The sequence below is a fragment of the Muricauda brasiliensis genome (assembly GCF_003057865.1).
Lineage (GTDB): Bacteria > Bacteroidota > Bacteroidia > Flavobacteriales > Flavobacteriaceae > Flagellimonas > Flagellimonas chongwuensis.
In genome coordinates, this window is record NZ_QBTW01000011.1 from 288,358 (window position 1) to 346,028 (window position 57,671).

Annotated in this window: 57 protein-coding genes (2 of these 57 only partly in view); 24 read left to right on the plus strand and 33 right to left on the minus strand. The window is 41.9% G+C overall.

From position 1 onward, the window contains the following. A protein-coding gene (gene hflX, locus DCK90_RS07260) for a GTPase HflX (RefSeq protein WP_108245520.1) crosses the window boundary here: on the minus strand, positions 1 to 363 show its beginning. 849 nt of this gene lie to the left of the window's left edge; only the first 363 of its 1,212 coding nucleotides appear in the window; it begins with the start codon at positions 361 to 363; its stop codon lies beyond the left edge, outside the window. 91 nt (positions 364 to 454) lie between these two features. Here hflX and DCK90_RS07265 point away from each other — a divergent pair, with 91 nt between their 5' ends. From DCK90_RS07265 to DCK90_RS07275, 3 genes are all read left to right on the plus strand, one after another. Next, entirely contained in the window at positions 455 to 1,405 is a 951-nt protein-coding gene (locus DCK90_RS07265) for an endonuclease/exonuclease/phosphatase family protein (protein WP_108245932.1), read from the plus strand. Positions 1,406 to 1,556: 151 nt separating this feature from the next. Next, complete coding sequence (locus tag DCK90_RS07270; RefSeq protein ID WP_108245521.1) at positions 1,557 to 3,752, plus strand: S8 family serine peptidase; 2,196 nt, start codon at positions 1,557 to 1,559, stop codon at positions 3,750 to 3,752. 599 nt (positions 3,753 to 4,351) lie between these two features. Further along, positions 4,352 to 6,142, plus strand: a complete 1,791-nt coding sequence (locus DCK90_RS07275) for an Ig-like domain-containing protein (protein ID WP_108245522.1) — start codon at positions 4,352 to 4,354, stop codon at positions 6,140 to 6,142. A gap of 506 nt (positions 6,143 to 6,648) precedes the next feature. Here DCK90_RS07275 and DCK90_RS07280 read toward each other — a convergent pair. The 8 genes from DCK90_RS07280 to DCK90_RS07315 all read right to left on the minus strand — a co-directional run bounded on the left by DCK90_RS07280 (position 6,649) and on the right by DCK90_RS07315 (position 13,308). Next, a complete protein-coding gene (locus DCK90_RS07280; protein WP_108245523.1) occupies positions 6,649 to 7,155 on the minus strand; it encodes a DUF2480 family protein in 507 nt (168 codons plus the stop codon). A gap of 67 nt (positions 7,156 to 7,222) precedes the next feature. Then, a complete protein-coding gene (locus DCK90_RS07285) occupies positions 7,223 to 7,552 on the minus strand; it encodes an iron-sulfur cluster assembly protein (protein ID WP_108245524.1) in 330 nt (109 codons plus the stop codon). 7 nt (positions 7,553 to 7,559) lie between these two features. Next, positions 7,560 to 7,982: a SufE family protein gene (locus DCK90_RS07290; protein WP_108245525.1), complete on the minus strand. Its 423-nt coding sequence runs from the start codon at positions 7,980 to 7,982 to the stop codon at positions 7,560 to 7,562. Between the two features lie 72 nt (positions 7,983 to 8,054). After that, entirely contained in the window at positions 8,055 to 9,281 is a 1,227-nt protein-coding gene (locus DCK90_RS07295) for an aminotransferase class V-fold PLP-dependent enzyme (RefSeq protein WP_108245526.1), read from the minus strand. A 27-nt stretch (positions 9,282 to 9,308) separates the two neighbouring features. Further along, positions 9,309 to 10,625 (minus strand): Fe-S cluster assembly protein SufD, encoded by a 1,317-nt coding sequence (sufD, locus tag DCK90_RS07300; RefSeq protein ID WP_108245527.1) that lies wholly within the window; start codon positions 10,623 to 10,625, stop codon positions 9,309 to 9,311. Between the two features lie 76 nt (positions 10,626 to 10,701). Further along, on the minus strand, positions 10,702 to 11,454 hold the full coding sequence (sufC, locus tag DCK90_RS07305) for a Fe-S cluster assembly ATPase SufC (protein ID WP_108245528.1): 753 nt from the start codon (positions 11,452 to 11,454) through the stop codon (positions 10,702 to 10,704). A gap of 38 nt (positions 11,455 to 11,492) precedes the next feature. Next, entirely contained in the window at positions 11,493 to 12,938 is a 1,446-nt protein-coding gene (gene sufB / locus DCK90_RS07310; protein ID WP_108245529.1) for a Fe-S cluster assembly protein SufB, read from the minus strand. Between the two features lie 40 nt (positions 12,939 to 12,978). After that, positions 12,979 to 13,308, minus strand: a complete 330-nt coding sequence (locus DCK90_RS07315; protein WP_108245530.1) for a HesB/IscA family protein — start codon at positions 13,306 to 13,308, stop codon at positions 12,979 to 12,981. 247 nt (positions 13,309 to 13,555) lie between these two features. Here DCK90_RS07315 and thiL point away from each other — a divergent pair, with 247 nt between their 5' ends. Then, entirely contained in the window at positions 13,556 to 14,602 is a 1,047-nt protein-coding gene (gene thiL, locus DCK90_RS07320) for a thiamine-phosphate kinase (RefSeq protein WP_108245933.1), read from the plus strand. Positions 14,603 to 14,723: 121 nt separating this feature from the next. Here thiL and DCK90_RS07325 read toward each other — a convergent pair whose 3' ends face one another. Further along, entirely contained in the window at positions 14,724 to 14,978 is a 255-nt protein-coding gene (locus DCK90_RS07325) for a hypothetical protein (RefSeq protein ID WP_108245934.1), read from the minus strand. A 243-nt stretch (positions 14,979 to 15,221) separates the two neighbouring features. Between DCK90_RS07325 and brnQ the strand changes: the two genes are divergently transcribed. Then, positions 15,222 to 16,511 (plus strand): branched-chain amino acid transport system II carrier protein, encoded by a 1,290-nt coding sequence (brnQ, locus tag DCK90_RS07330; protein ID WP_108245531.1) that lies wholly within the window; start codon positions 15,222 to 15,224, stop codon positions 16,509 to 16,511. A gap of 176 nt (positions 16,512 to 16,687) precedes the next feature. Here brnQ and DCK90_RS07335 read toward each other — a convergent pair whose 3' ends face one another. From DCK90_RS07335 to DCK90_RS07345, 4 genes are all read right to left on the minus strand, one after another. Next, positions 16,688 to 17,353 (minus strand): cation transporter, encoded by a 666-nt coding sequence (locus DCK90_RS07335; protein ID WP_234414674.1) that lies wholly within the window; start codon positions 17,351 to 17,353, stop codon positions 16,688 to 16,690. A gap of 41 nt (positions 17,354 to 17,394) precedes the next feature. Continuing rightward, on the minus strand, positions 17,395 to 18,486 hold the full coding sequence (locus DCK90_RS07340) for a serine hydrolase domain-containing protein (protein ID WP_108245532.1): 1,092 nt from the start codon (positions 18,484 to 18,486) through the stop codon (positions 17,395 to 17,397). 72 nt (positions 18,487 to 18,558) lie between these two features. Beyond that, the gene (locus DCK90_RS17055) at positions 18,559 to 18,732 is read right to left on the minus strand and encodes a hypothetical protein (RefSeq protein ID WP_199912664.1); all 174 of its coding nucleotides are present in this window, start codon (positions 18,730 to 18,732) and stop codon (positions 18,559 to 18,561) included. A gap of 69 nt (positions 18,733 to 18,801) precedes the next feature. Then, on the minus strand, positions 18,802 to 20,094 hold the full coding sequence (locus DCK90_RS07345) for an aminopeptidase P family protein (protein ID WP_108245533.1): 1,293 nt from the start codon (positions 20,092 to 20,094) through the stop codon (positions 18,802 to 18,804). Between the two features lie 79 nt (positions 20,095 to 20,173). Between DCK90_RS07345 and DCK90_RS07350 the strand changes: the two genes are divergently transcribed. Both DCK90_RS07350 and DCK90_RS07355 read left to right on the plus strand, forming a co-directional pair. After that, entirely contained in the window at positions 20,174 to 20,563 is a 390-nt protein-coding gene (locus DCK90_RS07350; RefSeq protein ID WP_108245534.1) for a DUF2721 domain-containing protein, read from the plus strand. A gap of 182 nt (positions 20,564 to 20,745) precedes the next feature. Next, on the plus strand, positions 20,746 to 21,174 hold the full coding sequence (locus tag DCK90_RS07355; protein ID WP_108245535.1) for a hypothetical protein: 429 nt from the start codon (positions 20,746 to 20,748) through the stop codon (positions 21,172 to 21,174). A 10-nt stretch (positions 21,175 to 21,184) separates the two neighbouring features. Here the strand turns inward: DCK90_RS07355 and DCK90_RS07360 are convergent, their stop codons facing one another. The 3 genes from DCK90_RS07360 to DCK90_RS07370 all read right to left on the minus strand — a co-directional run bounded on the left by DCK90_RS07360 (position 21,185) and on the right by DCK90_RS07370 (position 24,430). Next, positions 21,185 to 22,072: a RimK family alpha-L-glutamate ligase gene (locus DCK90_RS07360; RefSeq protein WP_108245536.1), complete on the minus strand. Its 888-nt coding sequence runs from the start codon at positions 22,070 to 22,072 to the stop codon at positions 21,185 to 21,187. A gap of 81 nt (positions 22,073 to 22,153) precedes the next feature. Next, positions 22,154 to 23,686, minus strand: a complete 1,533-nt coding sequence (locus DCK90_RS07365; protein WP_108245537.1) for a histidine kinase — start codon at positions 23,684 to 23,686, stop codon at positions 22,154 to 22,156. A gap of 9 nt (positions 23,687 to 23,695) precedes the next feature. After that, complete coding sequence (locus DCK90_RS07370; RefSeq protein ID WP_159075787.1) at positions 23,696 to 24,430, minus strand: LytR/AlgR family response regulator transcription factor; 735 nt, start codon at positions 24,428 to 24,430, stop codon at positions 23,696 to 23,698. Positions 24,431 to 24,684: 254 nt separating this feature from the next. Here DCK90_RS07370 and DCK90_RS07375 point away from each other — a divergent pair, with 254 nt between their 5' ends. From DCK90_RS07375 to DCK90_RS07400, 6 genes are all read left to right on the plus strand, one after another. Then, on the plus strand, positions 24,685 to 25,299 hold the full coding sequence (locus tag DCK90_RS07375) for a collagen-like protein (protein WP_108245539.1): 615 nt from the start codon (positions 24,685 to 24,687) through the stop codon (positions 25,297 to 25,299). 62 nt (positions 25,300 to 25,361) lie between these two features. Then, on the plus strand, positions 25,362 to 25,979 hold the full coding sequence (locus tag DCK90_RS07380) for an SIMPL domain-containing protein (protein WP_159075788.1): 618 nt from the start codon (positions 25,362 to 25,364) through the stop codon (positions 25,977 to 25,979). Between the two features lie 235 nt (positions 25,980 to 26,214). Continuing rightward, positions 26,215 to 26,880, plus strand: a complete 666-nt coding sequence (locus DCK90_RS07385) for a succinate dehydrogenase cytochrome b subunit (RefSeq protein WP_108245541.1) — start codon at positions 26,215 to 26,217, stop codon at positions 26,878 to 26,880. Positions 26,881 to 26,882: 2 nt separating this feature from the next. After that, positions 26,883 to 28,886 (plus strand): fumarate reductase/succinate dehydrogenase flavoprotein subunit, encoded by a 2,004-nt coding sequence (locus DCK90_RS07390; RefSeq protein WP_108245542.1) that lies wholly within the window; start codon positions 26,883 to 26,885, stop codon positions 28,884 to 28,886. A 6-nt stretch (positions 28,887 to 28,892) separates the two neighbouring features. Further along, positions 28,893 to 29,639: a succinate dehydrogenase/fumarate reductase iron-sulfur subunit gene (locus DCK90_RS07395; protein ID WP_108245543.1), complete on the plus strand. Its 747-nt coding sequence runs from the start codon at positions 28,893 to 28,895 to the stop codon at positions 29,637 to 29,639. Between the two features lie 68 nt (positions 29,640 to 29,707). Next, complete coding sequence (locus DCK90_RS07400) at positions 29,708 to 30,196, plus strand: very short patch repair endonuclease (protein ID WP_108245544.1); 489 nt, start codon at positions 29,708 to 29,710, stop codon at positions 30,194 to 30,196. Here the strand turns inward: DCK90_RS07400 and DCK90_RS07405 are convergent. Continuing rightward, entirely contained in the window at positions 30,171 to 30,872 is a 702-nt protein-coding gene (locus tag DCK90_RS07405) for a helix-turn-helix domain-containing protein (RefSeq protein WP_108245545.1), read from the minus strand. The two genes, DCK90_RS07400 and DCK90_RS07405, sit on opposite strands and share 26 nt — an antisense overlap. A 140-nt stretch (positions 30,873 to 31,012) precedes the next feature. Between DCK90_RS07405 and DCK90_RS07410 the strand changes: the two genes are divergently transcribed. Continuing rightward, on the plus strand, positions 31,013 to 31,333 hold the full coding sequence (locus tag DCK90_RS07410; RefSeq protein WP_108245546.1) for a hypothetical protein: 321 nt from the start codon (positions 31,013 to 31,015) through the stop codon (positions 31,331 to 31,333). On the opposite strand, the gene DCK90_RS07415 is transcribed toward DCK90_RS07410, so the two are convergent. The 8 genes from DCK90_RS07415 to trhO form a co-directional block, all read right to left on the minus strand. Continuing rightward, positions 31,322 to 31,837: a GNAT family N-acetyltransferase gene (locus tag DCK90_RS07415; RefSeq protein WP_108245547.1), complete on the minus strand. Its 516-nt coding sequence runs from the start codon at positions 31,835 to 31,837 to the stop codon at positions 31,322 to 31,324. The two genes, DCK90_RS07410 and DCK90_RS07415, sit on opposite strands and share 12 nt — an antisense overlap. A 324-nt stretch (positions 31,838 to 32,161) precedes the next feature. Continuing rightward, positions 32,162 to 32,815, minus strand: coding sequence for a 3-oxoacid CoA-transferase subunit B (locus DCK90_RS07420; RefSeq protein WP_108245548.1), 654 nt, complete (start codon positions 32,813 to 32,815; stop codon positions 32,162 to 32,164). Between the two features lie 37 nt (positions 32,816 to 32,852). Next, positions 32,853 to 33,149, minus strand: coding sequence for a four helix bundle protein (locus DCK90_RS07425; protein WP_317046406.1), 297 nt, complete (start codon positions 33,147 to 33,149; stop codon positions 32,853 to 32,855). 78 nt (positions 33,150 to 33,227) lie between these two features. Beyond that, positions 33,228 to 33,935: a CoA transferase subunit A gene (locus tag DCK90_RS07430; protein WP_108245549.1), complete on the minus strand. Its 708-nt coding sequence runs from the start codon at positions 33,933 to 33,935 to the stop codon at positions 33,228 to 33,230. A 103-nt stretch (positions 33,936 to 34,038) separates the two neighbouring features. Then, positions 34,039 to 36,363 (minus strand): penicillin-binding protein 1A, encoded by a 2,325-nt coding sequence (locus tag DCK90_RS07435; RefSeq protein ID WP_108245550.1) that lies wholly within the window; start codon positions 36,361 to 36,363, stop codon positions 34,039 to 34,041. After that, positions 36,363 to 36,854, minus strand: a complete 492-nt coding sequence (locus DCK90_RS07440) for a gliding motility lipoprotein GldH (RefSeq protein ID WP_108245551.1) — start codon at positions 36,852 to 36,854, stop codon at positions 36,363 to 36,365. The genes DCK90_RS07435 and DCK90_RS07440 overlap by 1 nt, the downstream gene beginning before the upstream one ends. Then, on the minus strand, positions 36,844 to 38,004 hold the full coding sequence (locus DCK90_RS07445; protein ID WP_108245552.1) for a PSP1 domain-containing protein: 1,161 nt from the start codon (positions 38,002 to 38,004) through the stop codon (positions 36,844 to 36,846). Before DCK90_RS07445 ends, DCK90_RS07440 begins: the two co-directional genes overlap by 11 nt. A gap of 102 nt (positions 38,005 to 38,106) precedes the next feature. Continuing rightward, positions 38,107 to 39,138 (minus strand): oxygen-dependent tRNA uridine(34) hydroxylase TrhO, encoded by a 1,032-nt coding sequence (gene trhO, locus DCK90_RS07450; RefSeq protein WP_108245553.1) that lies wholly within the window; start codon positions 39,136 to 39,138, stop codon positions 38,107 to 38,109. Positions 39,139 to 39,404: 266 nt separating this feature from the next. Between trhO and recA the strand changes: the two genes are divergently transcribed. The 7 genes from recA (at position 39,405) to DCK90_RS07485 (ending at position 48,149) form a co-directional block, all read left to right on the plus strand. Beyond that, a complete protein-coding gene (gene recA, locus DCK90_RS07455; protein ID WP_108245554.1) occupies positions 39,405 to 40,412 on the plus strand; it encodes a recombinase RecA in 1,008 nt (335 codons plus the stop codon). A 99-nt stretch (positions 40,413 to 40,511) separates the two neighbouring features. Beyond that, positions 40,512 to 40,955, plus strand: a complete 444-nt coding sequence (locus DCK90_RS07460) for a hypothetical protein (RefSeq protein WP_108245555.1) — start codon at positions 40,512 to 40,514, stop codon at positions 40,953 to 40,955. Positions 40,956 to 40,983: 28 nt separating this feature from the next. After that, positions 40,984 to 41,514 carry an RNA polymerase sigma factor gene (locus tag DCK90_RS07465; RefSeq protein ID WP_108245556.1) on the plus strand — a complete coding sequence of 177 codons (531 nt, stop codon included), beginning with the start codon at positions 40,984 to 40,986 and terminating at the stop codon, positions 41,512 to 41,514. A gap of 11 nt (positions 41,515 to 41,525) precedes the next feature. After that, positions 41,526 to 42,983 carry an outer membrane beta-barrel protein gene (locus tag DCK90_RS07470; RefSeq protein WP_108245557.1) on the plus strand — a complete coding sequence of 486 codons (1,458 nt, stop codon included), beginning with the start codon at positions 41,526 to 41,528 and terminating at the stop codon, positions 42,981 to 42,983. A gap of 120 nt (positions 42,984 to 43,103) precedes the next feature. Then, the gene (locus tag DCK90_RS07475) at positions 43,104 to 44,999 is read left to right on the plus strand and encodes a sensor histidine kinase (protein ID WP_108245558.1); all 1,896 of its coding nucleotides are present in this window, start codon (positions 43,104 to 43,106) and stop codon (positions 44,997 to 44,999) included. A 119-nt stretch (positions 45,000 to 45,118) separates the two neighbouring features. After that, a complete protein-coding gene (locus DCK90_RS07480) occupies positions 45,119 to 46,279 on the plus strand; it encodes a histidine kinase (RefSeq protein ID WP_108245559.1) in 1,161 nt (386 codons plus the stop codon). 4 nt (positions 46,280 to 46,283) lie between these two features. Continuing rightward, a complete protein-coding gene (locus DCK90_RS07485; protein WP_108245560.1) occupies positions 46,284 to 48,149 on the plus strand; it encodes a sensor histidine kinase in 1,866 nt (621 codons plus the stop codon). Here the strand turns inward: DCK90_RS07485 and DCK90_RS07490 are convergent. Next, a complete protein-coding gene (locus tag DCK90_RS07490) occupies positions 48,146 to 48,883 on the minus strand; it encodes a lysophospholipid acyltransferase family protein (RefSeq protein ID WP_108245561.1) in 738 nt (245 codons plus the stop codon). The genes DCK90_RS07485 and DCK90_RS07490 overlap by 4 nt on opposite strands. Positions 48,884 to 48,997: 114 nt before the next feature. Here DCK90_RS07490 and trpS point away from each other — a divergent pair, with 114 nt between their 5' ends. Continuing rightward, on the plus strand, positions 48,998 to 49,966 hold the full coding sequence (trpS, locus tag DCK90_RS07495; protein WP_108245562.1) for a tryptophan--tRNA ligase: 969 nt from the start codon (positions 48,998 to 49,000) through the stop codon (positions 49,964 to 49,966). 329 nt (positions 49,967 to 50,295) lie between these two features. Here trpS and dprA read toward each other — a convergent pair whose 3' ends face one another. Further along, positions 50,296 to 51,402, minus strand: a complete 1,107-nt coding sequence (gene dprA, locus DCK90_RS07500; RefSeq protein ID WP_108245563.1) for a DNA-processing protein DprA — start codon at positions 51,400 to 51,402, stop codon at positions 50,296 to 50,298. Positions 51,403 to 51,507: 105 nt separating this feature from the next. Here dprA and DCK90_RS07505 point away from each other — a divergent pair, with 105 nt between their 5' ends. Both DCK90_RS07505 and DCK90_RS07510 read left to right on the plus strand, forming a co-directional pair. Continuing rightward, positions 51,508 to 52,452 (plus strand): HU domain-containing protein, encoded by a 945-nt coding sequence (locus tag DCK90_RS07505; protein ID WP_108245564.1) that lies wholly within the window; start codon positions 51,508 to 51,510, stop codon positions 52,450 to 52,452. 59 nt (positions 52,453 to 52,511) lie between these two features. Then, complete coding sequence (locus DCK90_RS07510) at positions 52,512 to 53,024, plus strand: acyl-CoA thioesterase (RefSeq protein ID WP_108245565.1); 513 nt, start codon at positions 52,512 to 52,514, stop codon at positions 53,022 to 53,024. Between the two features lie 3 nt (positions 53,025 to 53,027). On the opposite strand, the gene DCK90_RS07515 is transcribed toward DCK90_RS07510, so the two are convergent. The 5 genes in view from DCK90_RS07515 to DCK90_RS07535 are tightly spaced (at most 52 nt apart) and all read right to left on the minus strand, a layout consistent with a single transcriptional unit that may run on beyond the window. Then, entirely contained in the window at positions 53,028 to 53,864 is an 837-nt protein-coding gene (locus DCK90_RS07515) for an aldo/keto reductase (protein WP_108245566.1), read from the minus strand. A 4-nt stretch (positions 53,865 to 53,868) separates the two neighbouring features. Beyond that, the gene (locus DCK90_RS07520; RefSeq protein ID WP_229418413.1) at positions 53,869 to 55,044 is read right to left on the minus strand and encodes a murein hydrolase activator EnvC family protein; all 1,176 of its coding nucleotides are present in this window, start codon (positions 55,042 to 55,044) and stop codon (positions 53,869 to 53,871) included. A 52-nt stretch (positions 55,045 to 55,096) separates the two neighbouring features. Beyond that, positions 55,097 to 55,876 (minus strand): DUF4292 domain-containing protein, encoded by a 780-nt coding sequence (locus DCK90_RS07525; RefSeq protein WP_108245568.1) that lies wholly within the window; start codon positions 55,874 to 55,876, stop codon positions 55,097 to 55,099. After that, positions 55,876 to 56,793: a hypothetical protein gene (locus tag DCK90_RS07530; protein WP_108245569.1), complete on the minus strand. Its 918-nt coding sequence runs from the start codon at positions 56,791 to 56,793 to the stop codon at positions 55,876 to 55,878. Before DCK90_RS07530 ends, DCK90_RS07525 begins: the two co-directional genes overlap by 1 nt. A gap of 43 nt (positions 56,794 to 56,836) precedes the next feature. After that, a protein-coding gene (locus DCK90_RS07535; protein WP_108245570.1) for a sugar phosphate nucleotidyltransferase crosses the window boundary here: on the minus strand, positions 56,837 to 57,671 show its 3' portion. The gene runs 182 nt beyond the window's last position; only the last 835 of its 1,017 coding nucleotides appear in the window; the start codon falls outside the window, past its right edge — the gene reads right to left on this strand; the stop codon is at positions 56,837 to 56,839.

Consider the following 57,671-nt stretch of genomic DNA (forward strand, 5'->3'; position numbering starts at 1 on the left):
TGTTTGGGCACGTTGGGCAAAAATGTCCAGAATAAGGCTGGTTCTGTCCAAAACCTTGCACTTCAATAACTTTTCTATATTGTTCTGTTGTGCAGGGGATAGTTCATCATCAAAGATAACGGAGCCGATTTCATTTTCCTTTACAAATTGGCGTACCTCTTCCATTTTACCACTACCGATGTAGGTTTTGGGATTGGGCACATCAATTCGCTGTACAAACCTTTTTTCAACTTCGCCGCCTGCGGTATACGTCAAAAATTCAAGTTCATCCAAGTATTCCTTTACCTTGTCCTCATCTTGGTACTGGTTCAAAACACCTATAAGTACCGCCTTTTCATATTCTATTGATTTCTTTTCTAGCATCAAATGGATTTAGACTACAAATTTACGTAATGTTTTGGAAGCTATTTTTGTACTTTGCCTTCTCTATTTGTCAACCCTTATACTTTTTTCATTGCAAAAACAGGAAAACAGATACACCGTAGCATTTTATAACCTTGAAAATTTCTTTGATACCGTAAACGATCCGTATTTGTTGGATGATGACTTTACGCCGAACGGGTTTAAGAAGTGGAACAAAGCCAAATTTTGGAACAAGGCCAACAAAATTTCAAGGACAATTTCGGCGATAGGCTCGAACGAAAGTGATTCTCCTCCGATTTTGATCGGCTTGGCGGAGGTTGAAAATAAAAATGTGATAAAATCCTTGTTGAAATCAAAACAGCTACGAGATATCGACTACGATTTTGTGCATTTTGATTCACCCGATGAACGTGGGATAGATACGGCGCTTATCTATCATAAAAAACATTTTGGGGTAATCGGTGCCGAAACCATTCCCTTGATAGTACAGAACACCAACGGCGAGCGCGACCTTACTCGTGATATTCTTTATGTACGTGGAAAGTTGCACCAAGAGGAGGTTCACATATTCGTGAACCATTGGCCATCTCGGAGGGAGGGTGCAGAAATAACAAGCTACAAACGCATAAAGGCAGCTAACACCATACTTGAAAAAATTGACCGAATCCAAGAAACTCATCCAAATATTATTATCATGGGCGATTTTAACGATGGACCAAATTCTGAAAGTATTCAAACCCTCATGGATACCGGTCAATTGATAAACCCAATGAAAAAACTTCTGTCGCCCGTCACAGGTAGCGCCAATTACAAGAGAGCATGGAGTCTTTTCGACCAAATCCTTATTTCTCACAGTTTTTTGAACTACGAAGTAAACACCCATAGTTTTGTAAAGGCAGACATTTTTGCTCCCCGTTTCTTAAAGGAGTGGAAAGGCAGGTATAAGGGTAATCCATTTAGAACTTATGCTGGGAACAAATATTTAGGTGGGTATAGTGACCATTTTCCCGTGTACATACTCATGGATGAGAACAAAACCTAAGAGTAGGAATAAGTCTACACCACATAAAAGTTAATTTTCACAACATAAAGCGGTAAATCACTATGCATTTCATCGAATAAAGTAGGAATTTTATCGATGAATCCTACATCTCAAATTATATTCGTAGTCCAAATCTTACCTTAACTTAACTATGGATTACAGATTTCCTTTAGGGGCCAAAGGAGTGATCTTCACTATTTTACTTTCGCTTATAAGCGGAACCTCCATCCTTGCACAATCTGATTCTGCCAAAAAAAAGATCAGCGTTTCCTACGACCAAGGAAAAATGTCCTCTTTGATTTCCGAAATGGAAATGGAGCATCAGTCCAAACTAAAAAAAATAGGTGAGTTGATAAAATCCAAAGGCATCAGTGCCATGGAAAACAAAACAAACGGTACACAAATCGCGTTAAAGGACATTGGTACCGATGGAACACCCCTATACTACACCACGCTTAACGATCCAGCCTCCCAAACATCAAGGGCACATACCCTTTATGACAAAGGTCTGTTGAACTTGGGACTTACCGGCACCCGTATGGAAGTGGGCGTATGGGATTCTGGGGTTGCGCTTACATCGCATCAAGAATTTGATACACGGGCCATTAATGCGGATAATGCTGTTGAGGTGAGCCTTCACGCTACTTTGGTCACAGGAAACTTGATTTCTGCCGGTGTCGAGCCCAATGCAAAAGGAGTTGCATACGGGGCCCAAGCCCTGACCCACGATTGGAGCAGGGATAAGATTGAAGTTGCCGAAGCCGCCGCGAACGGAATGCTCTTGAGCAACCATTCCTATGGGATTTTGTCGGACAGGGTGCCGGATTGGTATTTTGGGGCTTATATTAAAGTCACACAGGACTGGGACAAGATCATGTACAACGCTCCATATTATTTGATGGTGACCGCAGCGGGCAATGCCCGAACCTCCAACGACAACGAATCTCCAATTTATGGCAAAACTGCTGATGGTTTTGATCTACTATTGGGCTTTACCACCACAAAAAACGGATTGACGGTCGCCGGGGCCAATACTGAAATAGGCAGCAATGGCGAACTTAAAAAAGCCTCTGTTGCCAACTACAGTAGTTTTGGACCTATTGATGACGGGCGTATAAAACCAGACCTTGCCGGCGATGGCGGAAACATTCTCTCCACAAGCTCCGCTACCAATAGCAGTTACCAGGTTTCTGCCGGTACTTCAATGGCTGCACCGGGGGTAACAGGATCATTGTTGTTGTTGCAGCAGTACCACGAAGAGCTTTTTGGCAGTTATATGAAAGCGGCGACCTTAAAGGGGCTTGCGCTTCATACTGCCGACGATGTTGATGCAAAGGGACCCGACTACAAAATGGGCTGGGGAGTAATAAATGCCAAATCTGCGGCAGAAGTCCTTCAGAATAAAGATTTTACCGCTTTAGTGAACGAGGAAAGCCTATCAAACGGTGACACCTATAGCATAACTGTAAATGCAACTGATGGTGTTCCATTGGTGGCTTCGATTTCTTGGACCGACCCAGAATCCGAAACCATTAACCGCGGAGAACTCAACAGTTCCAAGGCGGCTTTGGTGAACGATCTGGATATTAGGATCACCAAGAACGGAGAAACTTATTTTCCTTGGAAGTTGAATCCTGCAAAAGCCAACGATGCTGCTACCAAGGGCGACAATAAAGTTGACCCGTTTGAACGAGTTGAGGTAGACAATGCAAAAGGCACCTACACCATTACAATCTCCCACAAGGGCAGCTTAAAGAACGATTTTCAGGATTTTTCGCTAATAGTTTCGGGAGCCCAGATCTCCAATTGCTCTATCGATATTCCTTCTGATGTTGCATTGGAAAATTCAACCAATGAGAGTACCACTATTACATGGGAAGAAGCAAAGGAAACATTGTTCGAGATCCAGTACAAAAGTATTGATGCTGACAATTGGTCGAACGAATTGATTTGGGACAACAATTTTGAACTTACCACTTTGGAAGAAGGCAAAGTATACGAGGCGCGAGTACGTTCCATTTGTACTGAAAATGCCGTTTCCGAATTTTCTGAAACCATCGAGTTTGAATTTAACGGCGAAGAAACCGTATTGATAGAGAATACGCCCATGTTTGTTCCCCAAGAATTGAACATCTCCATATTCCCAAATCCTGCTGTGGACTATCTAAATGTTGAGGCAGAACTATCCCAAGATGCAGAGTTCTCCATCGTGACGACCTCCGGCAATGTGATCAAAAAAGGGAAGACCGAAGGCTCCATCAATGTATCATCCTTATCATCCGGGTTGTATGTTTTGGTAGTTCAGGATTATTCCGGTATTAAAAGCACCAAGTTTTACAAGAATTAAAGAGAATAAAGATTCAAGAACCAAGACATCAGATGTCAGAAATCAGACCTCTGACTTCTGAAATCTGAAATCTGATCTCCCCATATAAAGTTCGTGATAATCCGTGTAATTCGTGTCTTTTCAATGACCAATCACCAATGGGCAATAAGCAATCAAGTGAGTTATGATAGTTTTAATAAAAAAGAGTCAAAACTTCAAAGCTGGTTGGTCATTTCGAAATGTGGTGCAGCGCACCGATTGAGAAATCTCCTTTGCACTTCGCATCACTAGATTTCTCACATCCGTTCGAAATGACACTCGGAACCTTTTACCCTTCACCTTTTTCCCTTTGGCCAATAGTTCGCGATAATCCGTGTAATTCGTGTCCATTAATGTACAATCAGTAAAATGTCGCTTCGACTCCGCTCAGCGACCGTCAACCGACGTCTGATAGCTGAACCCACCCCGTTTTCTCACTTCTCAATACTAAAATCTCACCTCTCCTAAACCCAAAACCCCCATCCGTCAATTCAAATGGGGCATCCGTCAATTGGTGCCCTTAAAACACCTTCGCTTGCCCTTACTTTGTTGGCATTGATAACTTTAAAAAAGGAATTCCAATGAAAAAATTCAGTATTTGGGCCGTTGCGGCCCTATCGGTTTGCCTGTTCGCGCTTTCCTGCGGCAAGGACGATAGCCCTGACACGCCCAAGACCGGCGATGAAAACCCGACGATAACCAGCTTTACGCCCCTTTCCGGCACCGTGGGCACTTTGGTTACCATCAACGGGACCAACTTTGATGCCACCAAATCCAACAACACCGTAAAGTTCGGAAACGTGGCAGCCAGCGTTACCACAGCCAGTGCCACCAAGCTCGTGGCCGAGGTGCCCGAGGGCGCAGAGACCGCCAAGATATCCGTTACCGTGGGCGGGAAGACCGCTACCAGTAGCGATTCCTTCACCTTTACCGAGGATGTTCCATTGAGCATTGCCCTCAACGAAGAGGCAGTGACGTTATATCCTTACCCCAAATATACCGCTATGTTGGAAGTGACCACCGACATAGGCGAGAACACCGTGGCGTGGAGCAGCAGCGACGAGACTATCGCCACCGTGGACACCGACGGCGTAGTGACCGCATTGAAAATAGGCGAAGCTACCATTACCGCAAACGCGGGCGGAGCGGAAGCCATCTGTACCGTAAGCGTAGTGGACGGACCGGTGACCAAACTGGAACTGGACAAGGAGGGGATGGAGCTCATTGTCGGTGATATCGGGGAGCTCTCCATTTTTGCACTGGAGGCAGACGTAGAGGAGACAAGCACGCCTGTTTGGAGCTCGGACAACACCGATGTGGCCACTGTGGACCAAGAGGGCAACGTTACCGCCGTGGCGGAGGGCCAGGCGACCATTACCGTTACCGTGGACAATGCAAGTGCAACTGCAACTGTGGTTGTTTTGGAGCCTTTGCCAGCAGAAGTCGGCCCTTATGCCGCGGGATACTTGAACAATGGCGAAAAGAATATCGCCACGGTATGGCACAATGGAGAGGTACTTTACGAGCTGAGTGAAAATGTCAGTTCTTGCAATTCGATTTTCGTGAATGACAAGGTATATGTTGCGGGAATAGAATTAAATCCAGATACTTCTCAATTTATGGCCAGGCTTTGGGTGAACGGTAAACCTGTGGAACTAGAGGGTGCTTCCTCCTCATCTTCAGCCGCCCATTCCGTTTATGTGGACAATGGATCGGTTTATGTAGCAGGAGAGTATCTTAATGGTGACCCCGTAGTGTGGAAAGATGGCGTACAGATGGACATAGAGCTAGACAACAATTATAGCAAGGGTGTGGCAAAGGGCGTATTTGTGAGCAACGGAGATGTATACGTAGCCGGGACTTTCTCAGATGGAGGTGTATCGAGTGCCGTATTATGGAAAGATGGTGAAATCAGCTTTTTTGAAGAAGGGGCTTCCGGTGCCAACTCGCTATATGTGGACGGGGACACCGTTTATATGGCAGGCTATTTAGGTAGCGGAAACAGCAGAGAGGCCACGGTTTGGGTTGATAACGTGGCACAGCTTGCTTATGAAGATGTGGTAGACGGGGAGGAATTTAGCGTTGCCAATTCCATTTATGTCCATGACAATAATGTTTATGTGGTGGGCTATCTAAACAAAGGCGGTAATAACTATGGATTTTACTCAAAGGATTTTTTGTTGGTTTTTAATCCATTTACAATTCCTTTGTTGAGTACCTTCACTTCTGTTTATATAGGTTCCTCTGGAACCGATTTTTCAGGTGGATATAGTTCGGACAATACCGCTTTTACGTATTCGATAAGCGAGCAGTTTTACAGTTACGAAATAGATGATTTTGCTAGAATATACTCCGTTTTCCTTAAGGAATAATTAGGTGGGTTAACCATTTATAAGATTAGGCCTTCCGTGCGAGCGGGGGGCTTTTCTTTTTGGTAGATATTAGATGGGAGTATTGAGATTATAGTATTGAGATGTGGGATAAAAGAGCTAAGAATCAAGATATCAGATGTCAGAAGTCTGAGATCAGAAATCAGTATAAAGGTTTGTGGAAATTCGTGGAATTCGTGTCGGTTCAGTAGACGATAAACAATTATCAATTAACAATGGGCGGGTTGGGTGGAATCAAGGCTTCATTTCTTCATAGCAACTTTTGTCATTTCGAAATGAGGTGCGGGGCGCCGATTGAGAAATCTCCCTTGCCCCTCCCATTACAAGATTTCTCACATCCGTTCGAAATGACACCGATTGTGTTGTGTCGCTTCGACTCCACTCAGCGACTGGCTACTGGCTACTGACTTCTGATTTCTGATTTCTGACTTCTGACCTCAGACTACTGACTACTGACTACTGACTACTGACTACTGACTACAAAAAAACTACTTCTTGCGCTTAAACAATGGTACCGAAGAACATGCCTCACCGTACATCACACTTTTCGCAACTTCTTGGATTTTGGCCACCGCCATGAGATAGGCGTTTTCCGGAACAGGTTTGTTGGAACACCCTTTTATGATTACCGGCTTATCAGCGAATTCGCTTACATCCAAGTTTTCCAAAATGGATTGGTAAAGTGCTGTTTCCAAGGTTTCTAAATTTCCTTGAACTATTTTTTTAGCGTAAGGTTGCAATTTGGAGGCAATCAACATAAAGGCCCACCCTGGGATAATAGCATCCGAAGAACATTGTAAGGCCACATAAGCATCTTGATACGTTGACCAATCATGCTCTTCAACATGGGCGCGAAACTCTTTTTCACGCAATATAAAGCCTTCGTAAAGCCAATCCTTAATGTCAAGTACCTTGCGCTCCCCTTTTGGATAATAATCCTCCAGATTGAAGGTAATCAACTTGCTTTGGGCTACTCTGTTTACAATTTCGCTCATTGGATTTGAGTATTGAGATTTGAGTATTGAGATTGTCTAGCTTCTCAATACTAAATTCTAACATCTTTTATAACAGTCCCAGTTCCAGTTTTGCTTCCTCGCTCATCAGTTCTTGGGTCCAAGGCGGGTCAAAGGTGATTTCAACCTCTACATCCTTCAACATGTCGATCGATTTTACTTTCTCCTCAACTTCTACTGGCAAGGTTTCCGCCACAGGGCAATTGGGAGAGGTAAGGGTCATTAAGATTTTCACTTCGTATTCCTCGTTGACGAACACATCGTAAATCAATCCCAATTCGTAAATGTCCACAGGAATTTCTGGATCATATATGGTTTTGAGCACTTTAACGATCTTTTCGCCCAGCTCTTGTGTATCTATGGTGGTTTCTTCGCTCATTCTGAATTTATTTTAACTGTGTTTGATAAGCAACTGCATACAATTTTAGTTGCTTGATCATACTTACCAATCCGTTTGCACGTGTTGGTGACAAATGCTCTTTTAGACCGATTTGATCAATAAACCCCACATTGGCATCGATAATATCCTGTGGTTTTTGGTCGCTGAACGCCCTGATCAAAATGGCTATGATTCCCTTTGTTATAATGGCATCGCTATCAGCCGTAAAAATCAGTTTATCGCCATCCAATTCGGCATGCACCCATACCTTGCTCTGGCAACCTTTTATCAGGTTGTCATCGGTTTTATATTGTACTTCTATCAATGGAAGGGATTTTCCGAGTTCTATCATGTATTCGTAACGCTGCATCCAGTCGTCGAACATGGAAAACTCGTCTACTATCTCTTCCTGTATCTCTTTTATGGTCATGCGATGGTTTTTTCAAAAGTACAACTCGGCAAGTTGCCATTCAAGTCTTTATGATAAAGATAACTTGTCCGCTTATAACAACATGTTCCTGGCGCGCTTTACCCCTTCTACCAACTTGTCCACTTCCTCTTTGGTGTTGTAAAAGCTAAAACTGGCCCTTACCGTTCCCGGAATTTTATAGAAATCCATGATGGGCTGTGCACAGTGGTGCCCTGTTCTAACGGCGATTCCCAATTTGTCCACAATGGTTCCTATGTCGTAGGGATGGGCACCCTCAATATTAAAGGATATCACCGAAGTTTTGTGCGCTGCGGTCCCATAAATCTTTAATCCATCAATAGTGAGCAATTGCTCCGTGGCATATTGCAGGAGCTCATCTTCATACTGGGCAATGGCATCAAATCCGATGTTGTTCATATAATCCAATGCAGCTCCAAAGGCAATACCTCCACAGATGTTGGGGGTTCCAGCTTCAAACTTATGAGGCAAATCGGCATAGGTGGTCTTTTCAAAAGTCACCTCAGCGATCATTTCCCCACCTCCTTGGTATGGAGGCAGTTTTTTAAGCCATTCCTCCTTACCATACAGCATTCCAACACCTGTTGGACCACACATTTTATGGGCGGAAACAGTATAAAAATCCACATCCAATGCCTGTAAATCAGCTTTGATGTGCGGCGCAGCTTGTGCACCATCTACCAATACAGCAGCTCCCACTTTGTGGGCGGCATCAATAATTTCTTCTATCGGGTTGATGGTTCCCAACGCATTGGACACATGGTTGCAAAAGACCAACTTGGTCTTATCTGACAAAAGCTTGTGGTATTCCTCCATCACCAACTCGCCCTCAAGGTTCATGGGAATCACTTTGAGAACTGCACCAGTACGTTCGCACAACATTTGCCAAGGCACTATATTGGAATGGTGCTCCATGGCCGAAACGATGATTTCATCGCCTTTTTTCAAGAATGATATAAAACCGGTAGCCACCAAATTAATACCATGGGTGGTCCCCGAGGTCATGATTACCTCATGGGAATGCGCAATGTTAAAGTGCTTTTGGATTTTTTGGCGTGCCACTTCGTATGCATCGGTCGCTTCTTGTGACAAAGTATGTACCCCACGATGGATATTGGCGTTGTACCCTTGGTAATAATCCACAATGACATCGATTACCTGCTGCGGTGTCTGAGAGGTAGCTGCGTTGTCCAAGTACACCAAAGGCTGCCCATTGACCTCTCTTTGGAGGATGGGAAAGTCTTTTCTAATGGCCTGTATGTCCAAAGTGGTCTCTATCATTGTAAAGTTGAGGTAAAATAGTTCTGCTTAAAGGTCAAACCCCATGCGTACACCCAATTTATCGGCGATAATTTTATTTATTCTCACCTTTAGCTCGGGAATACGAACACTCTCCAATACATTATTGGCAAAAGCGTACATCAACAATGCTTTGGCCTCTTTCTTTGGGATCCCCCTTGATCTCAAGTAAAACATTGCTTCTTCATCCAGCTGACCAATGGTACATCCGTGAGAACATTTTACATCGTCCGCAAAGATTTCCAACTGTGGTTTTGAGTTGATGGTCGACCTATCGCTCAACAAAATATTGTTGTTCTGCTGAAAGGCATCCGTTTTCTGGGCAATTTTGTCCACAATGATCTTTCCATTGAACACTCCTGTGGAACTGTCGCCGAAAATGCCTTTGTAATCCTGGTGGCTCTCACAATTGGGTTGTGCATGGTGCACCAAGGTGTGATGGTCCACGTGCTGTTTGTCGCCCAAAATGGTTACGCCTTTCAGGGTAGAGTCGATTCGCTCCCCGTTCTGATAGAAGTTCAGGTTGTTTCGAATCAATTTTCCTCCCAAAGAGAAGGTATGTACTCTTACTACACTACTATCTTTTTGAGAAATATAGGTGTTGTCGACCAAAGAAGCGGTCGGCGCATCGTTCTGAACTTTGTAGTAGTCCACGATGGCATCTTTGCCCGCGAAAATCTCGGTCACGGAATTCGTGAAGACTTCATTACCGGTCAAACTTTGGTGACGTTCTATAATCTGCACCTCAGCGTTGTCCTCCGCAACAATCAAGTTACGGGGTTGCAACATCAAGGCTGCCTCATTGCCCGTGGCCAAATGCAAGATTTGGATAGGCTTCTTGGGCATTTTGTTCTTTGGGATGTAGATATACGCTCCTTCTTTACTGAACGCTGTGTTCAACGAGGTCAACGACTCATCTTTAGAGGCCGCTTTGTTGAAATATACCTCGATCACCTGTTTGAACATCGGCTTACTGAAGGCAGAGCTCATCAAACAAACATCAACTCCATCGTGTGTTGTTTCGGAGAGGTATGAACTATAAACCCCATCAACAAATACAATCTTGTAGGTATCGATCTCGTGAAGGAAGTATTTTTTTACATCCTTGTATTCCAAAGTGGTCTCTTGCTTTGGAAAGATGCTGAAATCTATCTTTTGCAAGCCTTTCAACGAAGTATATTTCCAAGCTTCGTCCTTTTTGGTAGGGAAGCCCTTGGTCTCAAAATTTTTCATGGCATTGGACCTTTCCTCATGTACTGGATGGTCTAAATCCAGGCCATCTTCAAAAGCCATAAAAGAGGAGACTAATTTTTCCTTTAAATCCATATTTTTTCAGTTATCAGTTGTCAGCTTTCAGCAATACGTGTTCTGAAATCTGACTTCTGAAGTCTTACATCTTTTTTTATACCGCAGCTTCTTCTTTTAACCAATCGTATCCTTTTTCTTCCAATTCCAAGGCCAATTCCTTGGTTCCGGATTTTACGATTTTCCCGTTGTACAATACGTGTACAAAATCGGGAACGATATAGTCCAACAAACGTTGGTAGTGCGTGATCACGATGATAGCGTTGTCCTTGCCACGTAATTTGTTTACACCATTGGCAACTATTCGAAGTGCGTCGATATCCAAGCCTGAATCGGTTTCGTCCAAGATGGCCAGTTTGGGTTCCATCATCGCCATTTGGAAGATTTCGTTACGTTTCTTTTCACCTCCGGAGAACCCTTCGTTCAAGGAACGTGAAAGGAATTTTCTGTCGATTTCCAGCATTTCGGACTTTTCACGAATCTTCTTAAGCATTTCGTTGGCGGGCATATCCTCCAGACCTTGCGCCTTTCTTGATTCGTTGATGGCAGTTTTCATAAAGTTGGTCACCGATACTCCTGGAATTTCCACTGGGTATTGAAATGACAAGAACACTCCTTTGTGGGCTCTTTCCTCTGGAGATAGTTCTTCCAAGTCCTCTCCTTCCAAAAGAATGTTTCCTTCTCCTACTTCAAACTCTTCCTGACCTGCAATTACTTCGGCCAAGGTACTTTTACCGGAACCGTTGGGGCCCATTATGGCGTGCACCTCTCCTGCGTTTACCTTTAGGTCAATTCCCTTAAGAATTTCTTTATCGTCTACGCTTGCGTGTAAATTTTTGATTTCTAGCATGCTGTTCTTCTTCAAATATTATTTATGATGGTGGTAATTTATCCTACTGATCCTTCCAAACTGATTTCCAATAGCTTTTGGGCTTCTACGGCAAATTCCATTGGAAGTTTGTTCAATACTTCCTTACTAAATCCGTTTACGATCAGGGCAATGGCCTTTTCGGTATCGATTCCCCTTTGGTTGCAATAGAAAATCTGGTCTTCCCCAATTTTACTGGTGGTGGCCTCGTGTTCTATCTGTGCAGATTTATTTTTGACTTCTATATATGGGAACGTGTGTGCTCCACAACGGTTACCCATCAACAGGGAATCGCATTGGGAGAAATTCCTTGCATTTTCCGCACGACTGTTCACCTGCACCAATCCGCGGTAGCTGTTTTGCGACTGACCTGCGGAAATACCTTTGGAAATGATGGTACTTTTGGTGTTCTTTCCCAAATGAATCATTTTGGTCCCGGTATCCGCTTGTTGGAAGTTGTTGGTCACTGCGATGGAATAGAATTCTCCAATAGAATAATCCCCCTTCAAAATACACGATGGGTATTTCCATGTTACCGCAGAACCTGTCTCAACCTGTGTCCATGAAATTTTGGCGTGCTTTTCGCACAATCCACGTTTGGTCACAAAGTTGTACACCCCTCCTTTTCCTTCCTTGTTGCCAGGGAACCAGTTTTGAACGGTGGAGTATTTGATTTCCGCATTGTCCAAAGCTATTAGTTCCACAACGGCTGCGTGCAATTGGTTTTCGTCTCGCATAGGTGCGGTACATCCTTCCAAATAACTCACGTAACTGCCTTCTTCTGCCACTACCAAGGTTCTCTCGAACTGGCCTGTTCCCGCTTGATTGATTCGGAAATAGGTGGAAAGTTCCATAGGACACCTTACGCCTTTAGGGATGTAGCAGAAAGACCCATCGGAAAATACTGCTGAATTCAATGCTGCATAAAAGTTATCCTTTTGCGGCACAACGGTTCCGAGATATTTTTTGACTAGTTCAGGGTGTTCCTGAATGGCTTCGGAAATGGAGCAGAAAATAATTCCCTTTTCGGCCAATGTCTTTTTGAAAGTGGTGGCCACGGAAACAGAGTCCATTACGATGTCCACCGCAACACCTGCCAGCTTTTTCTGCTCATCCACGGAGATTCCCAACTTTTTGAAGGTATCCAACAATTCTGGGTCCACCTCGTCCAAGCTATTGTACTTGGGTTTTTTATTGGGTGCGGAATAGTAGGAGATGTCCTGAAAGTCCGGCTTTTTGTAGGTTACGTTGGCCCACTCCGGCTCTTCCATTTCCTTCCAAGCACGAAAAGCTTCCAACCGCCACTCCGTCATCCACTCGGGTTCTTCCTTCTTTTTGGAGATGGCAATAACGATTTCCTCGTTCAATCCTTTGGGAAAGGTGTCCGATTCAATGTCGGTATAGAAACCGTACTCGTACTCTTTGGTCTCCAGTTCTTTTTTTAATTCTTCCTCTGTATAAGCCATATATCTTTAAGTTAGCCAATTACAGGCCTTTTGTCAATGTTTATAGTGAAAAACTTTCTCCACATCCGCAGGTTCTTTGGGCGTTGGGGTTGTTGAACACAAATCCCTTTCCATTTAAACCTCCAGAATATTCCAATGTAGTGCCCACCAAATACAAAAAGCTTTTTTTGTCGACAATGATTCTTACATCATTATCTTCAAAAATCTTATCTGTATCCGTTGCAGAATTGTCAAACGTCAATTCATAAGACAATCCACTGCACCCTCCGCTCTTTACGCCAACACGCACATAATCCTTGGTAGCATTAAAACCTTCCTCGGTCATAAGCGATACCACTTTGTGCCTTGCTGATTCTGAAACCTTAATCATCTTACTTGAATTTAATCTAAATAGCCTACAAATATACTGTATATGTAGGGTTTTACCATGGCAACTAACATTATTATAACGAATGATTCCATAGGTGTTTCTTATGGAAAACAAAGCTGATTTACGGTAAGTCGCATCAATGGCGTATTCCCAACAATTTACTATGATTTTTGATACGCTTTCCCCAAAAAAATTTTATACCCCTCCGGACACCAGAATTTACGATTATCCTCATTATTTTTGCAAAATGCTAGAAGACAAGAATCAAGAACGTACATCTTTGGAAGAATTGGGCGAATTTGGCCTGATCGACCATCTTACCAAAAATTTTGAACTCAAACAACCATCATCCCTTATCGGGGTGGGCGATGATGCCGCTGTTATGGACTACAATGGGAATAAAACCATTGTTTCCACAGACATGCTGGTGGAAGGGGTTCACTTTGACCTGAGCTATATGCCCTTGAAGCATTTGGGCTATAAATCGGTAATGGTCAACCTTTCCGATATTTACGCCATGAACGCCATGGCGACACAGGTCACAGTTTCCTTGGCCATTTCCAACAGGTTTCCTTTGGAAGCGCTCGAAGAATTTTATGAAGGTGTTGCCCTTGCCTGCAAACTGTACAACGTAGATTTGGTCGGTGGAGACACCACCTCATCTACTCGGGGGATGATTGTTAGCGTAACTGCCCTAGGCGTGGCAAAAGAAGATGAGATTGTTTATCGCAAAGGAAGCAAACCCAATGATTTGCTCGTCGTCACCGGAGATTTGGGCGGAGCTTATTTGGGCCTACAAGTTCTTGAAAGAGAGAAAGAAGTCTTTAAGGTAAACCCGAACAGTCAACCCGACCTTGAACCCTATTCGTACATTGTGGAGCGCCAATTAAAACCAGAAGCCAGAAAGGATATCGTGGAGCTACTCAAAAAATTGGAGGTACAACCTACATCTATGATAGATATAAGTGATGGGCTCTCTTCCGAAGTAATTCACTTATGCAAGCACAGCGATATTGGTTGCAATGTTTTTGAAGAAAAAATTCCGTTGGACCCCACAGTGATTTCTGCATCCGAAGAATTTAAGATGGACAGCACAATGATTGCATTGAGCGGTGGCGAGGATTATGAACTATTGTTCACTATTGACCAGGCTGACTTTCCAAAAATAAAAGGGAATCCTAACTTAACGGTGATTGGTCACATGACCGAAAAGAGCGAAGGCGTTCATTTGATTACAAGGGCAGAGACCAAAATTCCTATTACGGCTCAGGGATGGAATTCTTTTAACAAATAAAAAAATCCCGAAAATCAAGGGCATCCCTACATCATGGCATTGGGGCACGCAACCATTAGCAGTAGGTAATTACTTAAGTTTCCGGGATAAGATTTGGGCCTTTTCCTAAAACAAAAAAGGGCTATGCCACTTGGTGGACTACCCTACTTTGTCTTTTTCTGTACATGTCTTCCAGTGTACTGTTTATCTCTTGCATTTGAGGTGTCAGGGCGGAGAGCTTTCCGCTAACATCTGTTGTAACTTGTTTTTGGCAGTGAATGCATTTGTACTCCTTTATGTGATGAGTCACTTTCTTGGAAACCGTGTAATGGTGTCCGAACAAGCTGCAAAAGAATGAAGAAAATTTGTTGCCATGTTGCGTAGTAGTTGTTTTCATAGGCGGGTGGTTTTTGGAGAAAAGCATTGTATTACGAAATGGGGCTTCGAAAAATGCTTACATTGGTTAATGGTAATTTTTTGTTATATAAATTATTTTTGAGATTCAACTTTTTACAGGAACGGATGTTGATAACTTTTTATTTTGTGAATGTATCGAGATAACATTTTTTTCGATGAAATACCTTAAAATCGATTAAAAGTTGCCTTTTTCCGTCCAAAAACGCTTTTGTAAGATACTGTATTGAAAACAAATTATCAACAACCCATCGATAAAAAATCGTTAACCGTCACTGCATTTGCACTCTTTTCCCTGTTTTTTGGAGCGGGTAATCTGGTTTTGCCACCATTGTTGGGATTTAAATCGGGTAATTTATGGTGGCTGGTGGCCTTGGGCTTCTGTATTTCGGGAGCGCTTGTGCCTATTTTAGGGATAGTGGCCCATTCCAAACTACAAGGAACCTTATTCGATTTTGCCAAAAAAGTATCGCCGACCTTTAGTGTTGTGTATTGTTATTTGATTTACGCCATTTCCATTGCTTTGCCATCACCACGGACAGCATCGGTTACGCACGAAATGGCCATCCAGCCCTTTTGGGACTCATCATCGTTACTTACCAGCCTTATCTACTTTATGTTGGTTTTTGTTTTTGCCGTAAATAGAACCAAAGTTTTGGATGCTCTGGGCAAAATATTGACCCCTGGCATCCTTATCATCCTTTTGTTCATTATCATGACCGCCATATTTACTTTGGATTTTGATTTTGCCCCTTCTCATATGAGTCAACCTTTTAGCTCGGGTATTTTGGAGGGTTATCAAACATTTGATGCCATCGGTGCCGTTGTGGTTGGTGCCGTAATCATAATATCGGTCAACATCAAAGAAAAATCTGCATCTTATGAAGAAAAGCGAAAACTTATAGGAAAGGCAGGTCTTTGGGCTGGTGCCGGTCTATTTTTAGTGTATGGAGGACTGATCCTCACCGGAGCCTTGTTTGGGAACTCTTTTGATAATGAAATAACCAGAACAGCACTCTTGCGTGGAATTAGCACAAACACCTTAGGCCAAACAGCCAATCTTTTATTGAGCATATTGGTAAGCCTGGCCTGTTTTACTACTGCTATAGGAATTGTAACAGGAACTTCAGATTTTATAAAAAGTCGGTTCAACGATTCTTTATTGGCATACAGAATTACAGCCTTTATAGGTTGCGTGCTAGGCATTTTGATAGGACAGTTCAATGTTGGTTACATCATCGATGTGGCGGTACCCGCATTGATGTTCATTTATCCCATTACCATTATTTTGATAGTGTTGAACTTTGCCCCTGACAGATACGCTTCCGAAAAAGTGTTCAAGTGGGTCGTTGTCACAACAATCCTATTCAGTATTCCTGATTTTTTGGGAAGTATCGGACTGGGCAAATACGTTTCGCCTTATGTTGATTGGGTTCCTTTGGGACAATATCAAATGGGATGGATTTTGCCTGCATTGATTGTTTTTATCCTCGGAAATTTAGGTAAGAAAAGTTAGAAGGTCGCCCAATATTCAAACCTGTCAGCCACATTGTCCACATCGGTCTTAGGCTGCCCCTCCTTTAAATTCTCCCGCCATTCTGTTCAGGTATGTTTAAGGTTTATAAATTGACCTATAATGCCCACTGGGCAATGAATGGCCCTTAGCTTTTTTAATTGAAAGGTAAATTATTCTTAATCACAACAACAGTATTTGTCACTGTTAGCTTTCTCGAAGCATTCCTTCCCTTCAGTAAATGCGAAATAGGCCAAGCCCAAGGTTCCCAAACTATCTATATAGGGTATTTTGAAAAGTTCATATACGCCACTACTCATCAAAAGAATAATGGACATGTATACACAGACCATGGTGCAATTGGCATCAGCTAAAATCGGTGCAGAATCAAGCTCCCGTCCCACTTTTCTCTTCCACCATACCAAAATCCACATAATGAGTATGGATATGGAGGAAATGATGACACCCCATAAAGTGGTCAGTGGTTTATGACCTGTCCAAATATTGTATATACTCGATACGACAAGACCTACGACCAAAATATAAAAGGCAGTACCTGTAATTTTCAAGGCTGTACGTTCGAACCTATCGCGATCGCTCTCTGGGTTCTTTTGGATGCGCAGCACCATATGGGCAATGCCCAATCCCGAGATGACCTCGATAAAACTGTCCGTTCCAAAACCAAAAAGGGCAAGGCTTTCATCTTCAAAACCGAGATATGTGGAAACTATGCCTTCAGCCACGTTATAAAAAATGGTGAACAAAGCCAAGGCAAACGCACTTCTATACAATTTTACATCTTGGGTCATTGGAAATGTTTCGGTTATCATTTCTTTAGGGACCATGAATTTCCGGGATTCAGGAACAAAAATCAAATGTTTTTCGACTACTTATCGGAATCCCTACTATTCATGGCCATTTTAGCTATATCCCGTGTGATTTTTGTGGGTGAGTTGCAATCACAGTTGCTCAAACCTATCACATAAATATCTTCCTTTGGCAAATAAACTCCCATAGATTTATATCCAAAGATAGACCCGCCGTGCTCAAAGCTTTTTGTACCGTTCAAAGTTTCAACATGCCATCCATAACCATAATCGGTTTGCTCTCCATTGTTCAACCTATAATTGACAAAGGCTTTGTTCATAGTTTCTTTACTGAGCAATACATGGTTTTTGATTGCTTCCTCCCATTTGAGCATATCATCCACAGTGGACATCAACGAACCGGATGCAAAGGGTATAGAATAACTGATATGCCTAGAGTTAGTATATGTCTTTCCTTTACGATAACCCGAAGCTCTGTTAGGTATCACCTTTGAGTGGCTCGCATAGTAGGATGAAGACATTCCCAATTTTTCAAAAATCCGCTGTTCCACAAAATCGCCATAGCTTATCCCCGAAGCCTTTTCAATTATGTATCCTAAAATGACATAACCTGAATTGTTGTATTTGAATTGATCGCCTGGAGCAAAGTCCATTGGCTCGTTTTTAAAAAAATCGATTACCTCCAAGGGCTCCATATCATCGTTGGCAATGGCATTGAGTCCCTTGACGCTTGTAAAACTCTTTATTCCCGAAGTATGGTTCAACAGGTGGTGGATAGTGATTTTATGGCCCCGGGTCGGATAATCAGGGATGTATTTGGTTATTTCATCATCCAAACGGAGCTTTCCTTTTTCCATCAACATTAAAATGGAGATAGCGGTAAACTGTTTGGTCATGGAACCGATTTCGAAAACATTATTTGTCTCCATCGGCACTTGAAGTTCGAGGTCTGCCAATCCAAAAGCCTTTTTGTAAATAATGTCCCCTTTTTTAGCTACCAAAAAAACGGCCCCTGGATTATTATCAGTAAATTTCTCTTTGAGCTTGTTGTCTATTTGGTACGATAGGTCTTGAGCATTCAAACTTAATTGAGACCCTACTAAAACAATAAACCACAAAAGCCCCGCTCCCTTACAAATTCCGATTTTCATTTTTACCTTACGTTTTTCGATTTGTAAGGTATGACGGCACTTTGTCAGAAAAGGTTACAATGTTCAAGGAAATTATTCAGAGCCCCGCTTTTTCTTATTGAAATGGTATATGCCGTAAGCGATAACCACCAAAACCACAAAAGGGAGATAGCTCCCGATGACCACACCTATTTCGTAGGCACTGTCGGGAGCTTCCTCCATCTTTTTTTCAATATCGGATTGTTGAATCAACCAAATTAGATTCATATTGTATCTTTTTTGTCCTTTGGAGCATGCAATGAATAGCAATATCTCGACTGCGCTCGATATGACTATTTATTTGTTCATTAACTCCTCTATCTCCTCAATCTCGATGGGGATGTTGCGCATCAAGTTAAATGGTTCTCCACTTTCTTGAATGACCACATCATCCTCCAAACGGATACCCATTCCCTCTGCCGGAATGTAAATTCCCGGTTCCACCGTAAACACCATATTGGCCTTCATCGGTGTTTTTAATTCGCCGTAGTCGTGTGTATTCAAACCGATATGGTGACTGGTGCCGTGCATAAAGTATTTTTTGTACGCTGGCCAATCTGGGTTTTCATTCTGCACATCGGCCTTGTCCAATAAGCCCAAGCCTATCAATTCGGAAGTCATCAATTTTCCCACTTCTTTGTGGTATTCGGCCCAAATGGCGCCCGGGACCAACATTTTGGTGGCTTCATCCTTAACACGGAGCACGGCGCTGTATACTTCTTTTTGCCTGTCGGTAAATCTTCCATTGGCGGGAATGGTCCGAGTCATGTCGCTGGAATAATTGGCATACTCCGCCGCTAGGTCCAACAAAATCATGTCACCATCCTTCACTTCTTGGTTATTCTCCAAATAGTGCAGAACGTTTGCATTGTTTCCAGAAGCGATAATCGGACTATATGCGAAACCTTTGGAACGGTTACGGACAAACTCATGCAGGAACTCGGCTTCCATTTCGTGCTCCCAAACGCCCGGTTTCACAAACTCCAATATACGCCTGAATCCTTTCTCTGTAATGTCGCATGCCTTCTGCATCAACTCTATTTCTTCCGGCTCCTTTACCCCCCGAATACTCTGCAAAATGGGGTTGCTCTTTGCCAATTGGTGCGCAGGGTATTCTTTCTTGCATTTTTCTATGAAACGATCTTCACGTGTCTGCGTTTCCACCGCTTGGCGGTAATGCTCGTTAGTGTTGAAATATATTGTATCCGCTTCTGTCATCAAGTCAAAAAAGATCTTGTCAAAATCGGTGAGCCAATACACGGTTTGTATTCCCGATACCTCGGTGGCTTTTTCCTTGGTAAGCTTTGCGCCTTCCCAAACAGCGATATGGTCGTTGGTTTCCCTAACAAACAGAATCTCCCTATGTTTTGAGTCCATAGCATCGGGGAACAATAACAAAATAGTTTCTTCCTGGTCCGCACCGCTCAGATAAAATAGATCACGGTCCTGTTCAAACGGCAAGGTGCTATCGGCCCCAATGGGGTAGATGTCGTTGGAGTTGAATATCGCAATGCTCTTGGGCCGCATATGGGCCATAAATTTCTTACGGTTTTTCACAAAAAGATTACTGTCTATCTGGAAGTATTTCATAGTTGTATTTTGATTTCCCCAAATTTAGGTAATTGCGTTACCGAAGACAAATTCTTACCTTCCATATCAAATTGAAAAAATGCAACTCAACCTAAGCATACCTGCCTTACTTTTTCCCGCTATTTCCTTGACCATGTTGGCCTATAATGCTAGGTACTTGGCCATTGCCGCGCTCATCCGGCAATTGCACAAACAGTTCGAAGAAACCTCTGCCCAGCCCTTAAAACAACAGATCAATCAATTAAGAAACCGGCTAAGCATTATAAAGAACATGCAAGCTTCGGCCATTATCAGCTTTTTATTGGCGGCGGTCACGATGTTCCTTGTATATGTGGAGATGGAGGTTTGGGCCAACATTATTTTTGGTATAAGTCTGATTTTTCTCATGATTTCGCTGATTCTCTCACTTTTAGAGGTTCAACTTTCTACCAAAGCCCTTGGCATTCAGTTGAAGAATATGGAAAAATAATAAGCTATTTAAACAAGGTGTGTAGGAATACTTCTTCGTGCGCTCAGTGCTTAAAAATCAACCGTCAATTGAAAAGGGCCTTGTACCAATTCTAAAGGGTCATTGGTAAACCCGATTCAAATAAAACTTCTGCTTACATCTACTTTTGCGCATAAATTTTATACATAATATAGAGAAAGATTATGCAGCGCGTTAGGGAGTTGGAGTTTTTCAAAAAAATAAAACAGATCAGGGAGTATGAGTTTGGGACCTTCTATTTTTTCGATGGTTTGGTCATTTCAGAAATGAACGAAGGTGAAACTTTTAATTGGGACATAGCGGAAACCATAATTAAAGTTGCTTACGAAGTTTTGGGAAAGGACAAACCCATTGCCTATATCAGTAATCGCATCCATAATTATTCGGTAGTGCCCACAGATTGGCTAAAGTTTTATAAACATCGCCACAAATTGGAATTTTATTCCATTGTAGCCTACAACAATAGTGGATTGACGAGCGTGATTTTAGAAAAGTTATTTTTTAAGGATAAAATACGTCAGTTTTCCAATCTTGAAGACGCCATTAAATGGAGTCTGGCCAAAGTGAGCGATGAAATAGACTTATCTGCTTAGAACCCTTTCACTATCTACCTCGTTTTGCATTTTTCTCCACAAATTGAACAATGGTTTTGGCCACGTTTACACCAGTGGCCGCCTCAATTCCTTTTAAGCCCGGCGAGGCGTTTACCTCAATAAGCAAAGGGCCGTTTTTGGAACGGATCAAATCCACTCCGGCCACACCCAGCCCCAAATGTTTGGTAGCATTGATGGCGATGAATTTTTCACGGGGCGTCAACTGCACTTTTTGAGTCTCGGCACCACGGTGCACATTCGACCTAAAATCGTCCAGACCGCTGGTCCGCTTCATACTGGCCACAATTTTGTTGTCCACGACCACAATCCTGAGATCTTCCCCATTGGCCTCTTCAATATACTCCTGCAACAAAATACTGGTGCTCATGTTATACAATGTATCTATGACGGACTTGGCAGATTTTTTGCTTTCGGCCAAAATAACACCCTTGCCCTGGGTGCCTTCCTGTAGTTTGATGATCACCGGGGCTCCGCCCAAAAGCTCAATCTGGTGCTCCACATTATTGGGGTTGATGGAAAACACCGTTTTTGGCACTGGAATTCCTTTCTTGAACATCATTTGCAAAGTGGAAACCTTGTTCCTGGCCCGAATGATTCCAAGAGACTTTGCCGTACTGAATATATTGTTCATCTCGAATTGCTTCACTATCGCAGCACCATGTCTTGTAACTGTGGTTCCGATTCTTGGCACAACTGCATCAAACTCATCGGTAATGTTGTCGGCTTCATAAAAAATCTGGGGCTTTTCTCCTCCCAACTGTACGGAACACTTGGTGTGGTCTATATGCTCCACATAATGGCCTGCTTTTTCAAACTCCTCGGCAATCCTGGAAGTGGAATACACGTTGAGGCTTACGGAAAGTAGGGCAATGTCCATTGATATTATAAATTTTATCCAAATTCGAACAATTATTTGGATTTTCCTTTTACCAGCCGTTTTTCTTTTGATGCAAGAGGGTTATACCGTAAGTTTAGGCAGGTTCATAATTACCGTTGTTCCCAGTGCCTTTCCAGTTTCTTCGTCTTTTATATCGTAAATGGTATAGCTGAAATCCTCGTGGTATTTTTTGGAAAAAAAATCCAATCTATCCTGAACGATGGTCAATCCCAAGGATTGCCCCTTCAAGGGATTTTGGCGGTTTTTAAGACGGGATGCTTCCCGCCCAACACCGTTATCCTCAACGATAACCGTAAGACAACCCCCTTCATCGGTTTCTTGGACTTTAATGACCAACTGTTTTTTGCCTTTTTTTGTGGTAAGTCCGTGCCAAATGGAATTTTCCACAAAGGGTTGAAGTATGAGGGAGGGAATTAAAATATCATCTGGAGCTATTCCTTCATCAATTTCAGCATTGTACTCAATGTTGTTTTTGAATCGGTCACTTTCAATTTCTGTGTACATTTCAATAATGTCCAACTCCTCTTTTAAGGTCACAAGGTCTTTTCTTGAACTTTCCAAGATGCCGCGTATCAGTTTGGAGAACCTGCCCAGATAATAAATGGCCTTCTCTTGGTCGTTTTCTATTAGATAGGATTTAATGGAATTGAGCGCGTTGAAAATAAAATGAGGGTTCATTTGACTTCGTAAAGCATCGAGCTTGAGCTGTGCGAACCTATTTTCCATTTTCATGGTAAGTTTTTCGGTCCGCTCCCTTTGGGCCTCCGAACTAAGACCCTCTATTTCTGCTTTGGTCTGTAAGAGCTCATCCGATAGGGTTCGGTTGATACTCTCCTTGATCACTTGGTTTTCCTCCAATTGCTCAATATATTTTTTCTGTACATGGGCCTTATCCCTGTAGACCATTTTTTGCTCCAGTCCGATGGCCAGGGCAAACAATAAGCTTTCAAGCAGTACACCAAGATAAAAGATGTACAATGTTTCGTCGCTGGCCCTACTTTCTTCAAAAGAATACAGGGTGATGATAAGATACGAAACAAAAAGCGCCGACATGCCCGAGAGAATATACCACTTGATGATACGGTCTTGTTTGAGAACCAAATAGAACCCTCCCACAAAAACGATCAGGCTCATGGGCAAAAAGAAGAATCCATGGAAATAATCGATTAAATAAGACCTGGGATTCATCAATTGGACGGCCCATAAGACCAAATATAACGGCGCGACCCCCAAATAGGCCCGGTATGCCCATTTAACAAATTTTGGATGGTCGTTCTTGAGCTGCATGATATCCAGGACAAAAAAGCTGAACAGCATAGAGGCAAACAATTGTGTGGGGTAATGTACCCATGCTACAAAAGTTCTTCCTGCAGACCTGTGGAAAAATTCCGAGAAAAAGACACCTTCCACATATTTCATCAAGGTGATGCCGGTAACCAAGGCATATAGGGAGTAAAAAAGGTAAAACCGCTTCTTGTGCTGAAAAAACTGAATCAGAAAGAAAACAAAAAGATAGAACAGTACGGAAACCACAAGGAACCCAAATCCATTCTGGTTACTTTCCTTGAAAAAGTCTGTCAAATTTTTCAGCATAAAGTCATCTTAGCTCATCTTGTTTAAAAAAGCCTCTTTTTTGGTTCTAGAAACGGGTATTTTCTTTTGGTTCAACAATACCAAATATCCATCGGACCGTAAATACTCCTTCACCTTGAGCAAATGAACAATATAGGAATTATGTACCCTGAAGAACATTCGGTTGGGAAGCATGTCCTCCAGCTCCTTCAATTTTTTTGATACCAACAACTCTTCTCCCGATTCCAAAAAGGTTTTTGAATAATTCCCGTCCGATTCGCAATACACGATTTCGTTCACACGCAGGAACAAGATTTTTCCACTTACAGGAATCTGAACAATCTGTGGTGAACTTGCCCGGGAAAGGGCTTCAAAAGTCTGTTCAAATTGGTGTTTAAAATTTTGTGCACCGTTCAATTTTTTCAGCTTTTCCACAACGCCCAAAATATCATCTTGATCTACCGGTTTCAAAAGGTAATCCACCGCACTCTCTTTAATTGCCCTGATGGCATATTGATTGTACGCTGTAGTGATTACAACGGCGAAGTTGCGGTATTCCAATTTTTCCAAAAGGGAAAACCCGCTCATTTCGGGCATTTCAATATCCAAAAAAACGCAATCGGGCTTTAAATAGTTGATTCCAGATATGGCCTCTACCGGGGAGGTAAACGTTTCAATGATCGAGATAAAGTCCGAGTGTTTTCTCAATTCCCAAGAAAGGCTATTGATGGCAGCCAACTCGTCATCCACAATAATTACCCTCATGATGGTTTCTTCTTTGTTCCAAATTATAACTTGAATCGTTATAAAACCCACCTATAGTGATGTTTAACATAAAATGGTGTATAAGATGCATATATGCTGTACAGATGGTAAAACTTACCTAAAAAAGAATGTAATACTCCATCGGTAACAGAAAACCATCGATCAGCATAATCATACATACATATAGTAAGGAGCGAGTTCTTGAGCTGGTCAATCCATTCTAATTTGCCAGTTGAAACCCAAAAAATTTAAACATGAAAACAAGTGAATTATCAATTAAAACATTCTTTTTAACAGCAATGTCGGTCGCATTGATCGTCTCTTGCTCATCAGAAGATGGTGAGGATGGTGCCGTTGGACCTCAAGGGCCTCAAGGTGAACAAGGAGTCGCAGGGCCTGCCGGAGCCCAAGGTGAACAAGGGGAGCAAGGGGAAACAGGTACTGCCAATGTGATATACTCGGATTGGATAGCATCCGAATTTGGTGGTCTTGCTGCAGCCGAAGAATCCGACCAATTGTTGGTTTCCTTTGGATTAGCTGAATTCAACAATGCAAACGACGTTCTCCTTGTCTATGGAAGACATGAAATCAATGTAATATCAAACGAGGTCTATCAATTGCCCTTTGAGCTAGTTTCCCAAAATGAAATATATAGGTATAGATTAAACCAAGGTTCAGGTTTCATAGCACTATATGCAGAAGCAGTGACCTCTGATGGAGGAACCAACGTGTTTACCTATTTTGATGACTTCAGGTATGTACTCATTCCCGGCGGGGTATCTGCTCCTGATAAATCTGCTTCAAGTGCTGTGGATTATTCTAAAATGAGCTACGAACAAGTCATCGAATATTTCAACATTCCTGAATAATCAGGTATCATAAAGTTCCCCCTAATTCAAAACATACCTATTATTTAAGCTCCGATATAAAGATGAAACAATTATTATACGTTCTCTTGGCATTGATGTCCATTTCAATGGCCGCCCAAGAACAAAGCGCTACCATTAAAGTATTGGCCAGGGCCATCCACACAGATTCTTCTCCCACCTATAAAGCCACGGTTTCAATAAGTCCTGCATACTCTAGCTATGCTTCGGACGGCATGGATTTCGAGGAACTGAGGTCTCTCTACCAAAAAGCCCTTGAACTGAACGGTATTGCTTGGGAAGAGCTCAAGAAAAATCCACACGAGTTTGGCTTTGAAACCATGGGATACGACAAGGAAGGTGTTATTTATGAGTTTTCAACTCCCTCCATCGAAAAAATGAAAATTTTTTTGAGCATAAAATCTTTGGGGCTTCAGCGTTTAAACAGTGTGGCAGTTTTAAAAATTGATGAGAACGGAGCAAAATTGCTCTATGGTAAAGCAATGGAAGATGCTAAACTAAAAGCGTCCTTGATCGCCTTGGCCCTTGGCAAGGAACTCGGTGATGTAGTTACTGTGGAAGACAATCAACATCTGAACGAGCAGGTGGAAACGGCCATATATTATGATCGCCCGGTCAATGAATACATCTATTCCCTTCAAGTGGTGTTCAAAACAAAATAAACTCCAATCCAGATATTCTTAAATACCTAATAGCTGCCTTTGCTACCATTTTCCGCCAGCTCTATCTTTTTCAACGCAATAAAATTTTTAGCCCAAGTCCCTTTTAGCAGTTTTAATATATCATTTTCAAAGCTTTGCCCCTTCCCTATAATGTTTCTAAATAAGGGGGGTCTACTTGTTTATTACTTGTTAAAAACTCATTCGTGCCGTAAATTTGTGTAAAAACTAACTTCTAATGAGTTTGATAAAATCTTCGTTGGCCCGAAAATATGTTATGGCCCTATCGGGTCTTTTTTTGGTCACATTTTTGATTCTTCACGTGACCATTAATTTGGCCTCGGTATTTTCCCCTGATTTTTTTAATGAAGCATCCCACTTTATGGGCTACAACCCCATAGTTCAGTTCTTGATGCAACCAATTCTAATTGCAGGTGTCATCGTACACTTTGTGATGGGCTTTGTTTTGGAGATTCAGAACAAAAAGGCCAGGAATGTAGGCTATATTAAGTACAAAGGTAGTGCAAATGCGCCCTGGGTTTCTCGAAACATGATTTATTCAGGTCTGGTCATCCTTGCTTTCTTGGCGTTGCACTTCTATGATTTTTGGGTACACGAAATGGTCTACAAATATGTGGAGGCCAATCCTGAGGACCCAACACGTTACTATCATGAAACGGTGGAGAAATTTGCTCCTTTCTGGAGAACCATTCTTTACGTGGTTTCCTTTGTGTTGCTTAGCTTGCACTTGTGGCATGGTTTCGCTTCCTCTTTCCAATCCATGGGTGCCAATAACAAGTACACCGTTGGATTCACAAAATTTGCTAAAATATTTGCGGTCGTGGTACCCTTGGCATTCGCTTTTATCGCCTTGTACCACCACCTTAACCCAATAACACATTAAGTATGGGCATATTGGATTCTAAAATTCCATCTGGGCCGTTGGCCGACAAATGGACCAAGCATAAAAATGACATCAATCTAGTTAACCCAGCCAACAAAAGGAATATTGACATCATTGTTGTAGGTACAGGACTTGCAGGTGGTGCCGCTGCAGCTACTTTGGCCGAGTTGGGTTACAATGTAAAAACCTTCTGCTATCAAGATTCTCCACGTAGGGCACACTCCATTGCTGCCCAAGGGGGAATCAATGCAGCTAAGAACTATCAAGGGGACGGGGATAGCAACTACCGTCTTTTCTACGATACCATAAAAGGGGGGGATTACCGTTCACGCGAAGCCAACGTTTATCGTTTGGCCGAGGTTTCCGGAAACATCATCGACCAATGTGTGGCACAAGGGGTACCCTTTGCCCGCGAGTATGGTGGTATGTTGGACAACCGTTCGTTTGGTGGGGTACTTGTATCAAGGACCTTTTATGCCAAAGGACAGACCGGTCAGCAATTATTGTTGGGTGCTTATTCCGCAATGAACCGTCAAATAAACCGTGGTAAGATTCAAGCTTTTAACCGTCATGAAATGATGGATTTGGTCTTGGTCGATGGAAAAGCAAGAGGTATCATCGCTAGGGATTTGGTAAGTGGCGAAATTGAAAGGCATAGTGCCCACGCCGTTGTTCTGGCAACAGGAGGGTACGGAAACGTATTCTTCCTTTCCACCAACGCCATGGGGAGTAATGTTATGGCCGCATGGAGAGCGCACCGAAAAGGAGCTTTCTTTGCCAACCCATGTTTCACTCAAATTCACCCAACTTGTATTCCTGTTTCGGGTGACCATCAATCCAAATTGACGTTGATGTCGGAATCCCTTAGAAACGATGGACGAATCTGGGTCCCCAAGAAAATGGAGGATGCCATTGCCATACGGGAAGGCAAAAAGAAACCGACAGAACTGGCCGAAGAAGACAGGGATTATTATTTGGAGAGAAGGTATCCTGCCTTTGGTAACCTTGTTCCCCGTGATGTGGCATCAAGAGCTGCCAAGGAACGATGCGATGCCGGCTTTGGCGTAAACAAAACCGGAGAAGCGGTATTCTTGGATTTCGCGTCCGCTATAGAGCGTTACGGAAAAGAAAAGGCCTTGACCTCTGGTCTTAAAGACCCAGACAAGGCGACCATCACCAAATTGGGAGAGGAAGTTGTTGAGGCCAAATATGGCAACCTGTTCCAGATGTACGAAAAAATTGTGGACCAAAATCCATATAAGACCCCAATGATGATTTATCCCGCTGTACACTATACCATGGGAGGTCTTTGGGTGGATTATAATCTACAGACCACAATTCCTGGTTGTTACTCTGCCGGTGAGGCCAACTTTAGCGACCACGGCGCCAACCGCTTGGGTGCTTCTGCCCTTATGCAAGGATTGGCAGACGGTTATTTTGTACTGCCTTATACCATTGGGGATTATCTGTCAAAAGATATCAGAACCGGAAAAATACCAACCGATTCTCCAGAGTTTGACGAAGCTGAAAAACAGGTTCGCGACAGAATGGAAAAGTTGATGAGCGGTTCAGGAATCCATTCCGTGGATTATTATCACAAGAAACTGGGCAAGATCATGTGGAACAAATGTGGTATGGCTCGTAACGAAAAGGAATTGAAAGAAGCCATCAAGGAGATTTCCGACCTTAGAAAAGATTTCTGGGAGAACGTGAAAATTCCGGGAAGTATCGAATCTAAAAACCAAGAGCTGGAAAAAGCTGGACGCGTTGCCGATTTCTTGGAGTTGGGCGAACTTTTCGCAAAAGATGCCCTACACAGAAACGAATCTTGTGGAGGCCACTTCCGTGAAGAATACCAGACCGAGGAGGGAGAAGCGCTTCGAGATGACGAAAACTTTAAATATGTGGCCGCTTGGGAATATAAGGGCGAGCCCAAGGATGCCGAATTGCACAAAGAGGATTTGGTATACGAAAACATTGAACTGAAGACAAGATCCTACAAATAAGAAGCTATGAAATTATATCTAAAAATATGGCGTCAAAAGGACGCATCCACACCAGGAAAAATAGTTGATTATACACTTGACGGTGTAGAAGGAGATATGTCTTTCTTGGAAATGTTGGATATCCTAAACGAAGAATTGGTCTCCAAAGGAGAGGAACCCGTAGAATTTGACCACGATTGCAGGGAAGGTATCTGTGGAACATGTTCGCTTCAAATAAATGGAGAGCCCCATGGACCGGACAGATTGGTAACCACTTGTCAGCTGCACATGAGAAAGTTCAACGATGGGGATACCATTGTTATCGAACCGTTCCGAGCCACTGCATTCCCCGTTATCAAGGATTTGATCGTGGACCGTAGCGCTTTTGACCGTATACAGCAAGCTGGCGGGTATATTTCCGTGAACACCTCCGGAAATACCATCGATGCGAATTCCATTCCAATCAATAAGCATGCTGCGGACGAAGCCATGGACGCTGCTACCTGTATTGGCTGTGGAGCTTGTGTGGCCGCTTGTAAAAATGCAAGTGCCATGTTGTTCACATCTGCTAAAGTATCGCAATTTGCCCTGTTGCCTCAAGGTCAGGTTGAAGCTACCGAGCGCGTTCAGAACATGGTCCGCCAAATGGATTTGGAAGGTTTTGGTAACTGTACCAATACCGGAGCTTGTGAAGTGGAATGCCCAAAGGGTATCTCATTGACCAACATTGCTAGAATGAACCGTGAATATTTATCCGCTACGCTAAAAGGATAAGCAAATCATATTTCTATATACAAAACCCAAATTCCAATAGGAGTTTGGGTTTTTTGTTATCTTACGGTATGCCCAAAGAATACCCAAAAGAACGCATCAAAGTCCCTCGGTTCAATGAGGAATCAGGTTTCTATACGACACCGGAGCGTTCCAAGATCATGGGAAAAATCCGTGGTAAAAACACCAAGCCAGAATTAGTCTTTAGAAAGGCGTTATGGCAATCGGGCTATAGATATCGCATCGATTACAAAAAACTCATTGGAAAGCCGGATATCGCCCTTAAAAAGTATAAGACCGTCATATTTATTGATGGGGAATATTGGCATGGCCATAATTGGGAAGAACGAAAAGAAAAAATCAAGACCAACCGTGAATTCTGGATTCCAAAGATTGAACGTAACATGCAACGTGATGAAGAGGTGAATCAAGCCCTAAAGGATAAAGGGTACACCGTATTCCGATTCTGGGAAACCGAGGTAAAAAAGAATCTGGATGGATGTTTGGAACAGGTACTCACCCATCTAAACGAGGTCAAAACTGCTTTTTCTCAATCTTAAATACCTGTAGTACCTCTTCTAACAATAGCTCAAAATCCTGAAACTCCGGTGAAGTATTCAGGTTGTGACATTGTAAGGTCTTTTTTTCCTTGTTATACCCTGTAAGCTGCTTACAGATAATCCTATCCGCACAAACCAATATATAGGACTGGTGCCATAAGGTTTCGTTTCGGGTCAACAATTCTTTTTTGATTTCGAGTCCAAGAACATATGCTTTGTTCGGAATGGATTCAGCACTGGAATCGTTCATGGAATCACCGGATACTTCGAATATACGGTGGGGTTCTTCCGTTAAAAAATCAATGATAAAACCACCCTGAAATGGATTGCTGAAGTTGTCCTTCCGTAAATTCTCAATATATTTTTTTTGCCATTCTACCAATATCAAAGGAGCCATCACCAAATATTTACCATGCTCCAATGGGTAAAAAACACTTCCATGCTTGGTAAATGGTTGACGTTTGGTATAAGCCTCGCCCATATCGTTCACCTCGTGCATGTACAGCTCGGCAATGGTAAGGCCAAAATATTCGGCTATCTTGGTTAGATTCTTAATCGGGATGTTTGCATCCTTGCGTTCGTAGAGCTGTATGGTACGAAGACTCACGCCGATTTCCTTGCCCAATTGCGATTGACTTATATTATTTTTTCTTCGTAACTGCTTAATTATATACATTTATTTCTATATTGTGTAATATTGTTACGCAATATGCACTCGACGCAGCAATTTATCTAGTTTTCTGTAATTGGGTTACAAGCCAAATATAGAAAATAGGATCTGACCCCGACATATAATTATTTAAACTTGAATTATATATGGGTTCTATAAAAGGCCTTGGGCCACTCCTTAAAACCGAACTGATCTTTAAAGATGAAGATTACGGCAAGCCGATTAGTGAAAAACTGTCTGAGACTTTACGTAGAAACACTTCTAAAAACGATTTGGCCAATATTGCCATACAGAGCAACGTAAGCTTTTCCACCATTCGTGATGTAGTATACAGAACAAATAGTCTAACAAAATTAAACGCAAAGGCAATCTCTCTGTTGATGCATGCCGCTTTTGAAAATTCCGTGGCGTATAAACTACAGGCCGAGGGGGATAATGTTTATCTGGGTGGACTACTAAATATTTAGCCGGAGCAACCAGTCGGTCTGCCTATCTGAGCCAATGAAATAAGGGTGTTCCCCAAACTTGGCAAAGCCATGCCTTTGGTAAAATTGAATGGCTTTTGGATTGTGTTCCCAAACTCCTAGCCAAATGTAGTTCTTCTTTAATGATTCTGCTTGGGTCACTATTTTCTTAAGCATCCACGAGCCGATTTTTTTACCTTGATGTTCTTTCAGCACATAAATACGTTCAATCTCCACAGAATCAGGGTCTTTTATATCAGTTTGGGCGGTTTCAATATTAAGTTTGAAATAACCCACCAGAGTCTCATCATCATAAACAAAATGAAAAAGACTATCCTTATTTGCGAGTTCGGCGGCTAGCTTTTTATAATGGAAAGCCTCATTGATATAGGTCTGGAAATCTTCAGGGTCATTGTCCTTTTCAAAGGCATCGGAAAAGGTGCTTTTTGATATATTTACCAAAGTATCCAAATCGGCACCCTCGCATTCCCGAAAGTGAAGCGGCATATGTGAATGGTTTGCCTTAAAATTATAGCAAAAAAAAGAGCCGAACAAGGTGTTGGCTCCAAATTTTTCAGGGGGATGTAACTGATTTAAAGCATAAAAAGCTTTTTAATCAAAAGCATAAATCCTGTGAAAAAATCGTTTCGGTAAACTTGGACGTTCTCGTCCATTGTAGTCTGTGTTTTTAGGGCCATGGTCAAATCGGTTTTGGTGGTGTTAATTTGGGTAAAAATTTCGATATAACCAAATATATAATCGATGAATGGTATTCTAAAACTATTGTTGTGTAATAGCTATAAAATGTTGTAAAAATGCGGTGCATATTTATTAAATCCTCATTTCCGGAACGTCTCCATCCACAACCAGCCTACCTTCGGTTGCTTTCTTGATTTCCTCCACGGAAACGCCTGGTGCCCTTTCCAAAAGTTTAAATCCTTGGTCCGTTACTTCCAACACGGCAAGATTCGTCACTATTTTGGTTACACATCCTACACCAGTCAAGGGCAACATACATCTTTTTAAAAGTTTTGAATCGCCATCGCGGTTCGTGTGCATCATTGCTACTATGATGTTTTCCGCAGATGCTACCAAATCCATAGCGCCTCCCATGCCCTTAACCATTTTTCCGGGAATCTTCCAATTGGCAATATCACCGTTCTCGGCCACTTCCATGGCACCTAAAATGGTTAAGTGAACATGTTGTCCACGTATCATGCCAAAACTGGTTGCAGAATCAAAGAACGAAGCGCCGGGCAATGTGGTAATGGTCTGTTTTCCTGCATTAATGATATCCGCATCCTCCTCTCCTTCAAACGGGAAAGGGCCCATGCCCAAAACGCCATTCTCACTTTGAAATTCTACACTGATATCGTCCCGCACGAAATTGGCCACTAAAGTCGGTATTCCTATACCAAGGTTCACGTAGTATCCGTCCTTAACTTCTTTTGCTATACGCTTTGCTATTCCGTTTTTATCCAACATATAAATAATGTTCTAATTCTATTAATGGAGCAATGAATCAATTGTGCTTCTTAAGATTCCTCTTGCTCGTACTTATAATTTTATACATAATCAATCCCAACTCGTTGACATTTTCCTTTAAACTGGTTTCAAAAGGATAACTTTCCGCTCTTTCACAAAGGGTCAACCAATATTTTACTTCTTCCAATTCTTTCAGGGCTATTTTCACCTTATGGATAAAGTCCGCTCTACTTTCTGCATTCTGCGCCTCATGGATATTTGCTCCAATACTGGTGCCAGCTTTTAATAACTGATTGGCAACAACGTAATTTTTTTCTATTTTCCAGAACTTCACAAAAATCAATTATCATCAAGGCAAAATCAACGGATTTGGTAACGATGATATTTTCCCTTTTAACCATTAGTTCATTTATTACATTGATTCCATTTTTCGCACTGTTCGTTGCTCAATTCTCTTCTCATATTTCCTGCCTTGGAAAATACGCTGTACAAATATTCCGGGAATGTGAATCTGGTTAGGGTCCAGACTTCCTGCCGGAAGTAGTTCTTCTACCTCGGCCACGGTAATTGTAGCCGCACCACACATGCAAGGATTAAAATTACGCGCTGTCCCTTTAAAGATGAGATTGCCTGCCTCATCTCCTTTCCAAGCTTTGACAAAAGCGAAATCTGCTTTAAATGCGGGCTCCAAAACATACATTTTACCATCGAACTCCCTAGTTTCTTTGCCTTCGGCCACTTCAGTTCCGTAACCGGCTGGGGTGTAAAATGCAGGGAAACCCGCTTGGGCTGCCCTACACTTCTCTGCAAGCGTTCCTTGAGGTGTGAGTTCCACTTCTAGTTCCCCACTGAGCATTTGACGTTCAAACTCGTCATTTTCGCCCACATAGGAGGATATCATTTTTTTGATTTGATGTTTTTGTAACAGCAGTCCAAGTCCAAAATCGTCCACTCCGGCATTGTTGGATATGCAAGTGATGTCTTTAATGCCCAATCGCACGAGTTCGTCTATGGCGTTCTCTGGTATTCCACATAGGCCAAACCCACCCAACATGAACGTCATTCCGTCTTCTACTCCCTTCAAGGCATCGGATACATTGGCAACTTTTTTATTGATCATAGCATTCGTATTAATATTCCCTGAAATTACGATTTAAATAAAAAAGCCCCAAGCAAATTAAGATATGCTTGGAGCTTTATTTTATCAAAACGGATTGGACGGACTAGAAGTCTAGGTCATCCAAATCATCATCTGTATCGACATTTTCATCTTTTTGCAGTTGTGAACAATCCAAATTAATGGACATCTCCTCAGGCGCCTCAAAAGCATCTTTTGAGACCCCAATTTCTTCGTTGGCATAGTTCTTCTTCATGTAAAGTCCCCAAATAGGCAGAGCCATGGCTGCACCTTGTCCGTATAACAAACGGTTAAAGTGGATGGACCTATCTTCTCCACCTACCCACACACCGGTCACTAAATTTGGTACCATTCCCATAAACCAACCATCACTCTGATTCTGTGTGGTTCCTGTTTTACCTGCTATCGGGTTTGTCAATTCGTATGGGTAGCCAGTTATAATTTCCTTATATACGGTGTTGTTCTTTCCGTAAGTATGCCTTAGACGTCCCCCAGAACCGTATTGTGTAACACCCTCCAAAAGGTTGATCATCGCATAGGCAACATCCTTGCTCAGCACATCCTTGGTTTCGGGTTTGTATTCAAACAGCACAGTACCATTTTTGTCCTCGATACGGGTAACCATTACTGGTTTCACATACACTCCTTGGTTCGCATAGGTTCCGAAAGCCCCCACCATTTCATAAACGCTCACATCTGGAGTACCGAGTGCAATGGATGGCACTGCAGGGATTTCCTTAGTGATTCCCATATTTTTTGCCATGGAAACTACCGCTCCTGGCCCCACCCTGTCAATAAGTTGAGCTGTGATGGTGTTTACCGAATTGGCCAATGCGTTCTTTAAGGTCATATCTTCACCTGAGTATTTTCCATCAGAATTCTTTGGAGTCCAAGCCAACATGTTCCCATGCTTTCCTGGCTCTATACTGTATTGGTTATCAGGAAGGGTATAACAGGGAGAATATCGTAATTGGTCAATGGCAGCGGCATATACAAAAGGCTTAAATAAAGAACCTGCCTGTCTTGAACCTTGAATTACATTATCATACTGAAAATGTTTATAATCGATTCCACCTACCCAAGCTTTCACATGCCCTGTTTGTGGTTCCATGGACATCATGGCGGTACGTAAGAAAGTTTTATAATATCTGATGGAATCCATCGGGGTCATGATGGTATCTTTTTCGTAGGAATCGCTGTTCCAATCAAAAACGGTCATTTCCGTTTGTTTATGGAAAGTGGCTTCGATATCCTTCTCGGACAATCCCTCTCGCTTCAAATGGCGCCATCTTGCAGAACGCTTCATGGCATTTCGCAATATAGTATCTATTTCTCCTTTTCGTAAATCTAAAAAAGGAGCGGTAGGGTTGCGATCTGGTGTATTTTGATGGAAGAATTCCGCCTGCAGATTACTCATGTGTTCCTGTACGGCTTCTTCCGCATTACGCTGCATCCTGGAGTCGATGGTCGTATACACCTTTAGTCCATCCAAATAAATATTGTAGGTTTCGCCATCTGGTTTTGGGTTTTCACGAACCCATTGGTTCAAATAGCGTTGCATGTACATTCTAAAATAGGTGGCCAATCCTTCTCGGTGTGATTCAGGGTTAAAATTGATTTTCATCTCCCTGCTCTGCAATGAGTCCTTCTCTTTTTCGCTGATGTATCCATACTTTGCCATTTGACCAAGCACGGTATTTCTACGGTTAAATACCAATTCTTCCCGCCGCATTGGATTGTACAGCGAAGAGTTCTTGAGCATGCCCACTAAAACAGCAGATTCTTCGGTTTTGAGATCGGCAGGTTCTTTTCCAAAATAAATTCTGGAAGCAGAACGAATACCGTCCGCATTGTACCCAAAATCATATATGTTAAGGTACATGGCGATAATCTCTTGCTTGGTATAGTTCCGTTCCAAACGGGTAGCTATTACCCATTCTTTAATTTTTTGGGTAACTGCCTCAAATAGGTTTCTGGATCTAACCCCTACAAAAAGCTGTCGCGCCAATTGCTGCGAAATGGTACTTGCGCCACCCTTTGTGCCCAAAAAGGCCAATGCCCTTGCGAAACCACGCGCATCAATACCGGAATGGTCGTAATATCTGGCATCCTCGGTAGCTACCAAGGCATCTACAATGTTTTGAGGAAGGGTTTCGTAATCTACCCAAGTTCTGTTGTCGTCCAAGTATAGTTTCCCCAAGGTTTCGCCATCAGAGGAGATAAACTCGGTGGCCAAGTTGGTCTCGGGGTTTTCCAAACGCTCAAAGGTTGGCATTTCCCCAAACACTCCCCAAGAGGCCAATAGAAAAATAAGTACTACGGATAGGACGCCTGCTCCGAATATAATCCAAAACCACTTGATAAAAGGGAAAAAATTCTGCTGCTTTTTTTGTTGACGTTTCTTTGCCATTATAATTTTGGTGCTTTTTCTATTTCCAAACCAACATCCGTTATTCCCTCCAAAACATGGAGGCCCTCCACATCGCCATTTTTTCGCATGGCGTGGGAAATATTCACCTTATATACGCCGGAATCGGGAAAATCGATGTTTTCCTTGAACCAAAGTTTATTTTCTTTAATACTGCCCATTCCTTTACCAAGCCATTCACCATTGGGCTCCGCCATTCTATATTCCAACGTGTCTTTAACGGTATTTCCGCTCGGATATTCTAACTCGGTTATCAAAAATAGATTGCTGAAAGCAAAATTATCATCGTTTCTAATGTTGATGAACATGTTGTAGGTTTGGGTAGAATCCAGTTCAGAAAATTGAAAGTCAACATTCTGACCCATCTCCCATTTTGCTTCCTTAACCGGTTTATAATCTGAATAAACCAACAATTCGTTGCAAGACGACAGGGTAAGAATCACAACCAAGAGAAACAAAAATTTATTTTGCATTGTGGGGTGCTTTAGATTTTGGTTTTCTACGCTTCTTCTTTCTTCTCTTCTTACTCTTGGGTTTATCGAAACGGGTAAGACTGTCTTGGCCTACGACATTTTCGAAAGTAGTTTTTTCTTCCGCTATATTATCTGCGGCGTACTCCTCAAGACTGGCAACCTTATCGCCTTTCTTGTTAAGTTCCAGAATTTCCAAAACTTGGTCTTTGGAAAGTGTGTGCCAAGTTGCTGGTTCATCTTTATACGAAAACCATAGTGTTTCTTTAAAGATATCTGCCTTTTGGCAAAAGGCCAATCCTTTTTGGGTCTTGAGCTTACTGTCAGAAGGTGGGAAATCCTTCAATGCTTCCAGATACATGTCCAACTCATAGTTGAGGCAACATTTAAGCTTTCCACATTGCCCAGCCAGCTTTTGAGGGTTCAAGGCCAATTGCTGATAACGTGCCGATGCCGTGCTCACGGACCTGAAATCCGTTAACCAAGTAGAACAGCAAAGCTCACGACCACACGATCCAATACCACCCAATCGCTGGGCTTCTTGTCGGTAACCGATTTGACGCATCTCAATACGGATTCCAAAGGCCTTGGCCATATCCTTGATCAATTGTCTAAAATCAACCCTATCCTCAGCAGTATAGTAGAATGTTGCTTTGGAACCGTCTCCCTGAAATTCCACATCGCTGAGCTTCATTTCGAGCTTTAACGAAATGGCTATTTCCCTAGAACGTTTTTTTATTTCTTCTTCCCTATCCCGGCATTTTTGCCAGATGTCAATATCCCGTTGTGTTGCCTTTCTGTAAATTTTAGGGATAGTCTTGTCGTCGATGGATACTTTTTTGCGTTTCATTTGAATACGTACCAATTCGCCGGTAAGGGTAACCACGCCAACATCGTGTCCAGATTTGGATTGTGTGGCCACTACATCCCCAATGGACAGAGTGAGATTCTCCGTGTTCCTATAAAATTCTTTTCTACTATTCTTGAAACGTACCTCAACGCAATCAAAAGGTTTTTGACCGTTGGGCAACGACATATTGGAAAGCCAGTCAAAGACTGTCAGCTTGTTACAACCATCAGTGCCGCAAGTACCATTGTTCTTGCAACCACGCGGTTGTCCATCCTTGCCGGTTGAACAACTGCTACACGCCATATATAATATCTTGATTTAAGGAAACTTAATGGGCTTCCCTAAAAAGGGTTCATAAAAATTACTAGTTGTAAATATAACACAATTTGTTGCAGCATTGAAATACTACTTCTTGTATTTAAGAACCGGAGACCGCCCTTTCTTAAAAATTTTATTGCTAGCTCCCTTGCCCTTGCGCAAACGTTTTTGTTCTTCATAGGGCAATGCATGTACTTCCATACAATCCACCGAACAGCAATTGTTCATTTTCTCCGCACATTCATCACATTGTATGAACAACAGGTGACAGGCTTCGTTGGCGCAGTTGACATGGGTGTCGCAAGGTTTTCCACATTGATGGCAGTGGGCAATCACGTCTTCAGAAATACGTTCTCCCCTTCTATGGTCAAAAACAAAGTTTTTTCCCAAGAACTTGTTCTCCAATTTCTTTTCACGCACTTGTCTGGTGTATTCGATGATACCGCCCTCCAACTGATATACATTTTTAAAGCCTTTGTGCCTGTAGTATGCGCTGGCCTTCTCACAACGGATGCCCCCGGTACAGTACATTACCAGTTTTTTGTCCTCCTTGTGCTCGGCAAGGTCCTGTTCTATAATATCAAGAGAATCCCGAAAGGTGTCCACATCGGGCGTGATGGCATTTTTAAAATGTCCGATCTCACTTTCGTAGTGGTTCCGCATATCCACCAAAACCGTATTCTTATCTTCAATAAGTTCGTTGAACCGTTCCGCACCAACGTGGATTCCCTTGTTGGTCACATCAAAAGTGTCATCGTTCAATCCATCAGCCACAATTTTGTCCCTGACCTTTACTTTCAATTTTAGAAAAGACTTGTTGTCCTGCTCTATGGCAATGTTCAAACGTACATTTTCTAAAAAGACAATGCTGTCCAAATGTTCCTTGAATACATTAAAGTTTTCTGCGGGTACGGATAATTGGGCATTTATCCCTTCGTGTGCGACATAAATCCTTCCAAGAACTTCCATGTCGTTCCAAGCCAAAAAAAGATGGTTTCTTAAAATTTGCGGATTGCCGATTCGTGCATATTGATAGAAAGAGATGGTAAGCCGTTCTTTTCCGGCCTCCTCGATAAGAGCTTCCCTTTCTTTTGCACTTAATGTGTTGTACAGTTGCATGCTATACTTAATTAAGTTAAAGAATGGTTCTAAAATTTCTGCAAAGATAAAAATTAAAGGGAGAGTAAATTAAAAGGGCCGCGAAGGCCCCCTTAATCCATTACCGTTTTCATAGCTGAATTTTCTTCCTCATAGCAATTGCGAGCCCTAAATGGCCCTATGGAGATGAGTTAGTGTCCTTAAGATGTATTGTTATTAAAAAGGTTGCGTGCCCTTTTTTTCATGTGGAAAGAAATGGTATTTTAGCCTTCCTAACAATTTTTACCATGAGCAAAGAGAAAGAAGCAAAATTAAAAGCCCTAAAACTTACGTTGGACAAGTTGGACAAAACCTACGGTAAAGGTGCTGTCATGAAAATGGGCGATAGCGTTGTTGAAGATGTAGAAGTAATTCCTTCTGGCTCTTTGGGATTGGATATTGCCCTCGGTGTTGGTGGCTACCCCAAAGGAAGGGTGGTTGAAATATATGGTCCGGAATCTTCCGGTAAAACCACATTGACATTGCACGCCATTGCACAAGCGCAGAAAGCAGGAGGTATTGCAGCGTTTATCGATGCTGAACATGCTTTTGACCGTTTCTACGCCAAAAAATTAGGGGTGGATATTGATAACTTGATCATTTCCCAGCCCGATCATGGAGAGCAGGCATTGGAAATTGCAGATAACCTAATACGTTCCGGGGCCATCGATATCGTAATCGTGGATTCCGTTGCGGCATTGACACCTAAAAGTGAAATCGAGGGAGAAATGGGGGATTCCAAAATGGGATTGCATGCCCGTTTGATGTCCCAAGCTTTGCGAAAACTGACCTCTACCATTAGTAAAACAAAATGTACCGTAATATTTATCAACCAGTTGAGGGAAAAAATCGGCGTAATGTTCGGTAACCCCGAAACCACAACGGGTGGTAACGCACTTAAGTTCTATGCTTCCGTCCGACTGGACATTAGACGCTCCACTCAAATTAAAAGTACCGATGGCGATGTCCAAGGGAACAAGACCAGGGTAAAAGTGGTAAAAAACAAAGTGGCCCCTCCATTCAAAACCGCTGAGTTCGATATTATGTACGGCGAGGGAATCTCCAAGATCGGAGAAATCCTCGACTTGGGAGTTGCCTATGAAATCGTGAAGAAGAGCGGTTCTTGGTTCAGTTATGGAGACACCAAACTGGGACAGGGAAGAGATGCCGTAAAAGCGCTTCTTGTTGACAACCCAGAGCTATCCGAAGAATTGGAAAGCAAAATTAAGGAAGCCATAACCGCCTTAAGCGAATAAACCTTTTATCGATTTTTTAGGGAGTTTAACTTTTGGTTGTGAAAATCCTACGCAACCCCTACGCATACTGCACATCTAGGGAATAAAAGGATTTTTATTATGAAAAAAGTGTTAATGCCCTTTATGTTAATTGTGGCATGCTCATGGTTCATCTCTTGTGAGGTGGATGATGATTCCCCCAATTTTTACTTTACCGCCCTTACTACCGTGGAGGCCGAAGTTCCAGAGTCGTTCGAGTTTGGAAAAACTTACGATATTGAAGTAACCTACCTTAGACCTAATGGTTGTACATTTTTTGAAGGTTTCGATGTGTCGCAAACAGCAGAAACGGGTCGTGATGTCGTAGTGGTCGGTTCCGTGCTCACCGATGAGGACAGGGCCTGCACCGAAGCTGTGGAAGAAGTAGTGGCCACCTTAAAATTTAATGTAATTTACACCAAGGACTACACCTTCCGTTTTTATGCCGGGGATGATGAAGAAGGAAATGCTAAATTTTTAGAATACACGGTTCCGATTGCGGAAGAAGGTGAACCGACAAATTAAATAGCAACAATCCAAAATTGACCAACATTTGGATCTTGAAGAATTGATACATAACTGTCAAAAGGGCAACCGACAGGCACAGGCTGAACTATACCGGAGATATTCCGGTATTCTTTTCGGTATGTGCCTGAAGTACTCCCGTAACAAAACGGAGGCGGAAGATAGTCTGCACGACAGTTTTATGACCATATTCGACAAAATTGACCAATACGGTTTCAAAGGGTCTTTTGAAGGTTGGATCAAAAGAATAACGGTAAACACTGTGCTTCAAAAGTACAGAAAAGACCAACACCTTAACGTAGTGTCGGAAAACACCGAGGGCGAGGTGGAGATAGACACGGATGACACGGATATAAGCCTATCCACACTATTGGGATACATTCAAGAGCTACCGCACAAGTATAGGTTAACATTCAATCTATACGTGCTGGACGGTTACAGTCACAAGGAAATCAGTGAGATGTTGGGGACATCCACTGGAACATCAAAATCGAATTTGGCAAGGGCCAAGGCCATTTTGAGGGAAAAAATAGAAAAAGCCAAAATAAACATTGCTTAAATAGAAAGACAATGGGGAAAAAGAATTTAGAGCAATTGTTCAAAGAAAGCTTTCAGGACTTTCAAGAAGTTCCGGACGAAAAGGTCTGGGCTTCTATCGAAGCTTCTTTGGACAAGAAAAAGCAAAAAAAACGGGCCGTTCCTATTTGGTGGGGTCTTGGAGGGGCTGCGGCGGCTTTGATCATCGCTTTGCTGGCCATTAATCCATTCGGAGAAGAACAAGAACAGGAGCAGATTATAACCGATGTCGAAAACATCTCAGTTCCTGAAAATCAAACAAGTTCGAATGAGAAGATAAATCGAGATTTCATTCCTCCAACTACTAACCAAAATGAGCAAAACAGTTTGGTGGGTACCTCCGAAAAAAACACCTTGAATCAAAAGGAAAATCAAGCAGAAGAGAACAGTTTTACCAAAACCAAGGCTTCAAGTAGTACTGGAAATAATTTTTCCATATCAAACCAAAATGGTTCACAATTGGCTCAAATCGATAAGAACAGTGCACCAAAGGATGAAAAACTTTCTCAGGATAAAGAAGCGATGAAAAAGAACAACAGTGCCATCGTGATGAATATCGATGAGGAGGAATCTGCCAAAAGAAAAGCAATTTTATCAACCGAAAGGAGCGAAAATCAGGTTGCTGAAAACACTACAGAAAAAGACGTAACAGAGAAGCAGTCCATTTACGATGCCATTGCGGAGCAGGAACAATTGGAGGAAGCGGTTGCAAAAAACAACTCTGGAAAATGGTCGGTTGGTCCATCTTTGGCTCCCGTCTATTTTAATGGTGCCGGCGATGGGTCGCCCGTTGGAGCGGATTTTGCCACCAACTCCAAAACGGGGAACCTCAACTTGAGTTATGGCGTAAATGTGGCCTATGAGGTTGGCAAAAAAGTTAAGATACGTTCAGGGGTGCACCGAGTAAACTTTGGTTACAACACCAATGATGTGGTCTTTTCCTCTACCCTACAGGCAGCGGCGAGCAATAGGATAGCGAACATAGATTATGATCAAAACTCCGAGACCATACTGGTCCAGAGCAAGGAAAGTGCAAAGAATTCCCCTGTGTTGGGTGCCAAAGAAGTTGCTTTTAATGAAGTACCTAGCTTGGAAGGTAAAATGGTCCAACAATTGGGCTATATCGAGGTTCCGTTAGAAGTAAACTATGCCCTACTCGACAAAAAATTCGGGGTTGACCTAATAGGGGGTGTAAGCTCATTGTTCCTTGTAGACAATTCGGTTTTGTTGGAATCCAATGAACTGGTTACCGAAATGGGAGAGGCCAACAACATCAACTCATTAAACTTTAGTGCAAACTTTGGTATGGGACTTAATTATCACTTTACCCCAAAATTCAGGTTTAATGTGGAACCTGTGTTCAAGTACCAGCTAAATACGTTTTCGAATGTTTCCGGTAATTTTCAACCATACTCTATAGGGGTGTACAGTGGATTTACCTTTAAGTTTTAGCACAAAAGAAGTTGGTTAGGAAGATTGCTCCTTTAAGCAATTAATTAAGCGTCCATTTTTCAGGACGCTTTTTTGTTTGCCTACAGAGATTAGCTTTTTTCCTTATTTTACGTAATTTCAATGAAAAAGAACATGTTGGCTTCCTTATCCAAGGCTTTATTGATTTTTTGCCCCATCCTACTGGTAGCAAACAATTTATTGGGTCAACAGCAACAACTAGAAAGCCCTAGCAAAGAGCAACTCACCTTTAAAGTATTGCCAACAAAGGATTCTCGAATGACCTTTGAAGAGGCTTACGGCAATTTGGACAAATTCTTGCCGAAGGAACAAATTCACTATAAGACCCATCCTGATGAGACCTATTGGGTTATGCTCGATTTTGAGAAGCTGGAGCAATCCTTATCAAAAAATGAAAAATACTTTTTAACGCTGAACTGCTTTGATTACGGTAAAGTTTACTATCAAAAGAATGGGCGTGTAGTTAATGAACCTATAGGACAGTTCAATAAAAATACCTTAAGCAACAAAACAAGCTCCTCCATATATCACTGCGAAATTCCAATTCGCGAAAATGCTCTAATCAACAATCGCTTTTTGTTTTTGCAGGTAAAGCGTGTAAAGTTTATCGAATCAATAGAAAACTGGACATTCAGTATAGAACAGAGCTCAAATCAGAATGCATATACATGGAGCGCCATCAAGTTATCCATCCCCATCTATATATACTTGGGAGTTGGTTTTATTATGAGCATAGCCATGCTGATTTTTTATATCTACTTTGGAAAAATTGAGTTTTTGCTATACTCCCTTTTTGTTTTGTCCATTATAATCTATCTGTTCCATGGGGAGTTGATCTTACCTGAGAGACTCCAACTGAACAATTCTTTTATCATAAGTTGGCTTTGGGATACCAATGCCATAATTCTGGGCATACTCTACCTAATGTTTGCTCTGTTTTATCTTAACTTAAAAAAAGAGTACCCCCGAACCTATGTCTTTATCAAAATTGGAATATATGCACACGTAATTCTTTTGATTACAGATCTCTTTTTTTTCGCATTTAGGTATCATCTAGGGCATATCTATCTTTTACAAGTATTAAGGGTCGTTTCGTTTTTGATAACCATTTCCTTTTTGATTTACTTGTTCATTTACAATAAGAACAGGATAAGTACAATTTTCCTGATTGGCGGAAGCAGTTATATGATAAGCATTTTCATCTATTACTACATTAACTTAGGTTCCGATTCCGACCCCATGTTTTATGGAAATTCTTTGGTATTGATTATTGGCTCGATCCTCGAAATAATATTTTTTGCCTACGGCCTTACCTACAAGGCATTCAACGAATACCTTAAGCGTCTTTATTTTGAACAAGAGGCCATTACCAATGAGAACAAGGCACTCCGAGCACAAATAAACCCTCATTTTATCTTTAACGCCCTTGGGTCCATTCAGCATCTTATCCTTAAAAAGAAGAACGACAGCGCGCTAAACTATTTGACCAAATTTAGCCGCATGGCCAGAAATGCCCTGGAAGCATCCGTAGAGGGTACCGGCACACTGGATGAAGAAATTGAAATGTTGAACGATTATTTGGAACTTGAATCCCTTCGCTTTGACAATGCGTTTTCATACAGTTTAGATATAGATGGGCAACTGGACACTTCCGAAATAGAAATACCATTTATGATTTCGCAACCCTTTGTAGAAAATGCGATCATACATGGTTTACTGCCAAAAACTTCGGGCCAAAAAGAGCTGACCATAACCATGAAAGAGGAGGAAAACATCCTAAAAATTATAATCAATGATACGGGCGTTGGCAGAAATCAGGCTCATCCATCCCAAGGAATATATGTAAACAAAAAGAAGGCAAGGGGCTTGGATGTGACTATCAACAGGTTGGAAAATTGGCATTTTGGTTCCGGTAAAGTGGAAATATTGGACAAAGTGAACGATACTAATGAACCTTTGGGCACAGAAGTAATCATATCCATTCCTTTGGAGGTTTGATAGCTAATGAGGTCGTGTAGTTACGACAGAACCAAGGACCAATTAACCTTACCTTTTGCAAAAACTATCAATAAATTTCTTACATTCAAAACCTAAACACTAACTAACCCTTTGATACTGTGAACTCTGAACAGTTTGAAGACATTCTCATATACTTTTCCAAATCCTTGATGGGAAAAGAAAATGAAGAAGACATCCTTTGGGATCTGGCCAAAAACTGCATCTCTAAACTGGGGTTTGTGGACTGTGTTATTTATTTGGTCGATCAAAACAGACAATTGCTTGTTCAGAAAGCCGCTTATGGACCCAAGAATCCTAAGGATAAGGCGTTGCACAACCCTGTTTCCATTTCCATGGGCGAAGGCATTACGGGAAATGTTGCAAAAACGAGAAGGGCAGCATTGATTCCGGATACATCAAAGGACCCTAGGTATATTGAGGACGATGCCAATAGACTCTCGGAAATATGCGTTCCCATTGTGGACGAAAATCATCTTTATGGAGTGATTGATTGTGAGCACCCCGAAAAATGCTATTTTAATGAACGGCATTTAAAAATGCTTTCCGCCATAGCTTCTATCTGTGCCATAAAGATCAAAAGTGTTAGGGCCGGCCAAGAAGTGCTCAAAAAGCAAGAAAAACTTTTAAAAATCCGAGAAGAGATGCTAGAACTCAAAGTATTGGCACTCAACTCACAGCTCAACCCCCATTTTTTGTTCAACTCACTGAACGCAATCCAATATTTTGTTACTTCCGAAAAGAAAAAACTGGCACTGGAATACCTGTCCACTTTTAGTAGACTCATACGGTTCTATTTAAGGCAATTGGGGAACGATACCGTTTCGCTCTATAACGAGATTGATATGCTGCACTGGTATCTTAAGCTTCAAAAACTACGGTACGATGATTCCTTTGACTACGTAATCGCCATGGAAAAAAGCTCCGAAACACTCCAAGAAGCCATAATACCTTCATTTGTTACCCACACCCTTTTTGAAAATATAATCGAACGTTCCATGTTCAACCAAAAAAAAGGGCAACACTTTAAAATAAGCTTTAGATCCACCAACTCAGAAGTTGTACTGGTAATTCAATATCAGGAATTTGATTCAAAAAACACTACGCCACCAGAATATCGGGCACGCATATTAAAATGGCAAGATCAAATCAAGTTGCTCAATACGGCAAAAGGGTACAATATTAAAAATGAAAGCAAAATCCATAAAATAGGGGAAAGATGGATTGGCAACATAACACTTACTCTCCCCAATTTAAGATAGCTACATGAAATTTTACGTGAAGTTTATTTTATCCTTTTTAGCCGTTTTTCCCGCTAATAATCTTTTCTCCCAAAACCTTGAAAGTTCCTTTTTTAAAAAAGAGATAGGTTTTAAAATTCTAAAAACACAAACTGATACGACCTATAGTGATTTCCTGACCAAGAAAAGTCAGTTGGTAAAACCCGAAGAAATATCGGAAAAAACTTCCCCTGAGGATACCTATTGGATTCAGTTGGACTTGTATGATCATGTATCAAACCGTTCCAATGACAATTACTTTTACCTGACCTTCAACTCATTTGATCATGCCACCATATATCTGGAATCACAAAATAAAATGGTTTCTAAAAAAATAGGCAAGTTTGACAAAAACAATGAGAGCAGCCAAGTAAATCATTCGTATTACGACTCATTTTTAAAGTTGAGAAAGAGCAATTTGCTCGATAATGAGCATCTATTAATAAAAGCAAAGCGAATTAGCTTTAAGGAGGATGTCCAGAATTGGGGCTTTACCATTAGCAATGCCTCGCCCAATGCATTTGTTTCGCAAAAGGATTATAAGGACCAACTCCCCTACTATTTCTTTACAGGGCTTTGTTTTATCATGTGTTTTACCACATTGTCCTTTTACTTCTTCATCAAAAAATCAGAATTTTTGTGGTACTCCATTTACATTGTGGTGACCTTTGTGTATGTGTGCGGACTTAAGTTTGGCATATACGAGTTCATCTTTAACAATAACTACATCTCCTACTGGGTTTCCCAGAGTTTCTTGTTTGTGGACAACATTGTGTATCTGTTCTTTTTTGCAAGTTTTCTTCAATCTAAAAAAGAATACCCATTTGTTCATTTTTTGGCACAAGTGCTTGTGGTTCTGAACAGTATAATCCTTATATGTATTGGTGTTTTGTTTGCGCTAGGCGACACCATAGGTTTTATCTTTATTACACAAAACGCCTATGCTATACTTAACTTTACCGCACTTATTGGCCTGGCCTATCTCATGTATGTGGGCAAAGATCCTTTGGCCTATGTAATGGCCTTGGCCACATCTGCCTATTGTGCCGCTCCTTTGATTAGAACATTTTATTCGACCCCTGAAGATGGATTACTGCTGGATGGGCTTTACTATATAATTATTGGTTGTTCTATTGAGATGGTCATATTTGCATTCGGTCTTTTTTATAAAATCCATTTGGAATTCCGCGAAAACCTGATGCTCCAGCAAAGAGCTCTTTTTGAAAAAACAAGAGCGCTACGGGCCCAAATAAATCCACATTTTATTTTTAACTCATTAAGCGCGATTCAACATCTGGTGTCCGTGAAAAAAATCGAAAGTGCTTTAAAATATTTGAACAAGTTCAGTCGGCTTACCCGAAATGTTCTGGAAAGCTCCATGGAAATCAACATTCTTTTATCGGAAGAAATAAAAATGCTCGAAGACTACTTGTCGTTGGAATTGTTGAGGTTCGACAACAGTTTTTCCTATATAATTACCATGGACGAAGGTCTTGATCCCGGCGAAATAGAAATCCCTTCTATGATTTTACAGCCCTTTGTAGAAAATGCATTGATACATGGACTGCTGCCAAAAAAATCCGGAACAAAACAACTCCATATTAGTTTTACGAAAGATAATCATAATCTAATATGTATCGTGGATGACACCGGAGTAGGCCGTTTGGCAGCAAAGGATAGGCTTCATATCTATCAGAATGAAAAAAAATCAAGGGGACTGGAGGTTACCAAACTACGATTGCAATCATTAGGCAAAAACAAAGATTCCATTACCATAGTGGACAAATATGATGATTACAATCATCCAGAGGGAACAAAAGTTATCGTTCGTATTCCCCTAAAAATCCTCTAATTCTTTACCAAATCCTCCAAAATAACCTGTCTCACCTCTTCACGAAGCGTTGAGGTATCGGAGGCAGCTAAAATTCCTGTCTCGAAAAATGGATGCACAATGGCACGTATCGGTCCCGGTGCCCCACTTAAAAAAGTAAAGGAAAAACGTTTTTTATTGTCCAAAAATGCCATCGGAACCACAGGAATGTTGTGGGCAATGGCCATTTTAAACGCGCCATCCTTGAACTTGTCCAGAACCACATGCTCTTCCGGAACGCCCCCTTCGGGAAAAATACAAATGCTCAGCCCTTGGTTAAGACGTTTCTGGGCACGGCGATATACACCAGTACGGCTTTTTACACTATCCCTGTCCACCAGAATACAAACCCGCTTATAAAAGAAGCCAAAAATTGGAATGCTAACCAATTCCTTTTTGCCTACAAACACAAATGGATTAGGACTAACTATCAGCATTAACATAATATCCAGCATACTGGTATGGTTTGCCACCAACATGTAACTTTTACCTCTTTCCATTCGCTGTTGACGCAGAATTTTTGGAAAACAGCCCATTCCATATAGGATAGGCCTCGCCCACAAATTCCGGGCAAGCCAAAAAAATTGGTGATAGGTCTTCTCCGAAATGGTCAACAGAAGAAGAATAGGAAAAAACAAAAGAATGGGCACGGTAACCAGAATATAGAACCAGACCCTATACAACACATGTCCCACATTTTTGATTGCTCCAAGCATCCGCCAAATGTAAAGTATTTCCAAAATTTAGCTCTGATAGCGTCCCATCTTTTAGACTAAAAGCCACTTTTTTTATAAGTAAGGGATGCTTACTTTTACGGGCAAAAATTAGGCATGGCACGAATACTTACCGGCATACAGAGTACAGGAACACCACATTTGGGGAATATTTTGGGTGCAATTGCACCGGCCATTGAAATGGCACAGGACCCAAAGAATGATTCCTTCCTCTTTATCGCAGATATGCACTCGCTTACCCAGATAAAAGATGGGGAATTGCTGCGCAACAATACATATGCCATAGCTGCCGCTTGGTTGGCTTTTGGTCTTGATATTGAAAAAACAGTTTTCTACAGACAGAGCGATATTCCGCAAACGGCGGAATTGGCTTGGTACCTTAGCTGCTTCTACCCCTACCAAAGATTGACCTTGGCACATTCGTTCAAGGACAAGGCGGACAGATTGGAAGATGTAAATGCCGGACTGTTTACCTACCCTATGTTGATGGCCGCCGATATTTTGTTGTACGATGCAGAAATAGTCCCCGTAGGAAAAGACCAACTACAGCACTTGGAAATGACGCGTGATGTGGCGTCGCGCTTCCACAACCAAATGGGAGAAACTTTTGTAATGCCAGAGGCCAAAGTACACGAACAAACCATGTACGTACCGGGAACCGATGGCGAAAAAATGAGCAAAAGCCGTGGAAACCTCATCAATTTGTTCCAAACAGATAAAAAATTGCGCAAGCAGATTATGGGCATTGTTACGGACAGTACTCCTATGGAAGAGCCCAAGGACCCGAGCAAGGACAACGTGTTTGCTTTGTACAAATTATTGGGAACTCCAGAACAGGTAGAAGAAATGAGCGCCAACTATTTGGCCGGTAATTATGGCTACGGACATGCCAAACAGGCCCTGTACGAACTTATCGTGGAAAAGTTTGAAGAGCCCCGCGAAAAGTTTGAATACTACATGAACCACAAAAACGAAGTGGACGAAGCCTTGGCCTTTGGGGCAGAAAAAGCCCGTAAAGTAGCCGATAAGGTATTGATTAGGGTTCGTGAAAAGTTGGGCTACTAGCTTTTTAACGAATAGTTGAAGCAAAAGCCTGTTCGTTTTTAGTTCCGGAAATTTATTGAACCATCCTATTTTAGGCAGAAATAACTAAATCCTCGATTTATAGTGGTTGCTTTCCGTTGAACTGCACCCAAAAACAGAGTGACTGTTCTGTTGTCATTTCATGCGATAAACGGTTGTTTTCAGGTGGTTTTGATACTTTTTTAAAATGAATTTAGGTTGAAATGCTAAGATTTTCAGACCTGTGACCCCGTATTTTTCAAAATTAGTCACTTAAGGTTATGCCCCACAAATTTTAATCAATTCAACACCTAGAACTTAAAATTATGTACTCACACGGCCTCGAACATTTTACCGGGCAGTGGTCGGATCACACCCTTCATTTCCATGTTCAAAAGTGTGGACGAAACTTTAAAAATAGGCAGGTTACATTCCAAAGCAACGGTATCCAGCAACTGTTTCCCGTTTATCTGCAGGTAGGAGTAGATTGACTGTTCTGTTTCATCCAACTCGACGAACAGCTGTTTTTGCACCGTTTTTTCCTGTTTTTCTTCCTCAATTTCCCATCCTAAAAGGTAAACCAGCTCTGCTGCAGAGGTCAATAAGTGTGCTTTTTGATATTTGATGAGGTCATTGCACCCCTTGCTCCACTTATCGGTCGCCCTGCCCGGAACAGCGAACACATCCCGGTGATATCCATGTGCAATATCCGCCGTGACCAGACTGCCGCCCTTCTCTGCTGATTCAATAACAACGGTAGCTTCGCTGATTCCGGCAATAATCCTGTTACGTTTTAGAAAATTCTCACGATTGGGTTGACTGTTGCTCCAAAACTCCGTGACAAAACCACCGTTTTTCTCCATCTTGGTTTCATATTTGGCATGCACCTTTGGATAAATTTGATTAAGCCCGTGTGCCATACAGGCAATGGTCTGCAATCCATGGTCCATTGCCGCCTTTTGAATGGAAATATCCACACCATAGGCGAAGCCACTTACAATGATCGGGTTTAGCGGGGCTAATTCTTCAATAAATTGAGTACAAAATGAAGTCCCGTAGTTGGTTACGTTCCTAGTCCCGACCACACTGATAATTTTTTGGTTGTTCAAATCAATGTTTCCCCGTTGGAAAAGCAAAATCGGACCATCCACACAATGCTTTAGGCGGGCAGGATAGTCATCATCCATAAAATAAGAGATGGAAATGCCTTCTTTGGACAAAAATTCGAACTCGTTTTGGGCTTCTTCCAAATGGATGGTATCAAATAGATCCTTTAAGGTCATCTTTCCAATGCCATCAATTTTTAAAAGGTGCTGTAGTTTGTCCTCGAAAATGGCCGATGGACTCCCACAATGGGCAATTAATTTTTTTGCCGTAACATCTCCAATATTCGGAATGCTTTGCAGCCGTAAAGCCGCAATAATTTCAGGTTCAGTCATTTGATTTGGGCGTCAAAGTTGTCCACAAAATACAGATTTTCAAATGTTAATAAAAAGTTATCCGGCTTATTTTGTACTGTCCCATTTTTTACAATATTTGTGCTCATGCGGATAGATTCATACATAGAAAAATTGTTGTTCGATTACAATTGTGTTGTAGTGCCAGGTTTTGGGGCTTTCTTGGCCCATGGTAAATCCGCAGAAATTGATTTGGCAACCAATACATTGGTGCCACCCAGCAAGACCATTTCCTTTAACGCTCAACTGTCCAAAAATGATGGTTTGTTGGTGTCCCATATCTCCAAAGAAAAGAATTTGGGGTATGAGGATATGCTTCAGGAAGTGGAAAACATTGCTCACAATTGGAACACCAGATTGGCCCAAGGAGATAGCATTGAACTTTTTGGAATCGGAAAATTGTGGCATAACAGTGAACAACGTATTCAATTCCAACCTGAAGAAAAAATCAATTTTTTGACTTCTTCCTTTGGACTATCCACATTTGCCGCTACTCCAATTCAACGTGAGGTCATCAAAGAAGAGATAGAAGAATTGGAAGAGCGTATTCCATTTATCATCACTCCAGAGAAAAGGGAACAGACTTCCTTTAGACCTTGGTTAAAATATGCGGCAGTTATCTTATTGGCCGTTTCTTTTGGTGCTACATCTTACCGCACTTATGGTGAACTTCAACAAAAAGAGGTTGCCGCTCAACAAGATGCGCAACAAGAAGTATCCCGTTTGATCCAGGAAGCTACGTTTTTTGAAAGTGCTCCATTGGAATTGCCCGCCATCAACATTAAAGTGACCAAAAAGAAATTGGGCAAACATCACATTATTGCCGGTGCTTTTCGTGAAGAGCAAAATGCCGACAAAAAGGTGGACCAACTCAAACAAAAGGGATACAATGCATTTTATTTGGGTGTGAACAAGTACGGATTGCATCAGGTAGCCTACGATAGTTTTGATGACCCCAAGGAAGCTCTTATATTTTTAAGGGAGGTAAAAAGCAAGGAATCAAGAGATGCTTGGATGCTTTCCGAGAAATAATCCCGCTTTCCTTTAAAAACCATTCCACACTTCAATATCTTTGCGCAAAATTTTAAGGTATGCGCGCTAAAAAACCCAGTGAATCCCGTACGGTAATGACCGATTTGGTATTGCCGAGTGAAACCAACCCCCTCAACAATCTTTTTGGCGGGGAACTCTTGGCCCGTATGGACCGGGCTGCCAGTATCGCTGCTCGACGACATAGCCGTAGAATTACCGTTACCGCTTCGGTAAACCATGTGGCCTTTAACCGAGCTGTTCCATTGGGCAGTGTTGTGACCGTGGAAGCTGCTGTTTCACGTGCATTCAATACCTCCATGGAGATTTTCATCGATGTTTGGATAGAGGATCGCTTTACGGGTGAGCGTACCAAGGCCAATGAGGCCATTTACACCTTTGTTGCGGTAGACGATACTGGAAAACCTACGGAAGTACCAGCTTTGGATCCTGAAACCGACTTAGAGAAGGAACGTTTTGCCGCTGCTCTGCGAAGAAAGCAATTAAGCTTGGTACTTGCCGGCAAATTAAAACCCGCAGATGCCACGGAACTTAAGGCGCTTTTTACCGCTTAAGTTTTAGAAAGCAAAATTATTAGGATCGGGGCCAAACCGTTTGCCCTTCTCCAATCCATCAAGTAATTGCACATCTTCTTCGGATAGTTCAAAATCGAACAGGTCGGAATTAGCAATGATGCGCTCTTCTTTAGATGATTTTGGAATGGTGACCACTCCTTTTTGAAGGTCCCATCGTAATACAATCTGGGCAATCGTCTTGTTGTATTTGGAGGCCAAATCCTTCATAATATCCAAATCAAAGATATTTCCTTGCATTAGTGGGGACCACGCTTCATATTGAATTCCGTTGGAATTACAAAAATCGATCAAATCCTGTTGCACCAAATGCGGATGGAATTCCATTTGGTTCACCATAGGCACAATCTCTGCAGAGCTCAATAAATCTTCCAGATGATGCTGCAAAAAATTGCTCACGCCAATGGCCCGGACTCTTTTTTCTTTGTATAACTTTTCCAGTGCCTTCCACGTTTCCTTGGAAATTTCACCCTTTGGCCAATGTACGAGGTACAAATCCAGATAGTCGGTTCCCAAACGTTCCAAACTGGCGTCAAAAGCCTTTAAAGTAGCGTCATAGCCTTGATCGGTGTTCCAGACCTTGCTCGTTAAAAAAACGTCTTTTCTGTCCACATTGCTTTCACGGATACCCGTACCAACGCCCTCCTCGTTTTCATAAATGGCCGCAGTATCTATATGGCGATAACCATGGTTCAATGCAGCTTTTACGGCATTGATCACTTCGCTTCCATCCTCGGATTGATACACGCCCAATCCAAAATAGGGCATCTGGACCCCATTGTGCAATTCAAAAGAGCCTTGTAAATCTGTTATTTCTTTCATAGTGTTATAGTTGATAAATCCAATCTTCGGGATTCAAACGATTGGAATCCTTATACAAATAGAACTTCAATTTAGTGGTGCCATCCAACCGATTGGTATTTATTTCTCCCAATGCCTCTTTGGCGGCCACTTTATCCCCTTTTTTTACGAACAGATTGGATAGGTTATAGTATGTACTTATGTAGTTTCCGTGTTTGATCTGTACCCCTTTGTTTCCACCTGGAACAGATAAAATTGCGATGACCTCGCCCTCAAAAATGGCCCTTGCTATACTACCTTTATCTGTGGTGATGGTAACTCCGTTGTTCCTATGTTTTATTCCTGGATACAATTTATCGGCATACACACCATACCCTTGGCTTTTGATACCTTTTTCTACCGGCCAAATGAGCCTTCCCTTGTTGGATGAGAAGTTATCGGCCAATAGTTTCGCTTCTGGTGTTAGTGCGAATGTGGCACTGCTTGCAGAGTTTCCTGAGCTTTTATTGGAACTTGCAATTGCGCTTTTGATCATTCTCTCTATCTCTCGGTCAATTTTGCGGGCCTCCTTTTGCTTTTCTGCGATTGCAGATGTGTATTTGGCTTCATTTTGTTTTATGCTCGTTAAAAGGCTTCTTTGTGACTCAATTTCTTTGGACAGTTCGGCCTTTGCTTTCTGATTCTCGGCTATGAGTTGGTCCTTTTCCTTTCGTTGACGTACCAAGTCTTGATTCAATTGGGTAAGTTCCTCCGTTTTTTTGACGATTCCCTCACCCTGCTTCTTTCGATGCTTTGCATATTGCTGCATGTATTGAAGCCTTTTAAATGCCTGATAGAAATTTTCCGATGACAACAGAAACATCAAGCGGTTGTTCTGCGATTTGTTCTGATAGGTTTTTTGAATGAGCTCAGCGTAATCATCCTTTAAGATTTTTAAATCTTCACGGAGCTTACTGATATTCCTGATATTGACATTGATCTGCCTGTTGAGCAAATTGGACTGTTGATTGGTAACACGAATCAGTTCTTGACGGACATTTATTTTGTTGTCCAAAGCTTCCATCTGATCCAAAACAGTTCCCTTTTCCTTACGCTCGGCAAAGAGCAATCTGTTGATTTCCTTAATTTCCTCTTGCAATCGCTCACGCTTCGACTCCAACGCCTTTTGCTCACTGGTTTGAGCAAATGACTTTGTCGACATAAAAAATATAACTATCAGACTAAAAGCACAATATGAAAATTTACCTTTCATATTACTTTAATGTAATTTTATCGTATCCATTGGGCACTTTATAGGGAAAGGTCATCGATTTATCCAGTTCCAAGTTACGAAAACTTAAATCTATAGTGGTTAATTCCCCTTTTTCCTCTGCCACTATCTTAATATCCTCAGGAAGTATTTTTCCAGAAATATCCTGATAGGTATAATTTGCCATCAACTGTCTTGAGCTTGCCGGTTGGGATATTTGTTGGGAAGCTATTTTGAAGTTTTTGGGCTCTAACTGAAAAAGAATCTTAAAGAATTCCTGTGCAGCTTTTGGCTTTAGTTGATAGTTGCCATTGTATACTTCCGAGTTGAACTTTTCCTTTCGTAAATCCATGACTGCATTTCCGAGCAACAGGTTTTGTACTTTCTCAAAGTCCAACTCCGTTCCGAGCATATCACTCAAATAGCTAAAGTCACCGTCAAAATATTCGTTCTGGAGCTTGTTGTAGAAAGATACCTTCTCCGGCGTAATATGTGCCTTGACCACGCCAAGTGGCGCACTCATCCATATCACCTTATCCTTTTCCATTCGAAGACTTACGTTTACCCCTTGGGAATCGTCTCCGTTGGTATAATCAATCTTTACACGACCCCTCAACGTCTTGAACTTGGGCTCATTGGAATAATGGGCGTTGATAATATTTTTTGCCGATAACTTTGGATTCACTTCTCCACCGGTAATGGACTTGGTCCCCTTACATGCGCCAAAAGTGAGCAGTAAAGTCAAGATGACAGTTATTCTAACAATATATTTATATAGGTTCATTATAATCCTGAATTGATTTTGTTCAAATATTCGTTCGCTTTTTGGGTGTTTCCGATTTTGGAATATCCTTCGGAAAGCTGCCGGTAGATTTTATTCTTCAAACCGTCGTCGTCCAATAAGTAGTCCAGACCACTTTCCAAAACCTCTACACCTTTATTTGGATTTCCCGTATTGTTCAAAGCTATTCCGTATGCGTAATAAAAATAAGGCTGCAATGGATAGGAATCCAGTGCATCTTGGGAATCGTTCAATAGCTTTTTAAAATCTGATGCTGCTATTAATTGCTCCATACCCGCTTTTAACTTTGCAACTGGGTCATCCAAATCAGTTTCGTTTTTGACTACTGGAGCCGTTTCTGGTCGCTCATCATTTTGAAGGGAGTCGCTTATTTTTTCCTTGAGGTCCGATTTCAATTGAGAACCCTCCAAATCATCCAGCACTTTTGATGCTTCCCTATATTTTTTCATTTTGAATAGGGAAACAGCCATGTTCTGCTGCAGTTTTTTATTTTGATAAGGTATTCGTTGTTTAATGCTCTCTATGGGACTACCTTGTTTGTCCAGAATGGTCAGTAAATTGTCCAAATACCAATAATCGGTGGGTTCTGATAACAATGCCGCAACGGCGTAATCTTGGGCCTGCACATATTTTTTATCCAACATATACGCTTTGGCGAGTTCATAGTCCACCACGCTGTTGTCAGGCTCCAATTGCTTACATTTCAGCAATAAATCCACGGCCCTATCGTAGTTCTGGATACCTTTTTGCTTTAATGCTTCAAAAAAGTTCTCTTGAAACTCATCGGTATATTCTTCGAGATAGACTTCGGCACTTTCCTGTTCTTCTTGGGCATAGGTGTCATATTGCATCAGTATTGATGCTCCCAAAACCAACCAAACAAGAAGTTTCTTTTTCATATAAACATCCTAAGTCCCCATCAAACTAAAAGCTATTCTAAAGTTATTCCAAAACGGAATAATCTCCAATACTAATGGTCTCAAAATTACCATTGTATACCACATAGTTTCCAATCATGGCATTGTCCAAGTTGGCGTTGCTGATCTTGCTATTGCTCTGTATCAAACTATTTTTTACCGTTGAGTTTTCCAAAACGGTGTTCGCCCCAACGGACACATAAGGTCCGACCGTTGTGTTTTTTAAAACAACATTTTCCCCAATAAAACAGGGCTCAATAATATTGGCGTTTTCCTGCTTTACGGAATTGGCCACCATTTGCTCTCCTTCCTTCTCCAAAAAGCCCAACATACGCTGATTGGTCTCCACGGTCACGTTTTTGTTACCACAGTCCATCCATTCGTCCACTTTACCGGGAACAAATTTCATGCCTTTCTCCATCATGCGTTTGATGCCATCGTTGATTTGATACTCACCACCATGTTGGATGTCGTTATCCAATACGTGCTGAAGTTCATTTTTTAGCACTTCCACATCCTTGAAGTAGTAAATGCCGATTACGGCCAAATCAGAAACATACTCCTGTGGTTTTTCAACCAATTCGACGATTTCCTTGTTCTCGTTCAATTGAACCACCCCGTAGGCTTCTGGACGCTCCACCTGTTTTACCCAAATGACGCTATCGGCAGATTTGTCGAGATCAAAGCCTGCACGAATCAAGGTGTCGGCATAAGCAATCACAGCAGGGCCGCTCAGAGATTCTTTGGCGCTCATAATGGCGTGACCTGTTCCCAATGGTTGATCCTGTCTGTAAATGGATCCTTTGGCTCCCAGTTCATCGGCCAATTCCATCAAACTTTCCACAACATCTTCCCCAAAA

Excerpts from the sequence above, each read along its gene's own strand:
- DCK90_RS07270 (WP_108245521.1), top strand. The coding sequence starts at position 1,557 with ATGGATTACAGATTTCCTTTAGGGGCCAAAGGAGTGATCTTCACTATT.
- DCK90_RS07275 (WP_108245522.1), top strand. The coding sequence starts at position 4,352 with ATGAAAAAATTCAGTATTTGGGCCGTTGCGGCCCTATCGGTTTGCCTG.
- DCK90_RS07280 (WP_108245523.1), bottom strand. The coding sequence starts at position 7,155 with ATGAGCGAAATTGTAAACAGAGTAGCCCAAAGCAAGTTGATTACCTTC.
- DCK90_RS07285 (WP_108245524.1), bottom strand. The coding sequence starts at position 7,552 with ATGAGCGAAGAAACCACCATAGATACACAAGAGCTGGGCGAAAAGATC.
- DCK90_RS07290 (WP_108245525.1), bottom strand. The coding sequence starts at position 7,982 with ATGACCATAAAAGAGATACAGGAAGAGATAGTAGACGAGTTTTCCATG.
- DCK90_RS07295 (WP_108245526.1), bottom strand. The coding sequence starts at position 9,281 with ATGATAGAGACCACTTTGGACATACAGGCCATTAGAAAAGACTTTCCC.
- sufD (WP_108245527.1), bottom strand. The coding sequence starts at position 10,625 with ATGGATTTAAAGGAAAAATTAGTCTCCTCTTTTATGGCTTTTGAAGAT.
- sufC (WP_108245528.1), bottom strand. The coding sequence starts at position 11,454 with ATGCTAGAAATCAAAAATTTACACGCAAGCGTAGACGATAAAGAAATT.
- sufB (WP_108245529.1), bottom strand. The coding sequence starts at position 12,938 with ATGGCTTATACAGAGGAAGAATTAAAAAAAGAACTGGAGACCAAAGAG.
- DCK90_RS07315 (WP_108245530.1), bottom strand. The coding sequence starts at position 13,308 with ATGATTAAGGTTTCAGAATCAGCAAGGCACAAAGTGGTATCGCTTATG.
- thiL (WP_108245933.1), top strand. The coding sequence starts at position 13,556 with ATGCTAGAAGACAAGAATCAAGAACGTACATCTTTGGAAGAATTGGGC.
- DCK90_RS07325 (WP_108245934.1), bottom strand. The coding sequence starts at position 14,978 with ATGAAAACAACTACTACGCAACATGGCAACAAATTTTCTTCATTCTTT.
- DCK90_RS07335 (WP_234414674.1), bottom strand. The coding sequence starts at position 17,353 with ATGGTCCCTAAAGAAATGATAACCGAAACATTTCCAATGACCCAAGAT.
- DCK90_RS07340 (WP_108245532.1), bottom strand. The coding sequence starts at position 18,486 with ATGAAAATCGGAATTTGTAAGGGAGCGGGGCTTTTGTGGTTTATTGTT.
- DCK90_RS17055 (WP_199912664.1), bottom strand. The coding sequence starts at position 18,732 with ATGAATCTAATTTGGTTGATTCAACAATCCGATATTGAAAAAAAGATG.
- DCK90_RS07345 (WP_108245533.1), bottom strand. The coding sequence starts at position 20,094 with ATGAAATACTTCCAGATAGACAGTAATCTTTTTGTGAAAAACCGTAAG.
- DCK90_RS07350 (WP_108245534.1), top strand. The coding sequence starts at position 20,174 with ATGCAACTCAACCTAAGCATACCTGCCTTACTTTTTCCCGCTATTTCC.
- DCK90_RS07355 (WP_108245535.1), top strand. The coding sequence starts at position 20,746 with ATGCAGCGCGTTAGGGAGTTGGAGTTTTTCAAAAAAATAAAACAGATC.
- DCK90_RS07360 (WP_108245536.1), bottom strand. The coding sequence starts at position 22,072 with ATGGACATTGCCCTACTTTCCGTAAGCCTCAACGTGTATTCCACTTCC.
- DCK90_RS07365 (WP_108245537.1), bottom strand. The coding sequence starts at position 23,686 with ATGCTGAAAAATTTGACAGACTTTTTCAAGGAAAGTAACCAGAATGGA.
- DCK90_RS07370 (WP_159075787.1), bottom strand. The coding sequence starts at position 24,430 with ATGAGGGTAATTATTGTGGATGACGAGTTGGCTGCCATCAATAGCCTT.
- DCK90_RS07375 (WP_108245539.1), top strand. The coding sequence starts at position 24,685 with ATGAAAACAAGTGAATTATCAATTAAAACATTCTTTTTAACAGCAATG.
- DCK90_RS07380 (WP_159075788.1), top strand. The coding sequence starts at position 25,362 with ATGAAACAATTATTATACGTTCTCTTGGCATTGATGTCCATTTCAATG.
- DCK90_RS07385 (WP_108245541.1), top strand. The coding sequence starts at position 26,215 with ATGAGTTTGATAAAATCTTCGTTGGCCCGAAAATATGTTATGGCCCTA.
- DCK90_RS07390 (WP_108245542.1), top strand. The coding sequence starts at position 26,883 with ATGGGCATATTGGATTCTAAAATTCCATCTGGGCCGTTGGCCGACAAA.
- DCK90_RS07395 (WP_108245543.1), top strand. The coding sequence starts at position 28,893 with ATGAAATTATATCTAAAAATATGGCGTCAAAAGGACGCATCCACACCA.
- DCK90_RS07400 (WP_108245544.1), top strand. The coding sequence starts at position 29,708 with ATGCCCAAAGAATACCCAAAAGAACGCATCAAAGTCCCTCGGTTCAAT.
- DCK90_RS07405 (WP_108245545.1), bottom strand. The coding sequence starts at position 30,872 with ATGTATATAATTAAGCAGTTACGAAGAAAAAATAATATAAGTCAATCG.
- DCK90_RS07410 (WP_108245546.1), top strand. The coding sequence starts at position 31,013 with ATGGGTTCTATAAAAGGCCTTGGGCCACTCCTTAAAACCGAACTGATC.
- DCK90_RS07415 (WP_108245547.1), bottom strand. The coding sequence starts at position 31,837 with ATGCCGCTTCACTTTCGGGAATGCGAGGGTGCCGATTTGGATACTTTG.
- DCK90_RS07420 (WP_108245548.1), bottom strand. The coding sequence starts at position 32,815 with ATGTTGGATAAAAACGGAATAGCAAAGCGTATAGCAAAAGAAGTTAAG.
- DCK90_RS07430 (WP_108245549.1), bottom strand. The coding sequence starts at position 33,935 with ATGATCAATAAAAAAGTTGCCAATGTATCCGATGCCTTGAAGGGAGTA.
- DCK90_RS07435 (WP_108245550.1), bottom strand. The coding sequence starts at position 36,363 with ATGGCAAAGAAACGTCAACAAAAAAAGCAGCAGAATTTTTTCCCTTTT.
- DCK90_RS07440 (WP_108245551.1), bottom strand. The coding sequence starts at position 36,854 with ATGCAAAATAAATTTTTGTTTCTCTTGGTTGTGATTCTTACCCTGTCG.
- DCK90_RS07445 (WP_108245552.1), bottom strand. The coding sequence starts at position 38,004 with ATGGCGTGTAGCAGTTGTTCAACCGGCAAGGATGGACAACCGCGTGGT.
- trhO (WP_108245553.1), bottom strand. The coding sequence starts at position 39,138 with ATGCAACTGTACAACACATTAAGTGCAAAAGAAAGGGAAGCTCTTATC.
- recA (WP_108245554.1), top strand. The coding sequence starts at position 39,405 with ATGAGCAAAGAGAAAGAAGCAAAATTAAAAGCCCTAAAACTTACGTTG.
- DCK90_RS07460 (WP_108245555.1), top strand. The coding sequence starts at position 40,512 with ATGAAAAAAGTGTTAATGCCCTTTATGTTAATTGTGGCATGCTCATGG.
- DCK90_RS07470 (WP_108245557.1), top strand. The coding sequence starts at position 41,526 with ATGGGGAAAAAGAATTTAGAGCAATTGTTCAAAGAAAGCTTTCAGGAC.
- DCK90_RS07475 (WP_108245558.1), top strand. The coding sequence starts at position 43,104 with ATGAAAAAGAACATGTTGGCTTCCTTATCCAAGGCTTTATTGATTTTT.
- DCK90_RS07485 (WP_108245560.1), top strand. The coding sequence starts at position 46,284 with ATGAAATTTTACGTGAAGTTTATTTTATCCTTTTTAGCCGTTTTTCCC.
- DCK90_RS07490 (WP_108245561.1), bottom strand. The coding sequence starts at position 48,883 with ATGCTTGGAGCAATCAAAAATGTGGGACATGTGTTGTATAGGGTCTGG.
- trpS (WP_108245562.1), top strand. The coding sequence starts at position 48,998 with ATGGCACGAATACTTACCGGCATACAGAGTACAGGAACACCACATTTG.
- dprA (WP_108245563.1), bottom strand. The coding sequence starts at position 51,402 with ATGACTGAACCTGAAATTATTGCGGCTTTACGGCTGCAAAGCATTCCG.
- DCK90_RS07505 (WP_108245564.1), top strand. The coding sequence starts at position 51,508 with ATGCGGATAGATTCATACATAGAAAAATTGTTGTTCGATTACAATTGT.
- DCK90_RS07510 (WP_108245565.1), top strand. The coding sequence starts at position 52,512 with ATGCGCGCTAAAAAACCCAGTGAATCCCGTACGGTAATGACCGATTTG.
- DCK90_RS07515 (WP_108245566.1), bottom strand. The coding sequence starts at position 53,864 with ATGAAAGAAATAACAGATTTACAAGGCTCTTTTGAATTGCACAATGGG.
- DCK90_RS07520 (WP_229418413.1), bottom strand. The coding sequence starts at position 55,044 with ATGTCGACAAAGTCATTTGCTCAAACCAGTGAGCAAAAGGCGTTGGAG.
- DCK90_RS07525 (WP_108245568.1), bottom strand. The coding sequence starts at position 55,876 with ATGAACCTATATAAATATATTGTTAGAATAACTGTCATCTTGACTTTA.
- DCK90_RS07530 (WP_108245569.1), bottom strand. The coding sequence starts at position 56,793 with ATGAAAAAGAAACTTCTTGTTTGGTTGGTTTTGGGAGCATCAATACTG.